The sequence below is a fragment of the Streptomyces sp. NPDC024555 genome (assembly GCF_055559335.1).
Genome location: NZ_JBVHKV010000011.1, coordinates 114,752 through 169,717, shown reverse-complemented (window position 1 = coordinate 169,717; position 54,966 = coordinate 114,752). Strand labels below are relative to the sequence as shown.

Below are 54,966 nucleotides of genomic sequence, written 5' to 3'. Positions count from 1 at the left end.
CGGCTGGGCCACCGCGGTGTCGCGGATCTCCTCCGCGTCGGCCTTCGTGCCGTAGTGGGCGAGGTCGAGCCCGATGGCGTCCGACCACGCCGCGATGCGGTCGGTGGCACCGGGGAGTTCGAGCCAGGGAGTCAGGAAGCCGGGCGTCTGAGCGCCTTGGCCGGGAGCGACGAGTACGAGCACCCTCACACTCTCTCTTGTGAACGGTCCGGAAGACCCGTGGGGACAGGGACGAAGAACCGTGGGGGGAATTGTTGAAGTCCGACAAAAGTCTAGGACTGGGGATCCCTGTCGGCCAGACGCCCCAGAATCAGGGCGATCCGCAGCGTGAACGCCGAGCGGACGTCGGAAGGCGACCAGCCGGTGACGTCTGTCACACGTCGGAGCCGGTAGCGCACGGTGTTGGGGTGGACGAACAGCATCCGGGCCGCGCCCTCCAGGCTGCTCGCCTGTTCCAGATACACGCTCAGCGTCTCCAGGAGCGCCGAACCCGCCTCCTCGAGCGGTCTGTAGATCTCCTCCACCAACTGATCCCGGGCGGCCGGGTCGCCCGCGATCGCGCGCTCCGGCAGAAGATCATCGGCGAGTACGGGCCTCGGCGCGTCCTGCCACGCCCCGCTGGCCCGGAGCCCGGCGGCCGCCGCCTGCGCGGACCGGGTGGCCGCCAGCAGGTCCGGCACCACGGGACCGGCGACGACCGGTCCCGCCGCGTACGGGCCGATCAGGGCCTTGGCGACCTGGAGCGGGTTGTCGCTGCCGCCGGCGATGACGACCAGCCGGTTGCCGAGCACCCCGGTGAGCACCTGGAGCTTGGCGTGCCGGGCGGCCCGGCGGATCGCCTCCACGGTCAGCTCGCTGTCCCCGTCCGGGGCGGTGCCCAGCAGGACGCAGACGTGCTCGGGCGAGTTCCAGCCGAGCGCGGCGGCCCGGGACACGGCGCCCTCGTCGGCCTCCCCGGACAGCACCGCGTTGACCACCAGCGATTCCAGCCGGGCGTCCCACGCCCCGCGCGCCTCGGCGGCCTGCGCGTACACCTGCGCGGTGGCGAACGCGATCTCCCGCGCGTAGACGAGCAGCGCCTCGCGCAGCACCGACTCGTCGCCGGGCGCGGCGACCTCGTCGATCGCCGCCTCCATGACCTCGATCGTGGTGCGCACCATCTCGACGGTCTGCCGCAGCGTGATCGCCCGGGTCAGCTCGCGCGGAGCGGTGCCGAACACATCGGTCGAGATCGCCTGCGGGGTCTCCGGATGCCGGAACCACTCGGTGAACGCGGCGATACCGGCCTGGGCCACCAGGCCGATCCAGGACCGGTTCTCCGGCGGCATCGCCCGGTACCAGGGCAGCGACTCGTCCATGCGGGCGATCGCGTTCGCGGCCAGCCGGCCGGAGGACTGCTCCAGCCGCTTCAGGGTCGCGGCATGGAGATGGGCGTCGTTCGCAGCGGGCTGCTCAGGATCGGGTCGGGGCACGGGGACAAGACTGCCCTATCCGGACGGGTGCCCGAAGGGGCGGGGCCGCCGGGGAGGCGGTGGCGGGTCGTACCGTCCGGTGACACGGGCACCTCGCCGACCCCGGCCCGCTTCGGTGCGGGCCCCTTTCCCGCCCCGGCGGGCTACCGTGGACGGGTGATATCCGTACACCGCGCGGGCGACCGGTTCCGGGGCGGGGACGGTGCGGCCGGCATCGAGTCCCGGCACTCCTTCTCCTTCGGCTCCTTCTACGACCCCGACAACCTCCGCTTCGGCCCGATCCTGGCCTGCAACGAGGAGCGGCTGGCCCCCGGCGCCGGTTTCGAGGAGCACCCGCACAGCCACACCGAGATCGTGACCTGGGTGGTGGAGGGCGAGCTGACCCACCGCGACTCGGCCGGTCACGCCACCGTCGTACGCCCCGGCGACGTCCAGCACCTCAGCGCGGCCTCCGGCGTCCGCCACGTCGAACGCAACGACGGCGACACCCCGTTGACGTTCCTTCAGATGTGGCTGGCCCCCCTCGAACCGGGCGGCGACCCGTCGTACACGACGGTCCCCGGCATCGCGGACTCCACTCCGTACGCCCTGCCGGAAGCGGGCGCGATGCTCCAGGTGCGCCGACTGGCCGAGGGCGAGCGCACGGCGGTGCCGGACGCGCCGAAGGTGTACGTCCACCTGGTGCGCGGCACCGTCGCCCTCGACGGCGAGCGGCTGACACCCGGCGACGCGGCGCGGATCAGCGGCGGGAGCGGGCTGGAACTGGTCGCGGGGGAGGCGGCGGAGGTGCTGATGTGGGAGCTGCCGGACTGAACGGGGCGTCACGGCGGGCGCCTGCCGGACGGGGCGGGGTGTCGCGGCAGGCACCGCTCAGGAGGCGCCGTCCCGCCGCCACATCGACCACATCGGCGGCCCCGAGCGGAAGGCCATCTCCTCCTGGAGCGTGAACCCGTGCCGCTCGTAGAAGGTCAGGTTGCGGCGGTTGCTCGACTCCAGGAACACCGGCCGTCCGTCCGCGTCCGCCCGTTCCAGCAGCGCGCCCAGGACCCGCGACCCGCGCCCGGTGCCGCGCGCGTCGGCGTGGGTGCCGATGTACTCGACGTACCAGTGCTCGGGACCGGCCGGATGCCGGTGCTCCATGGCGAACAACCGCATCCCCGTACGCGGCAGTTGCGCCCGCCCCGCCCGTAGCAGCGTCCCCGCGTTCCGCAGCAGATGGCTCACCGGCAGCTTCCACCGCCCCGGCTCCGCCCAGATCGCGGCCACGGACCGCTCCGGATCGGTCCACACCCGGCCGGCCGGGACCTGCTGGGCGAGATGCGCGGTGAAGAGCAGCCGCAGCCTGCGGTCCCGGTCGTGCGGCATGAGCCAGGACCAGACGGGGTCCTCGGCGTAGGCGCTGGCCAGCACACCGGCGAGTACGGGGACGTCGGAGGCGGTGGCGCGGACGATGTCGGTCATGGGCGGGGAGAGTAGCGGCCACCGGGGACCGCGCACCAGCGTCGTGGCAAGACCGGCCCCCCGGCCACCGGGGCGCGAGTTTCGGCTAACACCGTGCGGCGGCTCGACCTCGGGGCGGGCGCGTGGAAATCTTCCGGTGCCTCAGGAATACGCGCACGGTTCGCCTCCCGTTCGTGACGGCGCCCTAGTTTGCGCAGGCACGCCCAGACGTTCCTTCCCTGATCGCTCTCCCCCCCAGAGGTGCCCCGATGACTCTTCAGATCACCGAACAGCCGTGCTCCACGCCGGAGACCGACGCGCCCGCCGGCGCTCCCGCCGACGCGTCGGCCGGCGGACGGCCCGAGACCGTCACCGACGAGTTCCGGATCAGCCGGCGCCGGATGCTCCAGACGGCCGCCGTCTCCCTCGGGGCGATCGCTGCGGGACCGGTGGCCGACGCGGTCGGCGGGGCGCGGGCCGGGGCGGCCGAGTACCGCCTGCCCAAGGGCTACAAGGGTGACATCTCGGATCTGAAGCACGTGGTGATCCTCATGCAGGAGAACCGGTCCTTCGACCACTACCTGGGCCAGTTGAAGGGGGTGCGCGGCCACGACGACAAGCAGGTCCTGACCTTCCAGGACGGGACGAACGTCTTCCAGCAGCGCGACGCGGACGGCACGATCGTGACGCCCGCCGTCTCGACGGCGACCTGGAGCGACAAGCACAACTTCTACGGGGCGAACGAGGGGCGGTGGGACACCTGGGTGAAGGACAAGGGCGACCACTGCATGTGGTACTACACGCCCGACTACATGCCGTGGATGTACTCGCTGGCCTCCCAGTACACCGTCTGCGACATGAACTTCTGCTCGCTGCACGGACCCACCATCCCCAACCGCTACTACCTGATGAGCGGTGCGGCGGGCGGCGAGACGACCAACGCGGGCCAGAACAACTACACCCGCCGCTGGACCACGGTCCCCGAGCAGCTCCAGCAGGCCGGCATCAACTGGCGGGTCTACTCCGACAACAGCGGCAACGGCGTCGGCAAGAGCCTCCAGAGCGGTTACGTCGGCGAGTACGGCTGCAACGTCACCAACAGCTTCGCCGCCTTCGACCCGCGCACCGCGAACGAGGCCGACCTCGCGCCGGGCACCGGCAAGATCTGGAAGGCCAACTCCTTCGTCTACGCGGGCGCCACGACGCCCAACGACGACTCCGAGGCCAACCTCGACGCCGTCCTGCGCGACCTCGTCGCCGCCTGCGAACCGGGCGCCGAGCACCCGCTGCCCGAGGTCTCCTGGGTGGTCATGCCGGCCGCGTGGAGCGAGCACCCGGGCTTCGACACGGTGCACGGCGAGCGGTACATGAACAAGGTCCTCAAGACCCTCCAGAGCAACGAGGACATCTGGAACCACACCCTGGTGATCATCACCTATGACGAGAACGACGGGAAGTTCGACCACGTCCTGCCGCCGCGCCCGGAGTCCGGCACCCCCGGCGAGTACTCCGGCACCACCCCGTACGGCTTCGGCCCCCGGGTGCCGATGCTGCTCGTCTCGCCGTGGACCCGGGGCGGATACGTCGCCTCGGAGGTCTTCGACCACACCTCGACCGTGAAGTTCCTGGAGACCTGGGCCGCCCACCTCGGCAAGCCGTTCACCTGCCCGAACATCACCCCGTGGCGCCGTTCCATCGCCGGTGACCTCACCAGCGCCATCGACTTCGCCCACCCGCGCCCCGGCCCGGTCGTCATCGCCGACCCGGTCACCGGCACCCCGCCGAAGCCGCCGCGCGACCGCATGGAGCCCCGCGCCCTCTCCTTCCACCCCCACGCCACCCTCACCGAGGACCGCGCCACCGGCACCGTCACCGCCGCCATGACCCTCACCGGCGGCCCCGAGGGCAAGGCCGTCAGCCTCCAGGTCTTCCCCGACCGCCACCTCCCCTTCACCAACACCCCGCACACGGTCGGCGCCGATTCCCCCGGCACGTACACCTGGGACACCACCCGGACCGACGGCGCCTACGCCTTCTCCGTCTACGGCCCCGACGGCTTCCTCCGCACCTTCGCCGGCCGCGTCCTCCCCGAACACGCCGACACCCGCCACCTCGCCGTCCCCCGCGTCGAGGCCCGCCTCGTCCGGGGCCGGCGCCCCGTCGTCCGCCTCCACCTCCACAACGACGGCCGCCACCCCGTCCGCTACACCCTCAAGGCCCACGACTACACCGGCGGCACCCGCAAACTCACCGTCCCCGGCCGCTCCTCCGCCGTCGTCGACTGGCCCACCGAACACGGCTACTACGACGTCGTCCTCACCACGGACACCGGCACGGACTGGACCCAGCGCTACGCGGGCCGCATCGCGACGGCCTGACGACGACCCCGGGGCGCCCGTGCCCCGCAGCGCGACGGACACCGGCCGGAGGACCCGGCCGGTGTCCGTCGCGCACGGTCTCAGTACTCGACGACCGAATCGATGAAGACCTTCGGATCGTCCGGCGACGCACCGTCGTAGGAGTCGTCCGCGACGGTCGTGGTGACATTCCCGGTCCGGCCGGCCGCCACCTTCGGAAGGTCGCACTCGGTGGTCCGCACCCAGTCCTTGCCGTCGCCCACGCTGACCGTGACGGTGAAACTGAGGGTCCGGTCCCAGGTGTTGGTCACATTGCAGGCGAGACCGAAACCGAGCGAACCGTGAGTGACCCGCACTTCGGTGTTCCCCAGCGTGACGATCTTCGTCCTGCCCTCGCGGCTGATGACCGCCGAGGGCTCCGGACTCGCCTCGCCGTCCTCCGACTCCCCGACGGCGTCACTCGGCGCCTCGGAAGCGGACGCCGAAGGGGGAGCGGTCAGGGAGGGGGACGGGGCGGCGGATGGGTGCGAACTCGAACACCCGGTGGCCAGCGCGAGGGTGAGCAGGGCCGCACCCCAGTGCGCGGGGCGCGGGGCGTGGTGGTGGCGTCGTATCGGTGTCATGGAGTGGGCGATCCCGGTGTCGTGGAATGGGGCTGAATCCGGAACCTGCGGGAGCGCCGATTCTGCGGTAGGGCCTCAGGGTACCGGTGGGTCGGTGGCACTGACGGGGGAAACCCTCAGTGGCACACTGGACGTCGTGTCCAATTCCTACGCGCAGCCAATCTTGAGAACGGCGGACCTCTCGGAGGGATTGCACATCGTTCAGAGTCTTTTGGAGATCGCCGACCTGACAGACCTCGAAGTCGATTTCGATGCACGGATCTCCTCACCGCTCGCCCTGCCCGGGATGCTGGCCCTCCTGCCGGACGCCGATTGGTGGGCGGATGGGACGAGTGACGGCGCCTCGGGAACAGGGGATGGTCCGATGGACTCCCTGCCCATCTGGCTACGCCGCTGGGGTGGGGGACGGGAAACCGTGGAGCCGTTCCTCAAGGCGGTGGGCGACAGCCCGGCTACGGTGCGGTGGGACTTCAGTGCCTGGCCCGAAGCCCCGGAGGTGGGTCTGGGGGTGGGAGGCACGCGCGGCGCGTTCGTCACCCTGTGCGCGCATGCCCGCGACCTCGACCTCAGGGAGCCTGCGGCCGACTACACGGTGTTCGTCCACGTGAAGCAAGTTGAGGCCGAGCGCGCACCGTGGCTTGCGTCCCAAGTCGGTCTGCGAGTGATCGACGGCTTGGTGATGGCACCGTTCTGAGCATCTGCGATCCGCACCCGGGTATCACCGTGATCGCCTTCCACTGGAGGGCGAACCGATTCCACTTGATCCCACCTGACACGCGCGTCTGTCCCTGGTAGAGGCATCGCTGGGCAGGATTTCCAGGAAGGACGGAAGAGGGCTGATTCCGGTCAGGCTCGGGTGGAGTGCTGTCCTCCGGTCCGGGCGGCACCTACCTTTGTCCCCCAGCGCGCGGGCGGGGGAGGCTGAGGCGATGTCGGGTCCGTGGCCCTACCCGGGGATGGGGCCGCCCTTTCGTCCGCCCCCGCGACCGCTCCCGCCTCCGTTCCCGAGCCCGGGGACGGTCTTCGGCGATGCGCTCCGGGTGCTGTTCCGGTCCTTGTGGCAGCTTCTGGTGGCGCTGTTCCTTGCGGAGCTGGCGATTTCCGTGCTGAGTGTCGCCACCCTCGTCGGTATGTACGTGCTTAGGGGAGAGCCCGACGCGACCGGCATGGAACCGGACTTCTTCCTGGATATGGTTCTGATCATCCTCCTGCCGTTCGTCATGGCCTTCTACGGGACGCAGGGGACCGTGGCGGCCCTGGCTGCCGCCCTGGCGCAGTTGAACGGGACCGGGGCGCGGGTCACGGTGCGCGGGCTCGTGGGTGCGAGCGTGCGCCGGATCCCCGGCGCGACCGGTGCCTACATGCTGTCCTTCTTCCTGCTGCCCATCATGCTGACCCCCCTCGCGCCGGTGGTGGTCTGGTTCTGGGTGCTGTACGCGCTCGCTCCGTCGGTCATGGGCCATGAGGGGGTGGGCATGTTCCGGGCCCTGGGCCGGGCGCAGCAGTTGACCAGGGGAGCGTGGTGGCGGACGTTCTGGCCCCTGGCACTCGCCGCACTGCTGGTGTTCGGCATGGACATGGTGGCGGGCTTCCTTCCTTTCGAGTCGCTGCTGGACTTCGGAGACGGGGGAGAGTCCGGGGAGGGGGATCTCGCTGGTCTGCTGGGGTCCCTCGGCCTCATCGGCGGCCTCATCGCGGTGCTCGTCGGTGTGCTGATGATCCAGGTCGCCTTCATCCATCTCGTCGGCGACCGGCTCTGCCAGGCGCTGAGGGAGCGCCAGGCTGCCCTGGCGCGGCCGTACGTGTACACCCCACCGCCACCACCGCCCTGGTGACCGAACCGGCCCCGGTTCCGATGCCGGTGGCGTCCGCCCACGGCGGAACCGGGCACGGAACGGCGCGGCGCTCCCTGGTGTCGCTGGCGTGATCTTGGCCGATCGTTCAGACTGCATCCGGCCGGAAACTGACCCTTTCGGCAACGACCGGCCGTGATGGGGGAGTTGTGACGGTGTGGCAGACGATGACGGCTGCGGAGGCGGCGCCGGGGAACCGGTTCGAGTGGTTCGAGCAGGTGGTGTCCGACGTTCTGCTGCCGACGGCGTTCCGGACGGGAGATCCGGGCGGGTTCGACGCGCGGGGCGGGATGCTCGACCTGGGAGGGGCGCGACTGGCGCGGTTCAGCTACGGGCCGCTGCGCTCGCGGAGGACTCCGGCGCTGATACGTAAGGGGGACCCGGAGCAGTATCAGCTGGCGCTGGTGGCCGGAGGGGCGGCCTGGTTCGGGCAGGAGGGGAGCAGGGCCGAACTCGGGGCCGGCGGAATGACGTTGTGGGACACCTCGCGCCCGTACGAGTCCGGCTCGGGGACGGACGGCCGGGACGTCGACGTGCTCGTCCTCCAGATCCCGAAGGCGCGGCTGCCGCTCCCGTCGCAGCGGGTCGAACGGCTCCTGGCCCGTCCCGTCCGCAGCGGTTCGGGCCTCGCCGCCATCCTGGCCGGGTTCCTGACGGACCTGGCCGGCAGCGCACCGGACTGCACCCCCGACCAGTTGAACGGGCTCGGCGAGATGGCCGTGGACCTCGCCGCCGCCACGCTGGCCGGACAGCTCGGCTCCCCGGTGGAGCCGACCGCCGAACTGCGGGCGCATGCCCTGCTCCGGCAGATCAGGACGTTCATCGACCACCAGCTCGCCGATCCCGACCTGACCCCCCGGACCGTGGCGGCCCGTCACCACCTGTCGCTCCGGTCCCTGCACGCGCTCTTCCACGACGAGCCGGAGGGCGTCGCGGCGACCATCCGCCGCCGCCGGCTGGAAGGCTGCCGCGCCGATCTCGCCCGCCCCGAACTCCGCCGGCAGCCCATCCAGGCCATCGCCGCCCGCTGGGGCTTCACCAGCGCGACCGCCTTCAGCCGGACGTTCCGCCACGCGTACGGGACCACGCCCCGCGACTACCGCCTCGCGGCCCTGCGCGGTGCCGTGGCGTGACGGCGGCCGACGGGGATCCGGGGCGGCGGTGATCCCGCACCCGAGGGGCGGGGCGTGCGAGCGGGCGCACGCCCCCGAACCCTCCGGTCAGCCGGCGTCCTCGTGCTTCCAGCCCGAGCACCCGTTCATGTCGTACTCCTGGGTGGCGTACTCACCGAGACAGACCCGGTACTCGATCCAGCCGCCCTTCTCCGGCAGGTTCATGTTGATGTCGAGCCGGGAGCCCTTCCCGTACTGGTTCCAGTCGTAGAGCTTGGTGCCGCTGTTGTCGGAGCGGTAGTACATGACCATCACCGAGTGGCCGTCGGCGTTGTTGTCCCAGACCAGCAGGTGGTCGCCGTCGTGGACGAACGACGCGGAGCCGTCGCAGTAGTTGGGCTCGTCCGTGCACAGATCGCCGGTGTGGGTGCCGGGGTAGGTCACGGTGTACGTCGAGGCGGAGGCGGGGCTGGACACCGCGAGTACGGCCAGCAGGCCTGCGGCAGCGGCGCCTATGAACTTGGTGTGCTTCTTCATCCTGGCTGATCCTCCGTTTGAGGGCGTCACATCCGAGGCCGTCGCATGCGCGTGGGCATGCGACGGCCGCAGGTGGATCGAGAGCGAACGGATGCTAGCGAACAAGCCGATCTTGAACCAGAGTCAGAAACCGCTTTCGGCGGGAAGACCGTGTGGTTCGTGTGTCTGACCGCCACCGGACCGGCCGGAACGGTTACGAGGACGCCAGCTCCCCCAGCACCGCGTCCGTGAACGGCGTCCAGACCTCCGCCGCCCACGGACCGAAGGCGCGGTCCGTGAGGGCGACGCAGGCCGCGTCGGCGGTGGGGTCGATCCAGAGGAAGGTGCCGGACTGGCCGAAGTGGCCGAAGGTGGCGGGGGAGGAGCGGGTGCCGGTCCAGTGGGGGGACTTGTGGGCGCGGATCTCGAAGCCGAGGCCCCAGTCGTTGGGGTTCTGGTGGCCGTAGCCGGGGAGGACGCCCTTGAGGCCGGGGTGGACGACGGTCTGGGCCTCCAGGACGGTGCGCGGGTCGAGGAGCCTCGGGGCCTGGATCTCCGCGGCGAAGCGGACCAGGTCGTCGACGGTGGAGACGCCGTCGCGGGCGGGGGAGCCGTCCAGGGTCGTGGCGGTCATGCCGAGGGGTTCGAGGACGGCCTGGCGCAGGTACTCGGCGAAGGGGATGTCCGTCGCCTTCGCGATGTGGTCGCCCAGGACCTCGAAGCCGGCGTTCGAGTACAGCCGGCGGGTGCCGGGCGGGGCCGTCACCCGGTGCTCGTCGAAGGCGAGGCCGCTGGTGTGGGCGAGGAGGTGGCGGACCGTGGAGCCCTCGGGGCCCGCCGGTTCGTCCAGCTCGACCGCGCCCTCCTCGTACGCGACCAGCGCGGCGTACGCGGCCAGCGGCTTGGTCACGGAGGCCAGCGGGAAACGGTGCGCGGTCGGGCCGTGCGTACCGACGACCGTCCCGTCCGCTCGGACGACGGCCGCCGCCGCGGTGGGGACGGGCCAGTTCTCGATCAGTGCCAGACTCTGCATGCCTACGAGGGTAGGGCCTGTTTCGGGTTCCCCGCCGATGGCCGAAAGCCGCCTCCGAATCCGCTTGCTTCGAGTGCACTCGAAGGATTTAGCGTGGTGGTCATGACGGTGATGGAGACGGAGACGGAGACGAGGGCCGGGACGGCTTCGACGCGGACGGACCTGTGCGCGGCGCCGCCCAAGGCGCACCCGCGTCCCGAGGGCCAGGACCGCTACACCATCAGTGAGGTGGCCGCCTTCACCGGGCTGACCGCCCACACCCTGCGCTGGTACGAGCGGATCGGGCTGATGTCCACCGTCGACCGCTCGCACACCGGGCAGCGCCGCTTCACCAACCGCGATCTGGACTGGCTGGCCTTCGTCGGCAAGCTGCGGCTGACCGGGATGCCGGTCGCCGACATGGTCCGGTACGCGGAGCTGATCCGCGAGGGCGAGCACACCTTCGAGGAGCGGCAGGAGCTGCTGGAGGCGACCCGCCGCGACGTCCGCACACGGATCGCGGAGCTCCAGGACACCCTCGCCGTCCTCGACCACAAGATCGAGTTCTACGCAGGCGCCCGGCGGGCGCCGGAAAGGCCTCGTGCCTGATGACCGACCAGAAGATCGCGACCACGCAGCTCGGCGACGACGGCCCGCAGGTGGGCGTCCAGGGGCTCGGCTGCATGGGGATGAGCGAGTTCTACGGGGACACCGACGAGGCGGCCGCCCGCGAGACGCTGGAGACGGCACTCGCCGCGGGCGTCACGCTCTTCGACACCGCCGACATCTACGGCAGCGGCGCCAACGAGACCTTCCTCGCGCCCTTCGTCGGCGCGCACCGCGACGAGATCGTCCTCGCCACCAAGTTCGCCATCGAGCGCCGCGACGACGACCCGGCGTACCGGGGTGTGCGCAACGACCGCGCGTACCTCCGCCGGGCCGTCGAGAACAGCCTCCGCCGGCTGAACACCGACGTCATCGACCTCTACTACATGCACCGCCGCGATCCGGCCGTCCCCTTCGCCGAGTCCGTCGGGGCCATGGCCGAGCTGGTCCGCGAGGGCAAGGTCAGGCAGCTCGGGCTCAGCGAGGTCACCGGCGCCGAACTGCGCGAGGCCCACGCCGTCCACCCCATCGCCGCCCTCCAGTCCGAGTGGTCGCTCTTCAGCCGGGACGCCGAACGCAGCGCCGTGCCCGCCGCCGTCGAGCTGGGCGTCACCGTCGTGCCGTACTCGCCCCTCGGGCGCGGCTTCCTCACCGGCTCCTTCACCGACGCCGGCAAGGAGCTGGCCGACGGCGACTTCCGGCGCTCCCAGCCGCGCTTCAACGGCGACAACGCGCGCGCCAACGCCGCGCTCCTGGAGCCCGTCCGCACCATCGCCGCCGCCCACGGGGCGAGCCCCGCACAGGTCGCCCTCGCCTGGGTGCAGCAGCGGGCGCAGGTCCACGGACTGTCCGTCGTCCCGATCCCCGGCACCCGCAAGAGCTCCCGGCTTCTGGAGAACACCGCCGCGACGAGGCTGACGCTCACCGACGCGGAACTGGCCCAGCTGGAACCCCTCGCGGACAAGGTGGCCGGCGACCGCTACCCGGACATGAGCAACACGTCCACCGCGCGCGAGTAGGGCGGGGTCCGCGCGCGGGGGCTCGGCCCGAGCCCTCCGCGCGAGCCCCTTCCCGCCCGTACGCGCCTGGCCCCCACGCCCTACCCGTACGTCCCCTCCGCGATCTCCGCGAAGGCCGTCAGCGACTCGGTCCCGGGCGCGAAGTACCCGGTGTGGCCGCGGGCGTCCCCGGCCGGCACCCGGCGGGCGCCGAACCCGTCGGACGTCGGGTCCGGGCCGTGGCCGAGACCGGCGAACTCGATGTTCGGCACGTGGTCGATCCAGTCGGTGGGGTCCTTCGCCGCCCACACCCGCGCCCCCGTGTGCAGCGCGGCGACGTTCTTCGCGCGTATCCCGGGCGAGCCGAGGACCACCAGGTCCGTGGCGTGCAGCCGGGAGGCGGCCAGACCGCAGACGACCGAGCCGTAGCTGTGGCAGAACACCACCGGCTCGGGCAGCCCGGCGGCCGTCAGTCCGTCCGTGAAGCGGGTCAGCCGGTCCGCCCCCGCCTCGGCCAGCGAACCGGTCGCCGCGTCCAGCCCCAGGCCCACCGGTGTGGTGTAGCCGGCCCAGGCGATCACCGCACTGCCCGGACCGGTCCGGGCGTACAGCGACCGGGCCATCCCGGCCGGGGTCCCGTACACATCGTCCGTACGGTCGAAGGTCCCCGCGTCGATGTCCGAACCGGGCACCACGACCGACACCCGGTCCGCCGTCTCCAGGTCGCCGAAGACCTCGGCGACCTGGCCGCGCCCCCTCGGGTCGAACGCCAGGATCTGCCGCCCGGGGCCGGCGGCCAGTCCGGCGTACCGGGGATCGCCGCTCTCCCGCAGGGCCCGCGCGTTGGCCCGGTAGCGCAGGGCGACCGGGGCGCCGTCGAGATTGCCGACGACGAGCGGATGCCGCTCGACCAGGCTCTGCCGCTCCTCCTCGCTCAACCCCGCGAAGAACCGGGCCACTTGGGCGGGCGTGTCCCGCTCCGGGTCGGGCAGCCGGTGCCCCAGCACCCGATCGGTCCGCCAGGAGGCGGTGCCCGGCGGGGGGCCGGTCAGCGGGCTCTGACTGTTCCCCGACGCCCATCCGGCGGTTCCGGTGACGACCGTCGTCGCCAGGGCGACCGCGACCAGGGTCCTCGCGTAGCGGCGCATCCGCCATCCCTCCGTCCCCGGCCCGGCCGGCTCCCGCACGCCGTCCGGCGTGACGGGAAGGAAGGTAGGAAGAGGACGGGTGCGAGGGCGTCACACCGGGGCGCCAACCGGGACGTGATACCTGGGTAGGGGGTGTACGGGGGGAAATCCCCCGGGCGCGGGAAGGGGCCTCCGCCACGCGGGCGCGCGCACCGCAGAGCCCGGTCCACGGGGACGCGGGCCCCGGGCGTGCTCGCGGAAGCCCCTCCGGCCGGCTTCCCCCGGACCGCTCACGCCTCGCCCGGCACCACGAGCCCCGCCTCGTACGCGAAGATCACCGCCTGCGCCCGGTCGCGCAGGTCCAGCTTGGCCAGCACCCGGCCGATATGGGTCTTCACGGTCTGCTCGGCCAGCACCAGCCGGCCCGCGATCTCCTGGTTCGACAGTCCGCGCGCGATCAGTTCGAGGACCTCCGTCTCGCGCGGGGTCAGCCCGTTCAGCCGCAGCGCGGCGCCGCCGCCGGTCGCCCCGGACGGGCGCTGTTTCGCGAAGTCCGCGATCAGCCGGCGGGTCACCGACGGGGCCAGGAGCGCATCGCCGGAGGCCACCACGCGGACCGCCGAGATCAGGTCGGCCGGGGGCGCGTCCTTCAGGAGGAAGCCGGACGCGCCGGCGCGCAGCGCCTCGTACACGTAGTCGTCCACGTCGAAGGTGGTCAGCATCAGCACCCTCGGCGTGTGCTCCACGCCCACCGGCGGGTTCAGCAACTCGCGCGCCGCCGCCAGGCCGTCCATCTCCGGCATCCGCACGTCCATCAGGACCACGTCGGGGTGGGTGCGGCGGCTGACCTCGACGCCCTGCCGCCCGTCCGGGGCCTCGCCGACCACGTCGATGTCCGCCTGCGCCGCCAGCAGCGCCGCGAACCCCGCGCGGACCATGGCCTGGTCGTCGACGATGATCACGCGGATGGTCACGGGGGGTCCTCCGGAGGGGCGGGCGGTGCGGCGGGTGGGACGGGCGGTGCAGGCGCGGGTGCGGTCGCCGGGGGCAGCGGCAGCCGGGCGGCCACCCGGAAGCCGCCGTCCGGCAGCGGGCCGGTGTCCAGCGTGCCGCCGGTCAACCGTACGCGTTCGCGCATGCCGACCAGCCCGTGCCCGGTGCCGCTCGTCTCCACCGGGGCGCGCGTCGAACCGGTGCGCTCCGGCGGCTCGTTGACCACCAGCACCGTCAGATGCGCCCCGTCCGAACTCACCGCGACCCGGGTCCGGGCGCCCGGCGCGTGCCGCACCACGTTCGCCAGCCCCTCCTGCACGATGCGGTACGCGGACAGGTCCACGGTCTGCGGGACGTTCCCGAGCCCGGCGGGCAGCGACAGCTCCACCGGAAGTCCGGACCGCACCGTCGCCTCCACCAGCTGCTGCAGGCGGTCCAGCCCCGGCTGCGGCGCCCGCTCGCCCTCCGTACCGTCACTGCGCAGCACCACCAGCAGCCGCCGCATCTCCGCGAGGGACTCCCGCGCGCTCGCGGCGATCGACGCGAACTCCTCCCGGACCTCGTCCCCGACCCCGCTCAGCCGGTACGGCGCCGAGTCGGCCTGCACCGTGATCACGGACATGTGGTGGGCGACGACGTCGTGCAGTTCCCGAGCGATCCTCGTCCGCTCCTCCAGCAGCGTGCGCCGGGCGCGCTCGCCCTCGCTGATCGTCTCCTGCTCGGCCAGCAGCCGCTGCGCGTCCCCGCGTTCACGGATCGCCGCGCCTATCACCAGCACGATGGCGCTCAGCACGAGGACCAGGATCGAGTTGTCGCTGCCGTGGGTGGGGGCGGTCGTGTAGAGGCCGAACCCCGCCGCCGCGGTCGCCAGCCACACCGCGATCAGCGCCCGCCGCTGCTCGCGCAGGCCCAGCGCCAGCAGCACGAAGAGGTACGCGATGACGCCCGGCGGCGTCCACGGCCAGGCCGCGCCCTGCCCCTCCTCCCGGCCGAGCACCAGCAGCGCGCCCACGACCTGCGCCGGGAGGACGATCCACCAGGCCTGGAGCGGCCGGTGCGCCAGCATCAGCAGCGGCCCGGTCTGCGCCACGAGGAGCAGGGCCAGGACGCCCCCGTTCAGGCCGTACTCGTTCGCGAGGACGACGCCGGTGACCGGGATGAACACCGCCCCGAGCACCACCACGACCACGTACGGAACGGCCCGCTTCCACTTCTGCCGGGCACCGGCCAGCGGGGGCGTCGGCGGATGGGAGGGACGGGCCAGCGCCCTGCCGAGCGCGGTCAGATTGCGGCGCGCGGCGCTGAACAGGCCGTCGGCGGGCGGGTGCGGAGGCGGCGGGGGCGCGGAGGGAGTCGGCATGGCCCGCCCAGGGTAGGCAGCGCGGCCGTACCCCGGCGTCATACCGGGGTAGCGGGTTCCGCCCCGTACCGGGGTCTCACAACTCCGCGAGCAGCTGTGCCTTCTTCGCGCTGAACTCGTCGTCCGTCACCAGCCCCGCCTCGTGCAGCTCCCCGAGGTGGCGGATGCGTTCCGCGATGTCCGCGGGGTCGCGGCGGCCCGCGGCGGACAGCGCGGCCGGGGACGCCACCGGCGCGGGCTGCCTGCGGCGGACGGACTCCAGCACGGCCGCGGCGAACGGCAGCGACTCGTGCACCGGCCCGTAGCCGAGGCCGAAGATCACCGCCGCCGGGTCCTGGTCGGCACGGGCGGCGTGCGCCGCTCCGGGCAGCGCGCGGGGCGGGGATCCGGGGGCCGTCTCCGCCCCCGGGACGGGCTCCGCGGAACGCGGCAGCAGCCGCAGATAGCCCTCGAAGGCCTCGGGCGAACGCCATTCGACGCCGCTCAGCTCGGCGACCGGAAACGTCTGGTCGCCGGCCTTCCACTTCTCCGAGGACGCCCCCGTCCAGAACCAGCGGAACGAGATCCGGTCCCCGTCGAAACTGGCCCGTCCGTCGTACGCCTTGAACTGCATCGGGGCCGGGGGCGCGGCCACCAGGAAGCGGTCCGCCGGTTCGTCCGCCTCGGCGCAGAGCCGGGACCGCAGCTCGTCCGCGTAGTACTCGGCGAGGGTCTCGCGCTCGGCGGGGAGCACCAGGCGGTAGGGGTCGCAGCCGTCCTTCAGCTGGCCGGCCGCGGCCTCCAGCAGCGGGTCGGCGCCGGGTCTCGGGACGGCGCGCAGCACCACCGTGCCCCGCTTGCCCGGGGTCAGCGTCACCGACGACAGCGCCGTGTGCGGGACACGGCGCTCCCGGAGGCTCTGGAAGAGCCTCGGCGTACGGATTCCCCGTTCGAAGCGGATGAGCACGGAGTCGGCGTCGAACTCCCAGGTGGCATGAATTCCGGCCAGCACATCACCCATGCGCCTCATCGTATGCGGCACGTGCCCGTCCCGTCCCCCCTCGGAGTGCACCGTCCTGGGTGCGCGTGTGCGGACGTTCGCGCGTCAGACCGGTGCGGCGCCGGAAATCTGTTCGTGGCAGGGGCCGTCGGCCGCCGCGCAGGTCACGGACGCGTAGGCGCCCGCGCCGATCGCGGCGAAGTTGCCGAGGCTCTCCGTGCCCGGTTCGAAGTAGCCGCTGTGGCCGACCGCGCCGCCCGCCGACGCCACCCGGGCGCCGAAGTCCGGGTCCACCGGATCCGCGCCATGTCCGAGACCGCCGAACTCCAGGTTCGGCACGTCCTCGATCCAGTCGCCCCGGTCCCGCATCGCCCACACGTTGGCGCGGGTGTGCAGCTCCCCGGCGTTGTCGACGCGCATGCCGGGGCTGCCGGCGACCGCGATGTCCGTCACCCGGCCCGGCAGTTCGTCGGCGGCGACCCCGCAGAGCACGGAGCCGTAGCTGTGGCAGAACAGCGAGACGGGGCCCGCCCCGGGCAGGGCGTCCACGAGCGCTTCCAGCCGGACCGCGCCGCGTTCGGCGAGATTGCCCAGGGCCGCGTCCACGCCGATTCCGGCCGGGGTCGTGTAGTCGGCCCAGGCGATCACCGCGGTGCGCACCCCGGGGTGGCCGGAACGCTCCGCCGCGTACAGCGACCGTGCCATGCCGACGGGGGCCGCGTTGGTCTTGGCGCCGGTGCGTTCCAGGGTCAGCAGGTTGGTGTCGACGCCGGGGACGATCACCGAGACCCGGTCGGCCCGTTCGAGATCGCCGAGCACCTCGGCGGCGTGGCCGCGGCCCGAGGGGTCGAAGGCCAGGAAGTGCCGGCCCGTGCCGAGCATGGAGCGGAAGCGGTCCGCGCGGCGCGAGGCGTCGGCGCGGCCGTCGGGCGAGAGCCGCGGATCGTGCACGCGCTTGCGCTCGACGGTGCGGGCCTGGGCGATCGCCAGCCGGTTCGCCCGGTAACGCAAGGTCACCGGGGCGCCGTTCAGATTCCCCACCACCAGGGGATAGGCGCGGGCCAGATCGGTGCGCTGGGCCTCGGTGAGCGTGGCGAAGAAATGCGCCAGCTTGTACGCGGGCGCGTCCGGCGAGGGCAGCGGGCGCCCCGCTATCGACCCCTTGGCCCAGGAAGCGAGTGCGGCGGCGCGTGGCTCGGACGTGGGGTGGTGGCGTACGGCGGTCCAGCCGGTCGTCGCCAGCATCACGAACACGACCGCGACGGCGAGCAGGGCGCGCCAGGCGGTGAGCGTGGGGGAGGAGTCGAAGGAAGTCACTCAGGCCCACATTAGGAGACGCGCGCACGGGCCCGGGGGCGGGGGTGACGCACATCACCCGACTGTGGTGAGCGGCACTCCGTTTCCCTCACGCTGTGTGCGGGGCGGCCGCACACTCCGCCGTATACGGGTCAGTTGGGGTGTGCGGCGCCGGCCGTGCGGACGGCGTCGGAGGGGTGGGCCCGCCAGTCGCCGGCGAGGGCCGGGCCCAGCTGGTCCAGATAGCGCTCGGTCAGATCGCGCAGTGAATCCATCGTGCCGTCGCACCCGTGCCCCCAGAGCTGGCCGGTGACCCGCATCACCCCGCAGAAGGCGGCGACGGCGACCCGGGGGCGCGGATCGCGGCCGACGTCCAGCCCCTCGCGCTCGGCGACCAGGTGCGCGATCTGCTCCTCCAGGGCCACGCCGCGGCGCATGTGGGCGGCCAGCAGCGCGGGCGTGGATTCGATCATGTGGTAGGTCCGCATGTGGAGTTCGACCGGGACGATGGCCTCGATCGCCTCTCCGATACTGTTCCAGGAGCACACCACGGCGCGGCGCATGGCTTCGAAGGGGGCCTCGGGGGCGGGGCGTTGACGCAGTTCCAGGAGGAAGCGCGACTCGATCATCTCCTGGACGGCGAAGGCGGCCGACTCCTTGCCCGCGAAGTAGCGGAAGAAGGTGCGCTGGGAGACCTCGACGGCGTCCGCGATCTCGTCGACGGTCGTCTCCTCGTACCCCTGGGTGGTGAAGAGATCGAGGGCGGCACGGAGCAGCGCGTCCCTGGTGCGTTGCTTCTTGCGTTCGCGCAACCCGGCCGGACGGCCGGTGGCTCGCTGCCCGTCGCTCACTGAACTGGTCCTCTTTTCCCTGCTTTGTCCAGCTCAGCCTACCTGTGAGCTACGTGACAGTTACCGACTTGTGAATTGGTTTGTCAACTGTCAGTGACTGACACTAATCTCCCGCGTATGACTAGTCAGACCACCGTCGAAAAGGCGTCGCGGGACCCCCAGGACCCCGTCGGCCCCGCACCTGCCAAGGGGCTGCGCGGCCACCCCTGGCTGACGCTCTTCTCCGTGGCCATCGGCGTGATGATGGTCGCGCTCGACGGCACGATCGTCGCGATCGCCAACCCCGCCATCCAGCAGGACCTCGGCGCCTCGCTCGCCGACGTCCAGTGGATCACCAACGGCTACATGCTCGCCCTCGCGGTCTCCCTGATCACCGCGGGCAAGCTCGGTGACCGGTTCGGCCACCGCCAGACCTTCCTCATAGGCGTCGTCGGCTTCGCCGCCGCGTCGGGTGCCATCGGCTTCTCCAGCAGCGTCGTCCTGGTGATCACGTTCCGCGTGCTCCAGGGTCTGTTCGGCGCCCTGCTGATGCCGGCCGCGCTCGGCCTGCTGCGCGCCACCTTCCCGGCCGAGAAGCTGAACATGGCGATCGGCATCTGGGGCATGGTCATCGGCGCCTCCACCGCCGGCGGCCCGATCCTCGGCGGTGTGCTCGTCGAGCACGTCAACTGGCAGTCGGTCTTCTTCATCAACGTGCCGGTCGGGGTCATCGCCCTCGTCCTCGGCGTGCTGATCCTCAAGGACCACCGCGCCGAGAACGCGCCGCGCTCCTTCGACATCGCCGGCATCGTGCTGCTGTCCGGCGCGATGTTCTGCCTGATCTGGGCGCTGATCAAGGGCGCCGAGTGGGGCTGGGGCGACACCAAGACGGTCGGCTTCCTGGTCGGCGCGGCCGTGCTCTTCGCGGCCTTCGCCCTGGTCCAGCAGCGCGTCCGCGAACCCCTGATCCCGCTCGCCATGTTCCGCTCCGTGCCGCTCTCCGCGGGCACGGTCCTGATGGTGCTGATGGCCTTCGCCTTCATGGGCGGGCTCTTCTTCGTCACCTTCTACCTGCAGAACGTGCACGGTCTGAGCCCGGTCGACAGCGGTCTGCACCTGCTGCCGCTGACCGGGATGATGATCGTGGCCTCGCCGCTGGCCGGCGCCATGATCACCAAGTTCGGCCCCCGGGTCCCGCTCGTCGGCGGCATGGTGTGCACCGCGGTCGCCATGTTCGGCATGTCCCAGCTGTCCGTCGGCACGGGCACGCTGACCATGTCCATCTGGTTCGGTCTGCTCGGCCTCGGCCTCGCCCCCGTCATGGTCGGCGCCACCGAGGTCATCGTCGGCAACGCCCCGATGGAGCTCTCCGGCGTCGCCGGCGGTCTCCAGCAGGCCGCCATGCAGGTCGGCGGCAGCCTCGGCACGGCCGTGCTCGGCGCGGTCATGGCCGCCCGGGTCGACTCCGAGCTGGCCGGGAACTGGAAGGAGGCCCAGCTTCCGCCGCTGCCCCCGGCCCAGCTGGACCAGGCCGCCTCCGCGATCAAGGTCGGCATGCCGCCGGTCGCCGAGGACACCCCGCCGGAGGTCGCCGGCAAGATCGTCGGCGTCGCCCACGACACCTTCGTCTCCGGCATGAGCACCGCGTTCATGGTCGCCGGCATCGTCGCCGTCGTCGCCGCCCTGGTCGCCACCCTGACCAAGCGCGGGGAGAACGCCGAGGCCGGAGCCGGCGCCGGACACATCTGACCCGTCCCGCCCGACGTCCCACGGCGTCAACACAGCGCGTCCCACAGCCCCGCCGGAACGTTCCGGCGGGGCTGTCGCCTATCAGGGTGGTCCGGCCCCGAACCCCCTTCCCGTACGGCATCCGCCCCGCTCAGGGTGGGCGTGGAAGATCCACATCAGTCACGGGGGTTTCTTGATGCGTACGACCGTCCTCGCGGCCGCCCTGGCCGCCACCGCCCTGATCCCGACCGCGCCCGCACCAGCGGGCGCCGCACCCGGAAAGCTCGGCGACTGCGCGAGCGGGCAGCTCTGCCTCTGGGCGAAACCCGACTTCACCGGAGCCCGGCAGGTCCATGAACTGTCCGGCACCGACATCGAGAGCTGCGTCCCGCTGAAGCCGGGCACCACCGTCCAGTCGCTCGCCAACCGCACCGGCCGGCCCGTCACCACCTACCAGTCCGCCGAATGCGCCGAGACCGGCGAGTTCGAGACCTACCCCGGCGGCGGCACCTGGCTGCCCCGCTCCCCGTACCAGGTACGGGCCTTCAAGGTCTGGGAGAACTGACCGCCCTCCCGGAACGCCGCGGGGCGGCGGGACCGTCCGGTCCCGCCGCCCCGCGTCCGTCGTCCGCCTGGGGCTACGCGTCGCCGCCCGCCGCTCCCGGGTGGGCCGCCGCCACGTCCAGCAGGTCGTAGCGGTCCAGCGCCTGCTTCAGCGCCGAACGGTCGATCTTCCCGTCCCGCGCCAGCTCCGTGAGCACCGCGAGCACGATCGACTGCGCGTCGATGTGGAAGAACCGCCGGGCCGCCCCGCGGGTGTCCGCGAAACCGAAACCGTCCGCACCCAGCGACTGGTACGTCCCCGGCACCCAGCGCGCGATCTGGTCCGGCACCGACCGCATCCAGTCCGACACCGCCACGAACGGACCCTGCGCCCCCGACAGCTTGCGCGTCACGTACGGGACGCGCTGCTCCTCGTCCGGGTGCAGCAGGTTGTACCGCTCCACGTCCACGGCCTCGCGCCGCAGCTCGTTCCAGGAGGTCGCCGACCAGACGTCCGCCTTCACGTTCCACTCGTCGGCGAGGATCCGCTGCGCCTCGACGGCCCAGGGGACCGCCACACCGGACGCCATGATCTGGGCCGGGATCTCGCCCCGCTCGCCCGCGCGGTAGCGGTGGACGCCCTTCAGGATGCCCTCGACGTCCACGTCCTCCGGCTCGGCCGGGTGCTGGATCGGCTCGTTGTAGACGGTGAGGTAGTAGAAGACGTCCTCGCTGTCCTCCCCGTACATCCGGCGCAGACCGTCCTTCACGATGTGCGCGATCTCGTAGCCGAACGCCGGGTCGTAGGCGACGCACGCCGGGTTCGTCGAGGCCAGCAGCTGCGAGTGGCCGTCGGCGTGCTGGAGCCCCTCACCGGTCAGCGTCGTACGGCCGGCGGTCGCGCCCAGCACGAAACCGCGCGCGAGCTGGTCGGCCATCTGCCAGAACTGGTCACCGGTCCGCTGGAACCCGAACATCGAGTAGAAGACGTACACCGGGATCAGCGGCTCGCCGTGCGTGGCGTACGCCGAACCGGCCGCGATCAGCGAGGCCGTGCACCCCGCCTCCGAGATGCCGTCGTGCAGCATCTGCCCGGTCGGCGACTCCTTGTACGCGAGCAGCAGATCGCGGTCCACCGACTCGTACTGCTGACCCAGCGGGTTGTAGATCTTCGCGCTCGGGAAGAACGCGTCCATGCCGAAGGTGCGGTACTCGTCGGGCGCGATCAGCACGAAACGCTTGCCGATCTCCTTGTCCCGCATGAGGTCCTTCAGGATGCGGACGAACGCCATGGTCGTGGCGATCGACTGCTGACCCGAGCCCTTCTTCGCGGTCGCGTAGGTCTTGTCCTCCGGCAGCGCCAGCGGCTTCGCCCGCACGATCCGGGTCGGGACGTACCCGCCCAGACTCTTGCGGCGGTCGTGCATGTACTGGATCTCCTCCGAGTCGCGGCCCGGGTGGTAGTACGGCGGATTGCCGTCCTCCAGCTCCTTGTCCGCGATCGGGATGTGCAGCCGGTCCCGGAAGCGCTTCAGGTCCTCGGCGGTGAGCTTCTTCATCTGGTGGGTCGCGTTGCGGCCCTCGAAGTTCGGCCCGAGCGTCCAGCCCTTGACCGTCTGCGCCAGGATCACCGTCGGCTGGCCCTTGTGCTCCTTGGCCGCCGCGTACGCCGCGTACACCTTGCGGTGGTCGTGACCGCCGCGCCCCAGATGCAGGATCTGCTGGTCGGACATGTCCTTGACCATCTCGCGCAGCCGCGGGTCGTCCCCGAAGAAGTGCTCGCGGATGTACGCGCCCGTCTCGGTCGCGTAGGTCTGGAACTGGCCGTCCGGCGTCGTGTTCAGCTTGTTGACGAGGATGCCCGTGCGGTCCTGCGCCAGCAGCGGGTCCCAGGAGCGGTCCCAGACCAGCTTGATCACGTTCCACCCGGCACCGCGGAACTGCGACTCCAGCTCCTGGATGACCTTGCCGTTGCCGCGCACCGGGCCGTCGAGCCGCTGGAGGTTGCAGTTGACGACGAAGGTCAGGTTGTCCAGGCCCTCGCGGGCGGCGATGGAGAGCTGGCCCAGCGACTCCGGCTCGTCCATCTCGCCGTCGCCGAGATAGGCCCAGACGTGCGAATTCGACGTGTCGGCCAGACCGCGCGCGTGCATGTAGCGGTTCATCCGCGCCTGGTAGATCGCGCCGAGCGGGCCCAGGCCCATCGACACCGTCGGGAACTCCCAGAAGTCCGGCATCAGCCGCGGGTGCGGATAGCTGGACAGCCCGTTCGGCGCCTTCGACTTCTCCTGGCGGAAGGCGTCCAGCTGCGCCTCGCTCAGCCGGTCCAGCAGGAAGGCGCGGGCGTAGATCCCGGGCGAGGCATGGCCCTGGAAGAAGATCTGGTCACCGCCCAGACCGTCGTCCTTGCCCCGGAAGAAGTGGTTGAAGCCCACGTCGTACAGCGAGGCCGACGAGGCGAAGGTGGCGATGTGGCCGCCCACCCCGATCCCCGGGCGCTGCGCGCGCGACACCATCACGGCGGCGTTCCAGCGGGTCGCGTTGAGGACCTTGCGCTCGATCTCCTCGTCGCCGGGGAAGAACGGCTCGTCCTTCGTGGCGATCGTGTTCACGTAGTCCGTGCTGCGCATCTCCGGCACGGCGACACGCTTCTCGCGCGCGCGTTCGATGAGCCGGAGCATGAGGTAGCGGGCCCGCTCACGGCCGCGCTCGTCGACGGCGGCGTCGAGGGAGTCGAGCCATTCCTGGGTCTCCTCGGGATCGAAATCCGGGACCTGGCTCGGAAGGCCGCCAATGATGATCGGGTTGCGATCGGATCCGGAAGCCACGCTGTTCCTTCGCTGTTCGGTGCTGCACCTACGGGGCCTGGGCCCGGGAGTCGCCCCCCGGTGTGTCTGCGTACGCCATCCCATCGTGTACCGCGGACACGCAAACGTCATCTCTACCGTGAGGTAACCGCCGGCGATCCCGCCACGGGCTCCCGGACGGCGCCCGAGCCGCGCCGGAGCGGCTGCCGGGCCGGACGCCGCGCGTCCGGCAGGATGGCCGGGGAGGGACGAGTGGGGCCGAACCGCAACCATACGCCCAAGGGGTCCATACGTTCCCAAAGGCCGTTCGACTCCGTTTGCCGGGCCGAAACCGCATAAGCTGTTCAAGGACGTAACGTCACCGTTTAGGCGGTCTCGTACGCGGGGTACTTGCGCGATCCGCCGCTCCCGTGTGGACTACGGCCAGCGCCACGCGCACGCGCGGGGCGGAAGCATTTTCCGAAACATGATCAGGAGGCAACCCGTGAGCGCGACCGCGGACCACGCGGAGGAGCGGACCAACCCGGCAGTACGCCTGGGGTTCGAGCCCGGACAGGTGGTCCAGGAGATCGGCTACGACGACGACGTCGAGCTGGAGCTCCGTGAGGGCATTGAGGACATCATCGGCCAAGACATCGTGGACGAGGAGTACGACGACGTCGCCGACGTCGTGCTGCTCTGGTTCCGTGATGAGGACGGCGACCTTACGGACGCGCTGGTGGATGCCATTGGTCTGCTTGAGGAGGGCGGCTCGGTCTGGCTGATGACGCCGAAGACGGGCCGCGACGGCTATGTCGAGCCGAGCGACATCAACGAGGCCGCCCAGACGGCCGGTCTGACCCAGACCAAGAGCATCAGCGCGGGCAAGGACTGGACGGGCAGCCGTCTCGCCACCCCGAAGGCGGCCAAGGCCAAGCGCTGAACCGCATTCCCCCGAAGGCCCCCGCCGGCACCGCGCCGGCCGGGGCCTTCCTGCGTTCCTCCGCGTTCCGGCCCCGTTCACCGGTCCGTCCGCGCGAACCTTCCCCGGGTGCCGCGCGGCGCCCCCGCGCCTCTGCGTAGGGTGGGTGTCACCCGGACAGCCCAGCCCGGTGACGTAGCGAAGGGACGCGTTTTCATGGCGATCGAGGTCGGCACCCAGGCCCCGGATTTCGAGCTGAAGGACAACCACGGCCGGACCGTGAAGCTCAGCGACTTCCGCGGCGAGAAGAACGTGGTGCTGCTGTTCTACCCGTTCGCCTTCACCGGCGTCTGCACGGGTGAGCTCTGCGCGCTCCGCGACGAACTGCCCACGTTCGAGAACGACGACACCCAGCTGATCGCCGTCTCCAACGACTCCATCCACACCCTGCGCGTCTTCGCCGAGCAGGAGGGCCTGGAGTACCCGCTGGTGTCGGACTTCTGGCCGCACGGCGCGACCTCGCGCGCGTACGGCGTCTTCGACGAGGAGAAGGGCTGCGCGGTGCGCGGCACCTTCATCATCGACAAGGAGGGCGTGGTGCGCTGGACGGTCGTCAACGGCCTGCCCGACGCGCGCGACCTCAACGAGTACATCAAGGCGCTCGGCGCCCTCTGATCACGGATCGGGTGGATCCGGACGCCGGTCCGCGTCAAAAGCCTGAGGGGGCGGGAACCGGTCACTAGGATCCACTCGTTGATCCGATGCCAACAGACGTGGAGGCGCCGGCCCCGGCCGGCCCCCAAGCAAACCAATGGGAGGACTCGTGGGAGTCAGCCTCAGCAAGGGCGGCAACGTCTCGCTGACCAAGGCCGCGCCCAACCTGACCGCGGTCATCGTCGGTCTGGGCTGGGACGCCCGCACCACCACCGGTGGTGACTTCGACCTGGACGCCAGCGCGCTGCTGACCAACGCCTCCGGCAAGGTCGCCAGCGACGGCAACTTCGTCTTCTTCAACAACCTCAAGAGCCCCGACGGCTCCGTCGAGCACACCGGTGACAACCTCACCGGTGAGGGCGAGGGCGACGACGAGGTCATCAACGTCAACCTGGCCACCGTCCCGGCCGACGTCGACAAGATCGTCTTCCCGGTCTCGATCTACGAGGCCGAGTCCCGCCAGCAGAGCTTCGGCCAGGTCCGCAACGCGTACATCCGCGTGGTCAACCAGGCCGACAACAGCGAGCTGGCGCGCTACGACCTCAGCGAGGACGCCTCGACGGAGACCGCCATGGTCTTCGGCGAGCTGTACCGCAACGGTGCCGAGTGGAAGTTCCGGGCCATCGGCCAGGGCTACGCCTCGGGTCTGCGGGGCATCGCCCAGGACTTCGGCGTCAACGTCTAGGAGACGGTCCGGGGGCGCGTCCGCGAGGCCGCGCCCCCGGACCGCAGCAGTTCGTCCGTCCGGCGCCGCACCTCGTGCGGCGCCGGACGCGCTCGGCGGGCGGTGCGTTCCCACCGGTCCCGTCCGGGGTTTTCGGCGCACGGAACAACAGACGGTTCATCGACTCGGGGAGGACACACACCATGGGCGTCACGCTCGCCAAGGGAGGCAATGTCTCCCTCTCCAAGGCCGCACCCAATCTCACCCAGGTGCTGGTCGGGCTCGGCTGGGACGCACGATCCACGACGGGGGCGGACTTCGACCTCGACGCCAGCGCACTGCTGTGCCAGTCGGGCCGGGTGCTCGGCGACGAGTGGTTCGTGTTCTACAACAACCTCACGAGCCCCGACGGCTCCGTGGAGCACACCGGTGACAACCTCACCGGTGAGGGCGAGGGCGACGACGAGTCGATCATCGTGAATCTCGCCCAGGTCCCGGCCCACTGCGACAAGATCGTCTTTCCGGTCTCCATTCACGAGGCCGATAATCGCGGGCAGACGTTCGGCCAGGTCAGCAATGCGTTCATTCGCGTGGTCAATCAGAACGACGGTCAGGAACTGGCCCGTTACGACCTCAGTGAGGACGCGTCGACGGAGACCGCGATGATCTTCGGCGAGCTCTACCGGTACAACGGCGAGTGGAAGTTCCGTGCAGTGGGACAGGGGTACGCGTCGGGGCTGCGGGGCATCGCTCTAGACTTCGGGGTCAACGTTTCGTAAAGCCGCGCTCGGCGCGGGGGAGCCCCGGTCTTTTCGGGGGAGACCCGGTACTTACACGATGGGGTAGCCAGTGCTTCTGAAAACCTTCGGCTGGTCGTTCGCGATCACCGTGCTCGGCCTGATCGCGGCGTGGTTCTACGGGGGGTGGGAAGCCTTCGGTGTGGTGGCGATCCTGTCCGTTCTGGAGATCTCGCTGTCGTTCGACAACGCGGTGGTCAACGCCGGAATCCTGAAGAAGATGAGTGCCTTCTGGCAGAAGATCTTCCTCACGATCGGTGTGCTCATCGCCGTCTTCGGTATGCGACTGGTCTTCCCCGTCGTGATCGTGGCCATCAGCGCCAAGCTGGGACCGATCGAGGCCATCGATCTCTCCTTCAACGACCCGGACCGCTACAAGGAACTGGTCACCGACGCCCACCCGGCGATCGCCGCCTTCGGTGGCATGTTCCTGCTGATGATCTTCCTCGACTTCATCTTCGAGGACCGTGACATCCAGTGGCTGCGCTGGATCGAGCGCCCGCTCGCCAAGCTCGGCAAGGTCGACATGCTGTCGGTCTGCATCGCGCTCATCGTCCTGCTGATCTCGGCCCTCACGTTCGCCGGCAACGCGCACCAGCACGGCGGCGGACACGCCGACAAGGCCGAGACGGTCCTGCTCGCGGGTGTCGCGGGTCTGATCACGTACCTCATCGTCGGCGGGCTCTCCGGCTACTTCGAGGACAAGCTCGAAGAGGAGGAGGAACGCGAGCACGAGGAGGAGGAAGAGGCCAAGCGCAGCGGCAAGAAGATCTCCGCGATCGCCCTCTCCGGCAAGGCCGCGTTCTTCATGTTCCTCTACCTCGAAGTCCTCGACGCCTCCTTCTCGTTCGACGGGGTCATCGGCGCCTTCGCCATCACCAACGAGATCGTGCTGATGGCCCTCGGCCTCGGCATCGGCGCCATGTACGTCCGTTCGCTCACGGTCTACCTGGTCCGCCAGGGCACCCTGGACGACTACGTCTACCTGGAGCACGGCGCGCACTACGCGATCGGCGCGCTGGCCGTCCTGCTGCTGATCACGATCCAGTACCAGATCAACGAGCTGATCACCGGTCTGGTGGGCGTCGTCCTGATCGCCTGGTCCTTCTGGTCCTCGGTCCGCCGCAACAAGGCGGAGGCCGAGGCCGGCGGTGACGGCGGGGACGCGCCGGAAGTCGCCGCCGGGGTGTGACCCGGCGGTAATTGAGGAACGCTCTCTGCGGGGCGGCTCGTACGGCGACGGATCCGGGAACACCCGGACCGCGGGCCCGGAGCCGCCCCGCAGCGGCGTGTGCGTCGCATGTGCCGCGTGCGACGGGTGCGGGGCCGACATGTGTGGGGGTTGGGGATGGGGTTCTGGAACGATCTGTGGCCGCTGGGCCGGGAATCGCAGTTCGAGTCGGGCAACTCGGCGACCGGCTCCATCGTGCTCTCCCGGCGCCACTCGACCGTCTCCCTGACCAAGCAGGGCGCCCTCAGCGGCAATCTGCGGGTCAATCTCTCCTGGCGGATGCGCACCTCGGACATCGAGGGCCGCTCCCGCCAGAGCGGCCGGCTGCTGCGCCCGCTGAAGCTCTTCCAGCCGGACCCGGTCCAGGCGCACACCCAGGGCGTCGTCAACGTCGACCTGGACCTGGGGTGCATGTACGAACTGACCGACGGCACCAAGGGCGTGGTGCAGCCGCTGGGCAATCTGCTCGGTGATCTGAACGCGCCGCCGTACATCAGGCTCAGCGGCGACGACCGCTTCGGCGCCCCGTCCGGCGAGACGGTCTACGTCAACCTCGACCAGCGCGAGCAGTTCAAGCGGCTGCTGTTCTTCGTCTACATCTACGACCAGACCCCGGCCTTCGACCGTACGCACGCCAAGGTGACGCTGTACCCGGGCAACGGTCCGCGCATCGAGATCGAGCTGGACGAACGGGCCCCGCAGGCCCGCTCCTGCGCGGTGTTCACCGTGGAGAACGTCAAGGGCGAGATGCTCGTGCGGCGCGAGGTGAAGTTCGTGTACGGCTTCCAGTCGGAGCTGGACCGGATGTACGGCTACGGCATGCAGTGGGGACGCGGCTACAAATCCCGTGCCTGAGCGGCGGCCCCGGGGGTCAGGGGCGTATGAACTGGGGGCCCTGCGGCGGCAGGACGAAGTTCGGGTCGGGCGCGTGGGCGGCGGCCGCCGCGGGCTGCGGATAGCCGTAGGCGGGCTGTGCGGAGGCCGGCTGGGGGTAGCCGTAGGCGGGCTGCGGCGCGGGGGCCGCGGCGGGCTGCGGATAGCCGTAGGCGGGCTGCTGGTGCTGAACGGTCGCCTGGGCGTCCGGGGCGGGCGACGGCGGGAAGGCGGGCGGGGGCGGTGCGACGGGTGTGACGGGCGCCGGTGCGGGCTCGGGTTCGGCGGCGGCCTCCGCCTCGTCCACCGAGATGCCGAAGGCGGTGGCGAGACCGACGAGCCCGGTCGGATAGCCCTGGCCCACGGCCCGGAACTTCCAGCCGTCGCCGCGCCGGTAGAGCTCGCCGCAGATGATGGCGGTCTCCTCGCCCGTCTCGGGGCGCACGTCGAAGACGGCCAGCGGTTCGGCGCCGGACGCCGCGGCGTCGTAGATCAGGATCCGCAGATCGTGCACGTGCTCGAAGGCGGCGCCGTCGGAGGAGGCGGCGATCACCACCTGCTCGACCGAGGGGTCGAGAGCGTTGAGATCGGCCTCGACGGTGTCGGTCAGCCCCTCGGGCAGGCTCCGCTTCGGCAGCCGCCGCACCAGGCCGGAGGGGTGGCGGGGCTGGTTGTAGAAGACGAAGTCCTCGTCCGAGCGCACGCGGCCGCCGGAACCGAGCAGCAGGGCCGAGGCGTCCACGTCGGGAACCCCGGAGCCCGGGGTCCAGCGCAGCACGGCCCGTACGGCCATGGCGTCGAGAGGGACGTTCGAGCCTTTCACCATCGCGTGCGTCATGCCCGTCATCCTGCCTGCTGGCTGCCCGTCCGGACAACGCGGGGGGCGTGGAAGCGTGTCTCGCGCAGCCGGGGGAAGGAGCGCCTGAGGGGTCTGCCGAACCATTGCGAAATGGACGAGTTACCCGGAATTCATGCAGTCGGGGAACCGTCGCCATCCGTCCGTACGTACTATTACCGGCCATGTGTTGTCCGGTCGATCAGGGAGTTACGGGGGAATCGAGTGCGTCATTTCGGGCATATTGCCGCAGCTGCGCGGGGTGAGCTGTTCTATCGGGAGCCCGTCGAGTTCGACGCCGGCTCGCCGGCCCCCGTCCTCGCCGCCGCCCTCGGCGCCACGCTCTACAGCCCCGCGACCCGGCCCAGACTCGCCGACGACGTCCTCAAGCAGGCCGCCCGCGGAGTCGTCTCCATGGTCCTGTGCCTGGAGGATTCCATCGACGACGCCGAGGTGCCGGCCGCCGAGGAGAACCTGGTGCGGCAGTTCGCCGACCTCGACGGCCGCGGTGTCGAACCGCCCCTGCTGTTCATCCGGGTCCGCGAACCCGGCCAGATCACGGACCTGGTGCGGCGCCTCGGTCCCTCCGTCCGGCTGTTGTCCGGTTTTGTGCTTCCCAAATTCACGCGGGAGCGTGGCGTCCCCTTCATGGAAGCGCTCACCAAGGCGGAATCCCTGGCCGGCCGGCGGCTCTTCGCCATGCCCGTCCTGGAGTCCCCCGAGCTGCTGCACCTGGAGACCCGCCAGGACGCCCTCCTCGGAGTCGCCCGGACCGTCGAAACCTACCGTGACCGGGTGCTCGCGCTGCGTCTCGGCGTCACCGACTTCTGCTCGGCCTACGGACTGCGCCGCGCCCCCGACATGACGGCGTACGACGTCCACATCGTCGCCGACATCATCGCCGCCGTGGTCAACGTACTGGGCCGCGCCGACGGCACGGGCTTCGTCGTCACCGGACCCGTCTGGGAGTACTTCCGGCGCCAGGAGCGCATCTTCAAGCCACAGCTGCGCCGCAGCCCCTTCCTGGAGGGACGGGTGGACAAGCTGCGCACCGCGCTGATCGAGCACGACCTCGACGGACTGCTCCGCGAGATCGAGCTCGACCGGGCCAACGGCCTCCTCGGCAAGACCTGCATCCACCCCTCGCACGTGCCCCCCGTGCACGCGCTGTCGGTGGTCAGCCACGAGGAGTACAGCGACGCCCAGGACATCCTGCGGCCCGAACGCGGCGGCGGCGGGGTGCTGCGCTCCTCGTACACGAACAAGATGAACGAGGTGAAGCCGCACCGCGCCTGGGCCGAACGCACGCTGCGGCGGGCCGAGGTGTTCGGCGTGGCGAACGAGGACATCGGCTTCGTCGACCTGCTGGCGGCGAGCGTCGCGGAATGAGCGGCGGTGCGGCACGGGTTCCCCCTGTGGGGCCCTGGCGCGGCACCGGAACGAGCGGTCCGCGCGGGCGGACACGTGCACGGCAGGCCAACAGAAGGAGAGACGGCGAACGTGGTGTGGTCGGGTAGCTGGGTCGCGGAGCGGCTGGGCGTCGAGCTGACGGGCGACGGGGAGCTCCACGAGCTCCTGGGCCTCGCCCTGCGGCGCAACCCCAAGCGGGCGCATCTGCTCGTGTCCAACGTGCTCGGCAAGCATGTGCCGCAGCGCCCCTCCGTGGTCTACGGGGCCGGGTACGCGCTCGGCCGCCGGGTGCACGACCTGCTCGGCGAGGCCGGGGCGCGCCGCGCCGTCGTCCTCGGCTACGCGGAGACCGCCACCGGCCTCGGCCACGCGGTCGCCGACGGCCTGGGCACGGCGCCCTACCTCCACTCGACCCGCCGCCCCGTCGAGGGCGTCGCCGCGGCCGGCGGCTTCGAGGAGTCCCACTCCCACGCCACCTCGCACCTGCTGCTCCCCGAGGACCCGGAGCTGCTGGCGAGCGCGGACGACCCGGAGGCCGCGCTCGTCCTCGTGGACGACGAGTTCTCCACCGGCAACACCGTGCTCAACACCATCCGCGACCTGCACGCACGCCATCCGCGCACGCGGTACGTGATCGTGGCCCTGGTCGACATGCGCGCCCCGGCCGACCGGGAGCGGTTCACCGCCTTCGCCCGGGAGATCGGCGCCCGGATCGACCTGGTCGCCCGCGTCACGGGCACGGTGGCCCTCCCGGACGGCGTCCTGGAGAAGGGCCGGGCCCTGGTGGCGGAGCGGGAGGCGGCGGCCCCGGACCCCTCGGCGGCCCCCGACCCCGTGGCGGCCCCCGACCCCCTGGCGGCCACCGGCCCCCTGGCGGCCACCGACCTCCTGGCGGCCACCGACCTCCTGGCGGCCACCGGCCCCGCCGCCGCCCCGGCCCCCGCGACGGAGGCGCACCACCCCGCCGCACCGCCCGCCGCCACCCGCGTCGACCTCCGCTGGCCCGCCGGCGTCCCGGACGGCGGCCGGCACGGCTTCACCCCGGCCCACCGCGCCCTGCTGGAGCCCGCGCTCCCCGCCATGGCCGACCGCCTCGCACGCGCGCTCGGCGAGGGACCGCGCCGGGGCGGCCGGGTTCTGGTCCTCGGCTTCGAGGAGCTGATGTACGCGCCGCTGCGCCTGGGCACCGCCCTGGAGGAGCGCGTCACCGCCGAGGTCCGCTACTCGACCACGACCCGCTCCCCGGTCCTCGCCGTGGACGACCCCGGCTACGCGATACGCACCCGCCTGGTCTTCCCGGCCCACGACGACCCGGCGGACGGGCCCGGCGACCGGTACGCGTACAACGTCGCGGGCGCCGGCTTCGACGCCGTGGTCCTCGTCGTCGACTCCACCGCCGACACCCCGGCCCTGCACGCCCCCGGCGGCCTGCTGCACCAGCTCGCCGCGCACACCCCGCACGTCCTGCTGGCGGTCGTCCCGTCCTACACGCCGTCCGCCGCCCCGACCACGCCCCCCGCCCCCGAGGAGCCCTCCACGATGCTGCCCGAGCCCCTGCGCGGCCCCGCCTTCTCCTCCTACGCGCCGGACGAGGTCGGCTGGCTGCTCCAGGACCTCTCGGACACCGAGCTGGAGGCGCCCACCGAGGAGCGCGAGGAGGCGATACAGAGCGGTGGCGCGCACTACGCCGAATCCCTGCCCGTGGAGTACCAGCCCTCCGCGCGGTACCAGGAACTGTTCGCCTCGGCCCTCGACCTCTCGGCGGCCCGTGTCGCCCGCGCCGTCGGCACCGTCACCGAGACCGTCCTCGCCGAACGCGGCCGCCGCCCCGTCCTCGTCTCGCTGGCGCGGGCCGGGACGCCCGTCGGCGTCCTGATGCGCCGCTGGGCCCTGCACCGGCACTCCCTCGACCTGCCGCACTACGCCGTGTCGATCGTGCGCGGCCGGGGCATCGACGCCAACGCCCTGCGCTGGCTGGCCGCCCACCACAACCCGGCCGACGTCGTCTTCGTCGACGGCTGGACCGGCAAGGGCGCCATCACCCGCGAACTGGCCGCCGCGATCGCGGAGTTCGAGGAGGCCGACGGCACCGAGGGCTTCGACCCGGAGATCGCGGTGCTCGCCGACCCGGGCGGCTGCGTGCGCACCTACGGCACCCGCGAGGACTTCCTGATCCCCTCCGCCTGCCTCAACTCCACGGTCTCCGGGCTCATTTCCCGTACGGTCCTGCGCGCCGACCTGGTGGGCCCGGACGACTTCCACGGCGCGAAGTTCTACCGCGAACTGGCCGGGTCCGACGTCTCCGGCCACTTCCTCGACACCGTCGCCGCCCGCTTCGACGAGGTCGCCCCCACCGTGGACGCGGACGTCAAGGAACTGCTGACCGCCGACCGGGCGCCCACCTGGGAGGGCTGGGCGGCGGTGGAACGCATCAGCGAGGAGTACGGCATCCACGATGTGAACCTGGTCAAGCCCGGCGTCGGCGAGACCACCCGCGTCCTGCTGCGCCGCGTCCCGTGGAAGATCCTCGCCAAGCGCGGCGCCGGGGCCGACCTGGAGCACATCCGGCTGCTGGCCGAACAGCGCGGCGTCCCGGTCGAGGAGGTCGACGCGCTGCCGTACACCTGCGTGGGGCTGATCCACCCCCGGTACACCCGGGGCGCGACCGGCGCCGACGGCAAGGCGGTGGAGTCCCGGTGACGACCGCCGCACCCGCGCCCACCCTGGTCGCCAGCGACCTCGACCGCACCCTGATCTACTCCGCCGCCGCCCTCCGGCTCCCGATGCCGGACGCCGACGCCCCGCGCCTGCTGTGCGTCGAGGTGTACGGCGGCACACCGCTGTCGTACGTCACCGAGACGGCCGCCGGGCTGCTCACCGAGCTGTCCTCGGACCCCGCCACCGTCTTCGTACCGACCACCACGCGCACCCGCGAGCAGTACGGACGCATCCACCTCCCCGGCCCGCCCGCCCGGTACGCGATCTGCGCGAACGGCGGCCATCTCCTGGTGGACGGCGTACCGGACCGGGACTGGCAGCGGCGGGTCACCGCCCGGCTGGCCGAGGACTGCGCCCCGCTCGCCGAGATCCGCGCCCGTCTGCTCGCCACCGCCGATCCGGCCTGGCTGCTCAAGGAACGGGTCGCCGAGGACCTGTTCGCCTACCTCGTCGTCGAACGGGACCGGCTGCCCGCCGACTGGACGAAGGAACTCGCCGACTGGGCCGGGCCGCGCGGCTGGACCGTGTCCCTCCAGGGCCGCAAGATCTACGTCGTCCCGCGCCCGCTCACCAAGAGCGCCGCCGTGCGCGAGGTCGCCCGCCGCACCGGGGCCGCGCTCACCCTGGCCGCCGGTGACTCCCTCCTCGACGCCGACCTGCTGCTCGCCGCCGACCGCGGCTGGCGCCCCGGCCACGGCGAACTGGCCGACGCGGGCTGGAACGCCCCCCATGTGGAGGCCACCGCCGAGCGCGGAGTGGCGGCGGGCGAGGAGATCCTGCGACGCTTTCTCGGGGCGTCGGGCGCGCACGGACCGGCGGCCGCGCAGCCGACCGACGAGAGAATGGCGCCATGACCAAGGGCAACGAAACGAAGATCACGGACGAGCTGTACGCGTACATGCTGGCCCACAACCCGCCGCTGGACGCCGTCCAGCGCGAGCTGGTGGAGACCACGTACGCCGAACTGCCCGGCCACGCGGGCATGCAGTCCGCCGAGGAGCAGGCCCCGCTGCTCGCCTTCCTCGTCCGGCTGACCGGGGCCCGGCACATCGTGGAGGTCGGCACGTTCACCGGCTTCTCGGCGCTCGCCATGGCCCAGGCGCTCCCCGCCGACGGACGGCTGATCGCCTGCGACATCTCGGAGGAGTGGACGGCGTACGGCCGCGCGGCCTGGGAGAAGGCCGGCGTGGCGGACCGCATCGAACTGCGGATCGCCCCCGCCCTCGACACCCTCCGGGCGATGCCCGGGGACCCGCACATCGACCTCGCCTACCTGGACGCGGACAAGGGCAACTACATCGCGTACTGGGAGGAGTTGGTGCCCCGGATGCGGCCGGGCGGTCTGATCACCACGGACAACGTGCTCTTCCACGGCGGCGTGACGAACCCCGACGCGACCGGTGCGGCCGCGGCCATCAGGGAGTTCAACGACCATGTGGCCGCCGACCCCCGGATGGACAGCGTGCTGCTCACGGTCGCGGACGGGCTGACGCTGTCACGCAAGCGCTAGGACCTGCCGACCCCCGGCGGCCGCGGCCGCCGGGAGTCGGCGCGGTTCAGCCGCAGCAGCCCCCGCCGCAGCAGCCGCCTCCGCCTCCGCCGCCGGCCGAGGGGGCGGGTGCGGAGCCGGTGGACGATCCGCCCACGGAGACCGTGGACAGCAGTTTCACGGTGTCCTCGTGCCCGGCGGGGCAGGAGGCGGGGTCCGAGGACTCGGCCATGGGCCGGCTCAGTTCGAAGGTGTCTCCGCAGGAGCGGCAGCGGTACTCGTAACGAGGCATGGCCCCAGGCTAAGGGCTGTTCCGTGATCCCCGGTGGGTCGGTGCGGTGCGTGGTGGGTCAGCGCGGTTCGTGGTGCGCGAGGACCCGGCCGAGAAGCTCGGTCAAGGTGCGGCGGTCCTCCGGGGAGAGCGGCGCGAGCAGATCGTCCTGCACCCGGTCGAGCAGCCCGTCCATGCGCTGGAGCTGGCGCAGTCCGCTCTCGGTGAGCGTCACCCGGTTGCGCCGCCCGTGGTCGGGGTCCGGGACCCGGTCGACGTAACCCTGTTCGGCGAGCTGCTTGACGGCCGTGACCATGTCCTTGCGGTCGATCCGCCCGCGGCGCCCCAGGTCCGCCTGGCTGGCGGGCCCGAACTCCCGCAGTGTGGACAGGATCCGGTAGTGGTAGCCGCGCGCACCGGCGGCGGCGAAACCCTCGGACGCCAACCGGCGGGCGTGCACGGCCAGTTGTGTGATCAGCCAGCTGGGCTTCGTGGTCAGCCGCTCGGGGATGTCGTCCATGGCCGCATCCTATCGACAGAAGTGTTGGCGACACCCACACTCATCCCCTAGTGTGGGTGCCACCAACGTTGGGGACACCCACATAAAGGTGAAGGGGACCGGGATGACGGACCTGAGCGAAACGGCACAGCGCGCGATCGTGGACCGGATGGAGGTGGCCGACCTGTTCGCCCGGCTGGGCGGCCTGCTGGACGAACGCCGGATCGAGGACGCCGGCACGGTCTACCACGAGTCCGTCGTCGTGCGTTCCCCCAAGGGGGAGCTGCACGGCCTCGACGAGGTGACCGCGCTCCTGAAGCGGAGCACCTCCGGCGACGAACGCTCGCAGCACACCTACACGAGCGTCCTCGTGCAGCTCGACGGCGACCGCGCGCGGACCACCGCGAACGGCGTGACGTACTTCTACCGCGAGGGCGAGGCCCCGCACCGCACGAGCGGGCTCCGCATGACCTGCGAGGCCGTGCGCACCCCGGCGGGCTGGCGCTTCGCCGACGCCCGCATCGCCCTGGCCTGGCTGCGGGAGGAGTGAGGGGGCACGTCCCGGTGGCGGCGGCGTTGCGCGGACCCGTTCCGGCGACGTTACGCGGACCCGCCGCTCCGGCCGCCGGACGCACCGGGCGACGACCGCCGGACGACCGGCATCTCCTCGACCGTCCGCCGCCGCGCCCGCCGCTGCTCGTGCGCGGCCTCCTCGGGGTGGCGGGCGCGCCAGTACGGGTTGTCGTGGGGGAGCCCGCCGCTGACCCGCCCGTACATCCCGAACATCATCAGCAGCAGACCGACGACAAAGCTGAACAGCACGTTCTGCATCTCGAAGGCGAGGAAATTGAGCCCCGTGTCGAGCAGGGCGAGATTCACGAACCCGCTGAGGACGAAGGCGACGCCGAGCACCATGTTGAGCGTCGAGGCGACATTGCCGCCGATCACCATCCCGAGGAACAGCAGCAGCCCCACCGCGATCGACAGCACGCTCAGCGCGCCGTTGGTGTTCAGCCCGGCCACGGTGTCACCGCCGGTGTCGAAGAAGCCGACCCGGTCGAAGAGCCCCAGGATCCCGAAGGCGAGCAGCACCAGACCCATCAGCCCCGCGCCGACGCGGTAGACCCGGCTGAGCCGGTGGTCGACGGGCAACTGCTCGTCCAGCCGCGCGGTACGGCGACGGCCGGAGGGCCTTCGGGCTCCTGGTACGGGATGCAGCACATGGCCGGACATGGCGGGGGCCTCCTTCACGTACCTCCAGGATCACGCGGGGAGGCGGGGCGCGCATGCCGGCGAGACCCGGCCCCGTGCCGCGGGTCAGCCGGCCCCCGCGCCGCGCTCCTCGCGGATCTCGGAGACGACGTGGGCGGCGGTCTGCCGGATGCCCTCGGTGACGGTCAGGAAGTGCCAGTAGTCGGGGTGGCGGTCCTCGAGGGCGGTGACGGCCTGGTCGAGGCGGGCGACGGCGTCGTCGAGCGGCCGGGCGTGGCGCGGCTCGGGGGTGTGGCGGCCGGCCATGGCGAGGCGCTGGGCGTCACGGAGGGCGAAGCGGGTCCGCTGGATCTCCTGCTGCGGGTCCTTGGCGACGGCGTCCAGCCGCTGGAGCCGGTCACCGGCGGCGGAGACCGCCTCGTCGGTGGCGTTGAGCAGGGCGCGGACGGTGCTGAGCCGGGAGGTGGCGTCGGCCCAGCGCTGCTCGTCGCGGGCCTTCGCGGCCTCCTTCAGCTTCTCCTCGGCCTGGCGCACGCTGACGGCGGCCTGCTCGGGCACCGGCTGGAGGTCCTGCCAGCAGGCCGCGGAGAACCGGCGGCGCAGCTCGCTGAGGACCGGCTCGACGGAGGCCGCGCGGGTGGTGAGCGCCTGGGCGCGGGTCCGCAGGGTGACCAGCCGCTTGTCGATCTCGGCGGCGCGCTCGGGCAGCTTCGCCGCCTCGGCCCGTACGGACTCCGCGTCGCGCACGACCCGGTCGGCGCGCTGGAGCGTCTCGGGGACGCCGTGCTTGCCGGCGCCCTGGTTGAGCTTGGTCAGCTCGGGGGCGAGGGCGGCGAGCCGCGCGGCGAGATCGTCCGCGCGCAGCCCGGAGGCCCGCACCGCGTCGAGCGCGTTGCTCGCGGCGAGGAGCGCCTGACGCGCCCGCTCCACGGCGGGGGCGAGCCGGGCGAGCTGGGTCTCCGCCGTACCGAGCAGGGGCGCGAGCCCGGTGGCGAAACGGTCGAGCTCGCCCTTGACCCGTACCAGCTCGTCCTTGGCGGCGGACAGCTCGCTCCTGGCCCGGGAGGCGGCGGACGGCTCCAGATCGTCCCGGTCGAGGTCGTGCGCGTCGACGGCGGTGATGTAGGAGTGGCTGACCTCGTCGATGCGCCGGCCGAGGGCCGCGAAGTCGTCGACGGCTTTGCGCGCGGCCGGAGAGCTGTCCACGGCGGTGATGGTCTCGATGGAGATCTCAAGATCGCGCTGGGCGGTGTCCAGCTGGTAGAAGGCCTCCGCGGCGGCGTCCCGCGCGGCCTGCGCCTCGGCCCGCTGGCTCTCCCCGCGCCCGCCGAACCAGCGGCGCGTCCCCCCGCCGGCGAAGGCGGCGGGCAGCGCCGCGGCGATCAGCGGCACGGGCAGCAGCAGGAGCACGATCGCGTCACGCACCCCACGGGCCCGCGATCCGGCCGGGACATCACTGACGGCGGAACTCGCACCCGCTCCGGCCTGCGGCTTCGCGTGTGTCGCCGTCACATCCCTCTCCCGTGCCGTTCCGCCCTGCCCGGTACATTCTCCCACCAGGTAAAGACGAACACACGGGCCGGTTAGTTCGCGGTTCGCACCGTGACTTGCCCGTTGTCGCTGTGCACCTTCACCGCGTGACGGCTGTCGTCACTGCGCGGAACCTTCACGGAGACGTGCCCGTTGTCGGCCGTGGCGGACACGGCGTACCGCTCCGGGCCCGACGGCAGATCGATGGTGATGCTCCCGTTGTCGCTCACGCCGTCCACCAGATCCGGCACCCGGCTGAAGCCGAGCCGCACACCCCCGTTGTCCGACCGCACCACGACGGAGCCCGCCGAGACCCGCTCGCCCCGCACCGACCCGTTGTCGCTCTTCAGCTCCAGCGGCCCGCTCACGTCCCGCACCACCACCCCGCCGTTGTCCGAGGACAGCTTCAGCGGCGTACGGAAGCCCGACGCGGTCACCTTCCCGTTCGCCGCGTCCACGGTCAGCGCGATCCCCCGGGGCACCTTCACCGTGTGCCGCGCCCCGCAGTCACTGATCAGCGCGTCGCACTTCACCCGCAGCGTCAGCCTGTCCCCCTCCAGCTTCCACACCGGATCCGGCCCGCTCCCGAACATGACCCATCCGTCCACCTTCCGGGTCACCTCGATCCCGTCCACATCCGCGGGCACCAGCTCCACCGTCGAGTTCCGCGCGTCGATCGTCAGCGCCTTCCCGCTGTACGCGAACGACCGGTGCTCCGCCTTCGCCCCGTCCACATCCGTACTCCCGCACCCGCTCAACCCCCACACCAGCACCCCCACCCCACCGGCGGCCACCGCCCCCCGCACCAGCCTCCGCCGCCCCGCGGCGCGGCTGACCCTGCTGACGTTCCCGAGGCTGCGGCCAGAGCTGCGCATGCGATCAAGTCCCCCTGTTTCGTACGACCGGCTGTAGACCCCCAAGCTATGCGCCCCCCACCCCCCACACGATCCGGCCCGCTCCCGTCTCCGGGGTGGGGATATCCCCCCTCCCCGCCCCGCCGTTCCCCCCACCGAACCGATTGTCGACAGGCGCCGCCCGCCATGTAACCTGTTCCTTCATCCACGGGTGCGTAGCTCAGGGGTAGAGCGCTGCTCTTACAAAGCAGATGTCGGCGGTTCGAAACCGTCCGCGCCCACCGGTACGAAGGCCCCCAACCGATCATGGTTGGGGGCCTTCGGCATCTGCTTCCGACATCGGCGGAAGCGGTCGCGCACGGTGCGGGGCGCCGGGGTTCCGGCACGCGGGCCGGCGGCTCAGAACTGGCCGTCGACCGGGATCCAGCCGGACCAGGATTCCGGTTGGTAGAACTTACCGGTGTCGCCGTCGTAGCGGAGGATGCGGAGCCGGACGTTGCCGCCCTCGCGGTAGTCCTTCTTGCAGGTGGCCCAGGTGTGGGCGCCCCGGTTGTTGATGCAGACGAAGGAGGGGCGTCCGTAGTCGGTGTAGACGCCGACGGCGGCGGACATGCCGTCGGCGACGGTGTCGGCGACCCAGGTGGTGTCGCCGTTGTGCTGGAAGCAGCCCTGGGCGCCGTAGGCGGCGGTGTCGCCGAGGCAGGTGGCGGTGGTGGCGGAGGCGGCCTGGGCGAGGGTGGTGGGGAAAGGTTCCTTCGGGGTGACGGTGGGGACGTTCTCGACGGTGTCCGCGGTGATCAGATCGGTGGCGGAGACGGGGAAGAGGACTTCGCTGAGGGCGTCGAGGGGTTCTTCGGCCCGTGCCGGTGCGGAGGTCAGCAGGGAGGTCGTGAGTGCGGTCACCCCGCCGAGAACGGCCCATCTCCCGCTCATGCGTGCGCGCATACTTCACTGCTCCCGTACCTGGCCGTCAACTGCGGTCAGATTACTCGTCCGTGTGAACAAGGTGTGATGGTAATGGACCTTACGCGCATGGATCGCGGGATGGCGACGGGGGAGTGGCGCCAATCTGCCGCGAGTTGTCGGTGATAGAGGGCAATTCCGCTGGTCAGGCGGCGAGTTCGGGTGTCAACACGTGTTCTCCGGCTGCTTTCCGGTGGGTGTCGTCCGGGTGCGTCACCCGTTGGGTGCGTTTCATCGGCGGGAGCCCGTCGGTGCTTTATGTCCCCGATAGCGTGGAGACGCCATCGTTCGGGCTGTCCAGGGGGTCTCATGCCCCTGTGCGGGAGTTCGTAGGGGAATGCCGATGGCCCAATTCGGAAGGACGGCCCACGGGTTGTCCTTTATGTGAAAGGGAATGCGTGATCTCGAAAAGCAAGCGGATCGCTCGCGCCTTGACCGTGTCGCTCGCGGCCGCCACCGCCTTCACGTTCGGTATGAGCGGCAACGCCTCCGCGATCGACCACGTCGAATGCCGCGGCGGTGCGGACTTCCTGAAGATCTGGTCCCACAACGGGGGCACCCAGAGCGTCGACTGCTACGCCAACGCCGGACGGACCGGCTTCGGGAACTGGTGGGTCGACAGGATCTCCACGGGGAACAACGACCTCATCTACTACGACGCCAACGGCGACTCCGTACGGATCGACCGGTGGCACGACATCACCTTCCCCAACAACCCGCCGAAGGTGAAGGACATCGAGATCCTGTGACGGGCTGACCCTCCGTCCCGGGACGCGGTGACCGGTCACGTCGCTTCGGGGCGTGGCCGGGACCTCGCAGGGGCGCGGGACGTCCGCCGAGCGACTGTGCCGGTGATTTGTATATGTCGGTCACCGACCTATAGTGGTCCACGCGATCCCCGCCCCGGGGCCGGTCCACGCTGCGGCCGTGCCCCGCCCACGCCGTGCAGCGGAGACGGAACGGAGCAGACATGGCGTCCAAGAAGAACCTCGTCGCCAACCGGGAGACCCTCGCCCACAAGGTGCGGTACGCGGCGAGCCGGCCGGACCGGATAGCCCCGTACCTCAAGCGGGCCGCGCGGGACCGCTGGCTGGCCTTCAAGCACCCGGACCACGTGAACTACTACCGGGCCGTCATGGCCTCCGACACCCGGCGCAACCCCGAGGCGGCCGTGGGCAGCCAGACGCACGAGCGGTGGCTGGCGCTCGGGAAGATGCAGTTCGACTACCTGCTGGCGCACGGACTCGCCCCCGGGTCCCGCATGCTCGACATCGGCTGCGGCAACCTGCGGGCCGGGTGGCACTTCATCGACCACCTCGAAGCCGGGAACTACTACGGCATCGACATCTCGCCCGACATCCTCATCGCCGCCAAGCGGACACTGACCGCCCAGGGCCTCCAGGACAAGGTCCCGCACCTGACCCTCACCAAGGACCTGACGCTGGACTTCCTCCCCGACGCCTACTTCGACGTCGTCCACGCGCACAGCGTCTTCTCGCACTCGCCGATCGAGATCATCGACGAGTGCCTCGCCCACGTGGGGCGGGTGCTCGCGCCGGGCGGACACTTCGACTTCACCTTCGACCGCACCACCGGCACCGAGCACCAGGTCCTGCGCGAGGACTTCTACTACCGGACCGAGACCCTCGTGGACCTCGCCGCCGGGCACGGCCTGACCGCCCGCTTCATGGACGACTGGGAGAAGCTCGGGCACGGACAGTCGAAGATCCGCGTCACCGCCGGCTGAGCCGGATCAGCGCGGGCGGGCGGGGTCCGAGCGCCTGCCGTACACCCGCCGCAGCCGCAGCGCCGCCGCCGTGCCCGCCAGGACGGCCACGGACGGGAGCAGCGTGTCCTCGTCGACCACGCCCGCGCAGAACCCGATCGCGAGGAACGGGGCCGCCGCCAGGGCGAACCGGCCGGCGGTACGGATACGGGCCAGCGGCCGGCGGCCCGCCAGGAGCAGGGCGGCGGCCACCGGGACGCCCAGGCGCCAGTGCACCACGGATCCGATGCCCCGGGCGTCCCACAGCGCCACGGCGACCACGCCCACCAGGGCCCAGACCGTCAGCGCCACCCGCCCCGCCCCGCTCCGGACCCGGCCCGGCGGGCGCAGGTCCGGCGGGCAGGCCAGGGGGAGCGCGGCCACCAGCGACGGGGCCGCGAGGAACAGCGCCGCCTGCCACGGCATCCACGCGTGGGCGGGCAGCGTCGTCGCGTACAGGACCGCCGCGTACGTCACCGTGCCGGCGCACGCCCACCGCGCGCCCGCGGCGAACCGTCCACCCAGCGCGAGGACGGCACCGGTCAGCGTGACGAGGGCGCAGCCGCCCATCACATAGCTCAGCGGGATCAGGAAGTCCGGGTTCCGGCTGATGTACCGGTCCCCGACGAGCGACACCAGCGTGAACGCCGCGTAGGCGGCCGTGGCGGCGAGGGCGAACGGCGCGGCGGCGGCGAACAGCGGGCCGCCGCGCTGGGAGGAACCGAGCCCCAGCCGCAGCCGCAGCGCGTGCGCCACGATGTCGCCGGCCTCCCGGACGCGGGCCCACCGGCCCGCCCCCTCGACCGCCTCGTGGTACGACGCGGCGATCTCGTCCCCGAAGTCCCGGCGGAAGCCGGCCGGGTACAGGCGCAGCAGCGGTGTGCTCACGCCGTGGCCGGCTTCCCCGCGACCCCCAGGCGCCGGGTCGCCTCGCGCGCGGTGGCGGCGATCCGCCGCGCCTCGGCGGCCAGGCTGTCGCGGCCCGCGGCCGTGAGCGTGTACGTACGGCGCAGCCGGCTGTCCACGACCTCCTCCGCGTACACCTCGATCAGGCCCTCGTTCAGCAGCCGCTCCAGTCCGCCGTACAGCGTGCCCGTACGCATCCTGACCCGGCCGTCCGAGATCTTCTCGACCTCGCGGGCGATCGCGTAGCCGTGACGGGGCTCGTCCGCGAGGGCGGTGAGCAGCAGCAGCGTCGGTTCCTGCATCGCGCGATCACTCATGCCCGCATGATAAGTCACCCATCGGCATATGTCGGTCCGGGAGGCGCGAGGCCGGGGCCGGGGCTCGGGGGGCCGGGAGCCCGTGCCGGGGGACGGGGCGCGGGAGGGTCCGGCGCCCCGTCGCCGTCACCCGGACGGACGCGTCCAAGTGGTCGCCCCGCGAGGTGCCGCGCAGGGTCGGTCAGACATACGGACCCACCGGCCCAGGAGGTTGGAGTTCTCATGGCACAGTCCGCGCCCACGCCCGGCGGCCCGTCACCCGCCGGCCCCACCGCGCCGTCCTCCTCGCCCGCCGGACCCAATCCCTGGGCGGCCGGAGGGGTCATGTTCGCCGGTGTGCTGCTGATGGTCGACGGGGTGCTCGGAGCGATCAAGGGCATCGCCGGCATCGCGTCGAACGACGTCTACGCACGGATCAACGACTACGTCTTCAAGTTCAACACGACCACCTGGGGATGGATCCACCTCGTCCTCGGGGTGATCATCGCCGTCGTCGGCTGGGGCATCCTCAGGGGCTCGGGCTGGGCGCGCGGCATCGGTGTGGGGCTGGCGGCGCTCAATATGATCGCCAACTTCATGTGGCTGCCCTACCAGCCCATCTGGGCGGTCGTCTCCCTGGCGATCGACACCTTCGTGATCTGGGCCCTGTGCACGGACCGCTCCGAGCCGGTCCTCTGATGCACGCCCTGAGGGCGGGTCCGGCGGTGACGGGCGTGCGGACGCCCGCCGTCGGGCCCGCCCGCCGGTCCCGGGCGGCCGGCCATGGGTGATGCCGTCGGGCAGATGCTGGCGTCCGCCGTCGGTATCGCGATCAGCCCGCTGCCGCTGATCGCCGTGATCCTCATGCTCGCCACCCCGCGCGGCCGGTCCAACGGCATCGCCTTCACCGTCGGGTGGACGGTCTCGCTGGCCGTCCTGGTCACGGTCGTCGTCCTCGCGGGGTCGGGGGCCGACGCCGCCGGGGACGACGGGCCCGCCACCTGGACCCTGTGGCTGAAGCTGGGGCTGGGGGTGCTGTTCGTGCTGATGGCGGTCCGGCAGTGGCGGGGGCGCCCGAAGGAGGGGGAGGAGGCCGGGCAGCCCGGATGGATGCGGGCGATCGACGGCTTCACGCCGGTGAAGTCGGCCGGGCTGGCCGCCGCGCTGGCCGTGGCCAATCCGAAGAACCTCGTGCTGGCCGTCGGCGGGGCGGTCTCGATCGCCTCCAGTACCGCGGACGCCGGGGGCAAGGCCGTCGCGGGCGTCCTGATGGTCGTCGTCGCCTCGCTCTGCACCACGCTGCCCCTGGCCGTGTACCTCTTCGGCGGTGCGCGGTCCGCCCGGGTGCTCGGTGGGTGGAAGGAGTGGATGGGGCGGCACAACGCGGCGATCATGACGACCGTGCTGGTCGTCCTCGGTGCCAAGTACATCGGCGACTCCCTCAGCGGACTGGCCTGAGAGAGGGCCGTCCGGCAGCGGGCGCGCGGGCGGGAGGCACGGGCCGCGCGCGGTCCCGGCCCGCCCCGGCCCGCGTCCCGGCGCGTTGTCAGTGGTGCGGGTCACACTGGAGTCATGTGCCGCAGTATCAAGACTCTCCGCCCGCCCGCCCTCCCCGAGGAAGCCACCGAGGAGGACATCCGCGCCGCCGCCCTGCAGTTCGTCCGCAAGGTGTCCGGCTTCCGCGCCCCGGCCGCGCACAACAGGGAAGTGTTCGACCGCGCGGTCGACGAGATCGCCGAGGCGACCGCCCGGCTGCTGGACGGACTGGAAGTGCGGGGTGGTGTCAGGACGCCGTAGGGACCGATGCGGCCGCCGCGGCAGCGGCGGGGCGCTTCATCAGGAACGCGGCGAACGCCCCGGCGACGAACAGCGCCAGGACCGAGACGGCCGTGCCGAGCCAGCTCGCGCCCAGCCACTGCGCGCCGACGTAACCGAGGCCCACGCTGTACCCCGCCCAGGCCACACCGGCCACGGCGGACCACGGCAGGAACTCCTTGACGTCGCGGTGCGACGCCCCGGCGCCCAGCGAGACGACCGACCGGCCGGCCGGGGCGAAGCGCGCGATGACGACGAGGACGCCGCCGCCGCGGCTCAGGGCGGCGCCGAGCCGTTCCTGCGCGGAGGTGAGGCGGCGGGAGCGCGCGATGGCGCGGTCCAGCCGTTCGCCGCCGCGCCGGGCGAGCTTGTACGCGACGAGGTCGCCGAGCACCGAGGCGGTGGCGGCGCACAGGACCAGGGCCAGCAGCGAGGGCACCTCGGCCACGTGCCGGGCCGCGCCCGCGGCGTCGGCGGCGACGGTCGTGGTGCCCGCGGCGGCGGCCGTGGCGGCGGTGATCACGAGGACCCCGCTCGGCAGGACGGGGAGGAAGACGTCGAGCAGCACGGAGAGGGCGACCACGGCATAGATCCATGGACTGCCGATCAGCGCACCCACGCTCTCGAACACCTACGACTCCCCGATTCGTAACAACGCCGCGACGTCGCAGGGGAGCGGCAGGAGCGGCAGGGCCAGCTGTACAGCGTACGCCTGCCGTTCACCCGGTGATCCATATATATGAGCGATGTTGGGCATCTCACGTGGCCCCCGCAGCCCCTCACGCACCCGCCTCCCCGCCCGTGCGGATGCCTTGCGGCCTTTGCGGGCATCTGCGTCGTTCGGTGCGGGGTGCGGGGTGCGGGGTGCGGGGTGCGGGGTGCGGGGTGCGGCGGGGTTGGGGTGTGCGGGGGTAGGGGTCGGGCGGACCCGGTCGGCGCGGGTCCGTGGACCGCTGACGGGGGGAGACGTCAGGCGGCGACCGGGGACTTCGCCTCGGAGGCGCGGTCGGCGGTGTCCTGCGCTTCGGCGCGGGCGGTGAACAGTCGGTCCAGGGCGAACGCGCCGGGGCCGGTGAAGACGAGGAGCAGGAAGACCCAGCAGTACACGGCGGAAGGTTCACCACCGTTCTGGAGCGGGAAGAGTGCTTCGGGCTGGTGAACCTTGAAGTACGCGTACGCCATCGAGCCGGACGAGACGAGAGCGGCGATACGGGTGCCGAGGCCCAGGACCACGAGGCTGCCGCCGACGAGCTGGATGACGGCCGCGTACCAGCCGGGCCAGGTGCCGGCGGGTATGGTCCCGCCGCCCATGGCGCCGCCGAGCACACCGAAGAGCGATGCAGCGCCGTGGCAGGCGAACAGCAGGCCGACGACGATGCGGAAGAGCGCGAGGGCGTAGGGCTGGGCCTGATTGAGGCGTGTGTACATGGGGGGAGCTCCTTCGGTCTGGTGGGGACGTGAACCGACTGAGCGCCACAGATTAGGTAGGCCTGACCAATGCTTGCAAGTTCAACATTTTGTCGACTGGCTGAAAATCAATGGACCGTCACCGGTCAACGCATGGGCGGATACCCTCTCCAACAGGGGACCTGCGGCTCATGACTTGGCCTGAACCAATGTCAGCGCAGTTTTCCGGCCACTCGCGCCATGTGTCTTTGGTTGGATGCCGAACCGGAGACCGTTCGAGGTGGGTCACCGCGCCGGGTGACCGGCTCGCTCGGACGTGCCTCGTTGGAGGCAGTGGCGGGCCCCGGGTCCGGTGCCCGGCGCCGGTGCGGAGGCGAGGCGTGCCGCTCGTGCGGCGGCGGCTGTGCGGAGTGGCGTACGGGGCCGCGCGGAGCGTGCCGTCGTCCCGGGCCCTTCCTCGTACTCGGCCGAAAATGCGTCGGTGTCAGGAGCGCGCGGGCACGGCGAAGCCGCCGCGCCGGACCCGGGTGGGCCGGCGCGGCGGCTTCCTCTCGCGACGCCCGGTCAGCAGCCGTTCAGCACGGACTGCAGGGCGCTCTTCTCGGCGGAGTCGACGCTCAGGTCGTAGTAGTGCTTCACGTGCACCCAGGCGCGTGCGTAGGTGCAGCGGTAGGCGGTGCGGGGCGGGAGCCAGTCGGCCGGGTCCTTGTCGCCCTTGGACTGGTTGACGTTGTCGGTGACGGCGATGAGCTGGGGGCGGGTCAGATCGTTGGCGTACGCCTGGCGCTGGGCCGTCGTCCAGCCGGAGGCGCCGGAGCGCCAGGCCTCGGCGAGCGGGACCATGTGGTCGATGTCGAGGTCGGACGCCGCGGTCCAGGTCGCGCCGTCGTACTGCGAGTACCAACTCCCGCTGACCGCGGCGCAGCTGGAGTCCTGCGTGACGTTGGTGCCGTCGCGCTCCAGGACGACCTCGCGGGTGTTGCAGGCGCCGGACTGGGTGATCCAGTGCGGGAACTTGTCGCGGCTGTAGCCCGTGGACGAGCCCTCCGCCTTCACGGTGAGCTGGCTCAGATAGGTGCGGGCGGTGGACGCCGAGACCGGAGTGGGCATCGCCGCCTGGGCCTGGGGGGCGGTGAGCAGCCCGGTGGTGGCGGCGAGCGCGGCGGATGCGGCGAGGACGGCTATGCGACGCGCGTAGACACCTGACATGCGAACTCCCTTGACGTGGGGGGGAAGAAGACCCGGTCGCCGAAACGGCCCGGTCATCGTGGCGGCGCCGGGTTTCCGTGGGGTGGGCGCCAGGTAACAGGGTGGCGACATGGGCACGTCACATCAAGGGATCTGACAGAGGGCGTCGTGGTGCGGGGGGCGTGCGGGGCCGTGCGCGCGGGCGCGGAACACCGGATACGGGGACGAGTCCGCCCTTATGGCCCACGTGGGAGTGCATGCGTACGGCCCCCGCCCGGTGGGGGCGAGGGCCGTACGAAGGTTCGTGGTGCTGGTGTGTGACGGGGTGTGGGCCACCCCGGCGCGCGGGTCAGCGCACGTCGATGTGGAGCGTGATCGTGCCGTCCGCCGCCGGCTCCACGCGGAGCCGGGTCAGATCGTCCACGTGCGCGTCGGGGGAGAGGGCCGCCGCGCGGGGGCCCACGCCCACCACGCGCATGCCCGCCGCCCGGCCGGCCGCGATGCCCGCCTCGGAGTCCTCGAAGACCACGCAGTCCGCCGGGGCGAAGCCGAGGCCCGCCGCGCCCTTCAGGAAGCCCTCGGGGTCCGGCTTGCTGGCGCCGACGCTCTCGGCGGTGACCTTGAAGTCGGGCATCCGCAGCCCGGCCGCACCCATCCGGGCGCGGGCCAGTGCCAGATCCGCCGAGGTGACCAGGGCGTGCGGCAGGGCCGCGATCGCGTCCATGAAGGCGGCGGCGCCGCCGACCGGGACGACGCCGTCGGTGTCGGCGGTCTCCTCGGCGAGCATCACCCGGTTGTCCGCGTAGTTCTGTTCCATCGGGCGGTCCGGGAGGAGCGTCGCCATGGTCGCGTACCCCTGGCGGCCGTGCACCACCTTGAGCGTCTCCTCCGGGTCCAGGCCCATCCGCAGCGCCCAGCGCCGCCAGCACCGCTCCACGACCGCGTCCGAGTTCACCAGGGTGCCGTCCATGTCGAGGAGGAGGGCGTGGGCGGTGAGGGCGGTGGCCGGCATGGGCGGGCTCCAAGGGGGAACGAGCGCCGCCGTGGGGTGTGCGGCGCGGGGGAGAACAAGCGGCCCCCGCTCGCCGGTCAGGGTGTGCGCGCGGAGGCCACTTTGTTCCTCCACGATACAAAAACGGGAGCGGGAAAGCGAATCCCCCTGCCCGGAGGCGGGGGCACCGGTCAGTCGCGGCCCCGGCCGGTGGTGGCGCCCTCCAGTCGCCGACGGGTCTCCGGGCCGTAGACGCCCTCGGGGTCGCCCTGGACGCCCCACCAGATCTGGAAGTCGCGGACGGCCTTCTCGACCCGTTTGGTGTAGTCGTCGCCGACCTCGCCGCCTCCCAGGACCCAGACCTCCTGGAGCCGGAGCTGCAGCTCGGTCACCTCGGGCCCCCGGTCCCCGAGGCGGAGCGTGGGGCCGCCGCCCTGCGAGGCGCCCGGCGGGACCAGGGCCGGGCCGCCGGCGGACGCCGTGGCCGAGGGGGACGAGGAGGGCGCCGACGGGGTGGGGGAGGCCGGTGCGGACCGGGTCGCCGAGGCGGAGGGGCGGGTGGACGCGGACGCCGACGCCGACGCCGACGCGGACGGGGAGGCCGGGGCCGGGCGCGTCGCGGAGGGGGTGGGGGAGGCGGAGGCCGGGGCCGTCGGCTCGGCGTCCTCCTCGGGGAGCGTCGCCACGGTGGAGGGCATCGCCTGGTCCAGGTCCGCCTCCTTGTCGGCGCTGCCGTCGAACAGCCCGCCGATGAACGCGGCCGTACCGACCACCGTCACCACGGCCGCCCCCGCCATGAGGGCGGCGAACGGCTTGCGGCGGCGCGGCTGCACCGGGTCGGGGCCCGCCGTCACGAGCGGGGTGCCGGGCGCCACCGCGTCCGGCGGCGGGCCCGGGTGCGGGCCGGGCCCGGAGGAGTCCAGGAACAGCGGCATGGTCGTCGCGGCGTCCCCGGACCGGCCGTCGTGGGCCGCTGCCGGTGCCCCGTCCGCCGCCGGGGCGGTGTCCGCGCCGCCCAGCGTCACGTACGGCCGGATGCGCAGCGGGTCGAAGTCCTCCGCCGCCGCGGCCTCCGCCGTGCGCTCGGCGTGCTGCGCGGCGATGCGCCGCTGCTCGGCGGCGCGGTCCACCTCGCCGGTGCCGTACGCAACCGGGCCGCCGGTGCCGTACGCGCCGGGGCCGCCGTGGGCCGCCCGCGCCGCGCAGGCGCAGCGCGGAGCGCCGTCGGGTCTGCTGTCCGTACCGCACTCCGGGCAGATATGTCCGGCCATGGTGGGTCCCCTCCCCTTGAACTGCCTGCGATTATGCAGCCCGCCGCCGGGAAGCCCAATCACCCGGTCCCTCGGCAGGCCATAACAGGACGGAACGGACAGGATGGGGGTGTAGCGGATCCGAGGAGATGTTTCATGGCCCAGCAGCTGAGCCCCGCCCCGGCCCCCGGAGCCGAGCGCTCCACCCGCTCCGTCCTGGTGGCGATCGGGGCACTGCTCCTCGGCATGCTGCTGGCGGCGCTCGACCAGACCATCGTCTCCACGGCGCTGCCGACGATCGTCAGCGACCTCGGCGGTCTGGAACACCTGTCGTGGGTGGTCACCGCGTATCTGCTGGCCTCGACCGCGGCGACGCCGCTCTGGGGCAAGCTCGGCGACCAGTACGGCCGCAAACGGCTCTTCCAGATCGCGATCGTCATCTTCCTGATCGGCTCGGCGCTCTGCGGCGTCGCCCAGAACATGCCGCAGCTGATCGGCTTCCGGGCCCTCCAGGGGCTCGGCGGCGGCGGGCTGATGGTGCTGTCGATGGCGATCGTCGGGGACATCGTCGCCCCGCGCGAACGCGGCAAGTACCAGGGGCTGTTCGGTGCGGTGTTCGGCGCGACCAGCGTCCTCGGACCGCTGCTCGGCGGCTTCTTCACCGAGCACCTCAGCTGGCGCTGGGTCTTCTACATCAATCTGCCCATCGGTGTGGTCGCCCTCGTCGTCATCGCCGCCGTGCTCCACATCCCCGTCCGCCGCACCCCGCACACCATCGACTACCTCGGCACCTTCCTCATCGCCTCGGTCGCCACCTGTCTGGTCCTCGTCGCCTCGCTCGGCGGGACGACCTGGGCCTGGGGCTCGGTGCAGATCATCGCGCTGGCCGCGCTCAGCGTGGTGCTGCTGATCGCCTTCGTGTACGCGGAGCGGCGCGCCGCGGAGCCCGTCCTGCCGCTGAAGCTGTTCCGGATCAGGACCTTCAGCCTCGTCGCGGTGATCAGCTTCGTCGTCGGCTTCGCGATGTTCGGCGCCATGACCTATCTGCCGACGTTCCTCCAGGTGGTGCACGGCATCACGCCGACCATGTCCGGTGTGCACATGCTCCCGATGGTGTTCGGGCTGCTCATCACCTCCACCGCCTCCGGTCAGGTCGTCAGCCGCACCGGCCGCTGGAAGGTCTTCCCCGTCGTCGGCACCGGCCTCACCGCGGTCGGCCTGCTCCTGCTGCACCGGCTCACGGAGACGAGCCCCACGTGGGAGATGAGCATCTACTTCTTCGTCTTCGGCGCGGGCCTCGGCCTGGTCATGCAGGTCCTCGTCCTCGTGGTGCAGAACGCCGTGTCGTACCAGGACCTCGGCGTCGCCACCTCCGGGGCGACCTTCTTCCGGTCCATCGGCGCCTCGTTCGGCGTCGCCGTCTTCGGCACCATCTTCACCAACCGGCTCACCGACAAACTCGGCACCGCGCTCGCCGGCCGCACCCTCCCGCCCGGCGTCAGCGCGGACAGCCTCGCCGCCGACCCCCGGGCCATCTCCCAGCTCCCGCCGTCCCTCCGGCAGCCGGTCCTGCACGCGTACTCCACCTCGATCACCGATGTGTTCCTGTACGCCGCCCCCGTCGTCCTGGTCGCCTTCCTCTTCGCCTGGCTGCTCAAGGAGGACAAGCTGCGCGGTTCGGTGACCGCCCCGGACCCCAGCGAGACCCTGGCCTCCAACCCGGTCGAGCGCTCCTCGTACGACGAATGCGTCCGCGCCCTCTCCGTCCTGGCCACCCGGGAGGGGCGCCGCGAGATCTATGTGAAGATCACCGAACGGGCCGGGTACGACCTCCTGCCCGCCGCCGGGTGGATGCTGCTGCGCATCAAACGCCACGGCACCGTGGAGCCCTCCCGGCTCGCCGACATCGCCCCCGTGCCGCTCCGGGTGATCAGCGACGCGGCCCGGCAGCTGGAGGAGCGCGGGCTGGCCCGCCGGATCGGGGTGCAGCTGGTCCTCACCGAACCGGGCGCCGAGGCCGTGGTGAAGCTCGCCCGCGCCCGTGAGGAGTCGCTGGCCGAGCTGCTGGGCGACTGGTGGGGGCCGGACCGGCCGACGGACCTGGTGGCCCTGGTGGCGGAGCTGACCGAGGAGACCAACGGGTCGAGCAAGGAGCGCCCGCACAGCCCCGAGCCCCGGCGGGACCACGCGGCCGGCCACCGCCACGAGCCGCCGCCCGTCTGAGCCTCCGGATCCCCTACAGCTCCTTGGCGAACCAGTGCTCGGCGTACTGCCGGTGGTGGAAGGCCGGGACCTCCCGGTAGCCGTGCTTGGCGTACAGCCCGCGGGCCTCGACGAGATCGGACCGGGTGTCCAGGCGCAGCAGGCGGACGCCCGCGGTCCGGGCCAGCTCCTCGACCGCCGCGAGCAGCAGCCCGCCGCCGCCCGTGCCACGGGCCCCGGGGCGCACGAAGACCCGGGTCAGCTCCGCCGTCCCCGCGTCCCCCAGGACCAGGCCGGCGCACGCCTCCGCCCGGCCGTCGAGGCGGCCGACGGCGAAGGCGCCGGTGGGCGGCGCGAGCAGCTCCGCCCCGTCGTCGGTCAGCCCCTCGTCGATCTCGCGCGCGGTCGCGGGGCGCCCCCAGTAGCGGCTCGCCACCTCGTCGTAGTAGTCCCGGCGCAGCAGCGCGGCATCGGGCGAATCGAAGCGTTCGGGGGTCACGGTCCATGTCACCGGGTCATTCTGTCCTCGCGTACACCTGTGCGGAAAACGGATTGATGACTGGGCGACAGGGGGCCGGACGTGCCGGAGGCGGAACGGATGACCAGAGGCGAGGCCGTGCGCGGTCTCGCCGAGCGGTGGATCGGGGTGCTGGCCGTGCGGCCGGAGGCGAGCTTCGTCTGCTCGCCCGCCGGACTGTGGCTGGCCCTGTCCGCCGTCGCCGCCGGGGCGCGCGGCACCACGGCCGACGAACTGCGTGCCGTGCTCGGGGCCGCGGGGGAGGAGGCCGCCGAGGCGGTGACGGCCGCCTCCCGTGAGCTGACCGCGACCGACGCGCTGAGGGTGGCGACCCGGGTCTGGAGCCGGGTGCCGGTGCGTCCGGAGTACGAGGCGGCCCTGGCGGACGTCCGCTTCGGGCCCATGGACCCCTCGGGGGCCGACGCGTGGGTGCGGGAGGCGACCGAGGGGCTGATCGGCCGGCTGCCCCTGCGGATCGACGCCTCCGTGCTGCTCGTCCTCGTCAACGTGCTCGCGCTCAAGGCCCGCTGGGAGGTGCCGTTCGAGCGGGACGAGACCGAGGACCTGCCGTTCACCGCCGCCGACGGGACGAGCCGCCCGGTGCCGACGATGTACGGCGAACCCGAACCGTGGGAGACGTGGACCGTCGGGTCCGTGCGGGTCGTCGAGCTGCAGTGCCGGGCCGGTGAGGGCGGCGGGGCGCCGGTCAGGGTCCGGCTGGTGCTGGGCGAACCGGGCGCCGGAGCCGCCGACGTACTGCCCGCGGCCTGGGCCCCGGCGGACCGGCGCACCGCCGCCGAGGCGGATCACGTGAGTATGACCGTCCCGCGGTTCACCCTGCGTACGCATATCCGGGTCACCGACCAGCTGCCGGCCCTCGGCATCCGGGAGGCGGTGTCCGGGTCCGCCGACTTCTCCGGCATCTCCCAGGAGCCGCTGATGTTGTCCCAGGTGGCCCAGGAAGCGGTGGTGAAGGTGGCCGAGGAGGGAGTGGAGGCGACGGCCGTCACCATGGTCGCGATGGCCGGAGCCGCGCCGGCCGAACCGCTGAGCCACCTCCACATCGCCTTCGACCGGCCCTTCGGCGTCGTCGTCCTGGACAACGGGGGCGAGGTCCCGCTGTTCACCGGCTGGCAGGCGGGCATCCCGGAAGAGGAGTGACCCCCGGATCCTCCGCCCCGGCCCGCCTCCGCTCAGCGCAGCGGCGGCGGGACCGTCACCGGCGGCGGGGGCACCACCGGGCGCCGCCGCCGGGCCCGCAGCGCCCACACCAGCGCGCCGGCCGCCACGGCCGCCCCGCCGAACACGGTCAGCGCCCAGACCGGGACGCCGCCCGCCGTCAGCAGCATGTCCCGGTAGGTCACCCGCTGGTACGGGGTGTCCGCGTCGGAGGCCCGCAGGACGTGGTCCCCGTCGATCAGCTCAGGACGCGGGAAGGACTGCTCGATCGCCGTGACGAAGACCGGTTTCCGGCCCGCCAGCACGCTCATCGCCGGGTAGCGGTCGTGCTCGGCGACGGTGTCCACCCGCCCCGCGTACGTCACCTCGGGCCGCTGCCCGCCGATCGTGCCGCTGGGCTCCATCCGGTGCGCGGCCAGCACGTAGAGCCCCAGCGACTGCGGGGTCGCGGCCAGTTCGGACAGGCGCATCGGATAGACGAGGCGGTCGCTGGCGAAGCGCAGCCGCAGCGGGTCCAGCGTGCCGCTCAGCGGCACCCCGCTCCGGCTGGGGGCCAGCCGCACCGCCACGTACTCCCACTTCTGCTCGACGTACGGGCGCAGGGCGCTCGCCAGCCGGTCCGGGAGTTCGAAGCCGTTCAGCTTCAGCCAGGACTCCAGCGCCCGCGGGTCCGTCGCCGCCAGCCGGGCCACGTCGAAGGGGCCGAGCCGCTCCCGGCCGACGACCTCGACCGGGCGGGCCGCGCCGGGGGCGGGGGCGGCGTCCCCGACGCCGTGCCCGGAACCGCCGAACGGCCAGTCGTCCGAGCGCGGCCAGAAGTAGTGGCGCTCGCGGCGC

56 protein-coding genes and 1 tRNA gene (2 of these 57 only partly in view) are annotated in these 54,966 nt (G+C 72.0%); 28 read left to right on the top strand and 29 right to left on the bottom strand.

What is annotated here, in order from left to right; genetic code table 11:
- On the bottom strand, positions 1-183 hold the start of the coding sequence (locus ACZ4FH_RS20615; RefSeq protein WP_383632901.1) for an ACP S-malonyltransferase. 732 nt of this gene lie to the left of the window's left edge; only the first 183 of its 915 coding nucleotides appear in the window; the start codon lies at positions 181-183; the stop codon falls past the left edge of the window.
- Between the two features lie 89 nt (positions 184-272).
- Positions 273-1,472, bottom strand: a complete 1,200-nt coding sequence (locus ACZ4FH_RS20610) for a PucR family transcriptional regulator (protein WP_383632898.1) — start codon at positions 1,470-1,472, stop codon at positions 273-275.
- Between the two features lie 156 nt (positions 1,473-1,628).
- Here ACZ4FH_RS20610 and ACZ4FH_RS20605 point away from each other — a divergent pair, with 156 nt between their 5' ends.
- Positions 1,629-2,285: a pirin family protein gene (locus tag ACZ4FH_RS20605; RefSeq protein WP_467306397.1), complete on the top strand. Its 657-nt coding sequence runs from the start codon at positions 1,629-1,631 to the stop codon at positions 2,283-2,285.
- 57 nt (positions 2,286-2,342) lie between these two features.
- On the opposite strand, the gene ACZ4FH_RS20600 is transcribed toward ACZ4FH_RS20605, so the two are convergent.
- Positions 2,343-2,933, bottom strand: a complete 591-nt coding sequence (locus tag ACZ4FH_RS20600) for a GNAT family N-acetyltransferase (RefSeq protein WP_467306396.1) — start codon at positions 2,931-2,933, stop codon at positions 2,343-2,345.
- A gap of 248 nt (positions 2,934-3,181) precedes the next feature.
- On the opposite strand from ACZ4FH_RS20600, the gene ACZ4FH_RS20595 reads away from it, so the two are divergent.
- Complete coding sequence (locus ACZ4FH_RS20595) at positions 3,182-5,290, top strand: alkaline phosphatase family protein (RefSeq protein ID WP_467306394.1); 2,109 nt, start codon at positions 3,182-3,184, stop codon at positions 5,288-5,290.
- 80 nt (positions 5,291-5,370) lie between these two features.
- Here the strand turns inward: ACZ4FH_RS20595 and ACZ4FH_RS20590 are convergent, their stop codons facing one another.
- Positions 5,371-5,892, bottom strand: coding sequence for a hypothetical protein (locus ACZ4FH_RS20590; protein ID WP_467306393.1), 522 nt, complete (start codon positions 5,890-5,892; stop codon positions 5,371-5,373).
- A gap of 136 nt (positions 5,893-6,028) precedes the next feature.
- On the opposite strand from ACZ4FH_RS20590, the gene ACZ4FH_RS20585 reads away from it, so the two are divergent.
- The 3 genes from ACZ4FH_RS20585 to ACZ4FH_RS20575 all read left to right on the top strand — a co-directional run bounded on the left by ACZ4FH_RS20585 (position 6,029) and on the right by ACZ4FH_RS20575 (position 8,878).
- A complete protein-coding gene (locus ACZ4FH_RS20585; RefSeq protein ID WP_467306391.1) occupies positions 6,029-6,586 on the top strand; it encodes a hypothetical protein in 558 nt (185 codons plus the stop codon).
- 376 nt (positions 6,587-6,962) lie between these two features.
- Entirely contained in the window at positions 6,963-7,727 is a 765-nt protein-coding gene (locus ACZ4FH_RS20580) for a hypothetical protein (RefSeq protein WP_467306390.1), read from the top strand.
- Between the two features lie 185 nt (positions 7,728-7,912).
- Positions 7,913-8,878, top strand: a complete 966-nt coding sequence (locus tag ACZ4FH_RS20575) for an AraC-like ligand-binding domain-containing protein (protein ID WP_467306389.1) — start codon at positions 7,913-7,915, stop codon at positions 8,876-8,878.
- Between the two features lie 87 nt (positions 8,879-8,965).
- On the opposite strand, the gene ACZ4FH_RS20570 is transcribed toward ACZ4FH_RS20575, so the two are convergent.
- Together ACZ4FH_RS20570 and ACZ4FH_RS20565 are read right to left on the bottom strand one after the other, a co-directional pair.
- A complete protein-coding gene (locus ACZ4FH_RS20570; RefSeq protein WP_467306388.1) occupies positions 8,966-9,394 on the bottom strand; it encodes a hypothetical protein in 429 nt (142 codons plus the stop codon).
- A gap of 193 nt (positions 9,395-9,587) precedes the next feature.
- Complete coding sequence (locus ACZ4FH_RS20565) at positions 9,588-10,406, bottom strand: serine hydrolase domain-containing protein (protein WP_467306386.1); 819 nt, start codon at positions 10,404-10,406, stop codon at positions 9,588-9,590.
- Positions 10,407-10,508: 102 nt separating this feature from the next.
- Here ACZ4FH_RS20565 and ACZ4FH_RS20560 point away from each other — a divergent pair, with 102 nt between their 5' ends.
- Positions 10,509-10,994, top strand: coding sequence for a MerR family transcriptional regulator (locus tag ACZ4FH_RS20560; protein ID WP_467306562.1), 486 nt, complete (start codon positions 10,509-10,511; stop codon positions 10,992-10,994).
- Entirely contained in the window at positions 10,994-12,010 is a 1,017-nt protein-coding gene (locus tag ACZ4FH_RS20555) for an aldo/keto reductase (RefSeq protein ID WP_467306384.1), read from the top strand. Before ACZ4FH_RS20560 ends, ACZ4FH_RS20555 begins: the two co-directional genes overlap by 1 nt.
- An 80-nt stretch (positions 12,011-12,090) precedes the next feature.
- Here ACZ4FH_RS20555 and ACZ4FH_RS20550 read toward each other — a convergent pair whose 3' ends face one another.
- From ACZ4FH_RS20550 to ACZ4FH_RS20525, 6 genes are all read right to left on the bottom strand, one after another.
- A complete protein-coding gene (locus tag ACZ4FH_RS20550) occupies positions 12,091-13,137 on the bottom strand; it encodes an alpha/beta hydrolase (protein ID WP_467306382.1) in 1,047 nt (348 codons plus the stop codon).
- A 269-nt stretch (positions 13,138-13,406) separates the two neighbouring features.
- Positions 13,407-14,090 (bottom strand): response regulator, encoded by a 684-nt coding sequence (locus ACZ4FH_RS20545; RefSeq protein WP_383632850.1) that lies wholly within the window; start codon positions 14,088-14,090, stop codon positions 13,407-13,409.
- Positions 14,087-15,469 (bottom strand): sensor histidine kinase, encoded by a 1,383-nt coding sequence (locus ACZ4FH_RS20540; protein ID WP_467306381.1) that lies wholly within the window; start codon positions 15,467-15,469, stop codon positions 14,087-14,089. The genes ACZ4FH_RS20545 and ACZ4FH_RS20540 overlap by 4 nt, the downstream gene beginning before the upstream one ends.
- A 76-nt stretch (positions 15,470-15,545) precedes the next feature.
- Positions 15,546-16,469 (bottom strand): DUF4429 domain-containing protein, encoded by a 924-nt coding sequence (locus ACZ4FH_RS20535; RefSeq protein ID WP_467306379.1) that lies wholly within the window; start codon positions 16,467-16,469, stop codon positions 15,546-15,548.
- A gap of 84 nt (positions 16,470-16,553) precedes the next feature.
- On the bottom strand, positions 16,554-17,765 hold the full coding sequence (locus ACZ4FH_RS20530; RefSeq protein WP_467306377.1) for an alpha/beta hydrolase: 1,212 nt from the start codon (positions 17,763-17,765) through the stop codon (positions 16,554-16,556).
- 131 nt (positions 17,766-17,896) lie between these two features.
- A complete protein-coding gene (locus ACZ4FH_RS20525) occupies positions 17,897-18,595 on the bottom strand; it encodes a TetR family transcriptional regulator (protein ID WP_467306375.1) in 699 nt (232 codons plus the stop codon).
- A 117-nt stretch (positions 18,596-18,712) separates the two neighbouring features.
- Between ACZ4FH_RS20525 and ACZ4FH_RS20520 the strand changes: the two genes are divergently transcribed.
- Positions 18,713-20,323 (top strand): MFS transporter, encoded by a 1,611-nt coding sequence (locus tag ACZ4FH_RS20520; protein WP_467306374.1) that lies wholly within the window; start codon positions 18,713-18,715, stop codon positions 20,321-20,323.
- 175 nt (positions 20,324-20,498) lie between these two features.
- Positions 20,499-20,867, top strand: coding sequence for a peptidase inhibitor family I36 protein (locus ACZ4FH_RS20515; protein WP_467306373.1), 369 nt, complete (start codon positions 20,499-20,501; stop codon positions 20,865-20,867).
- A 73-nt stretch (positions 20,868-20,940) separates the two neighbouring features.
- On the opposite strand, the gene aceE is transcribed toward ACZ4FH_RS20515, so the two are convergent.
- Entirely contained in the window at positions 20,941-23,673 is a 2,733-nt protein-coding gene (gene aceE, locus ACZ4FH_RS20510) for a pyruvate dehydrogenase (acetyl-transferring), homodimeric type (RefSeq protein WP_385105123.1), read from the bottom strand.
- Between the two features lie 463 nt (positions 23,674-24,136).
- Between aceE and ACZ4FH_RS20505 the strand changes: the two genes are divergently transcribed.
- The 6 genes from ACZ4FH_RS20505 to ACZ4FH_RS20480 all read left to right on the top strand — a co-directional run bounded on the left by ACZ4FH_RS20505 (position 24,137) and on the right by ACZ4FH_RS20480 (position 28,814).
- Positions 24,137-24,574 carry a DUF3052 domain-containing protein gene (locus ACZ4FH_RS20505; RefSeq protein ID WP_383632827.1) on the top strand — a complete coding sequence of 146 codons (438 nt, stop codon included), beginning with the start codon at positions 24,137-24,139 and terminating at the stop codon, positions 24,572-24,574.
- Positions 24,575-24,769: 195 nt separating this feature from the next.
- The gene (locus ACZ4FH_RS20500; RefSeq protein ID WP_467306372.1) at positions 24,770-25,228 is read left to right on the top strand and encodes a peroxiredoxin; all 459 of its coding nucleotides are present in this window, start codon (positions 24,770-24,772) and stop codon (positions 25,226-25,228) included.
- Positions 25,229-25,376: 148 nt separating this feature from the next.
- Entirely contained in the window at positions 25,377-25,952 is a 576-nt protein-coding gene (locus ACZ4FH_RS20495) for a TerD family protein (RefSeq protein ID WP_383632821.1), read from the top strand.
- A gap of 182 nt (positions 25,953-26,134) precedes the next feature.
- Positions 26,135-26,710, top strand: coding sequence for a TerD family protein (locus tag ACZ4FH_RS20490; RefSeq protein WP_383632818.1), 576 nt, complete (start codon positions 26,135-26,137; stop codon positions 26,708-26,710).
- A gap of 70 nt (positions 26,711-26,780) precedes the next feature.
- Complete coding sequence (locus tag ACZ4FH_RS20485; protein ID WP_467306371.1) at positions 26,781-27,920, top strand: DUF475 domain-containing protein; 1,140 nt, start codon at positions 26,781-26,783, stop codon at positions 27,918-27,920.
- A gap of 156 nt (positions 27,921-28,076) precedes the next feature.
- Entirely contained in the window at positions 28,077-28,814 is a 738-nt protein-coding gene (locus ACZ4FH_RS20480) for a TerD family protein (protein WP_467306370.1), read from the top strand.
- Between the two features lie 16 nt (positions 28,815-28,830).
- On the opposite strand, the gene ACZ4FH_RS20475 is transcribed toward ACZ4FH_RS20480, so the two are convergent.
- Positions 28,831-29,670, bottom strand: a complete 840-nt coding sequence (locus ACZ4FH_RS20475) for a TerD family protein (RefSeq protein WP_467306369.1) — start codon at positions 29,668-29,670, stop codon at positions 28,831-28,833.
- Positions 29,671-29,892: 222 nt separating this feature from the next.
- Here ACZ4FH_RS20475 and ACZ4FH_RS20470 point away from each other — a divergent pair, with 222 nt between their 5' ends.
- The 4 genes from ACZ4FH_RS20470 to ACZ4FH_RS20455 all read left to right on the top strand — a co-directional run bounded on the left by ACZ4FH_RS20470 (position 29,893) and on the right by ACZ4FH_RS20455 (position 35,305).
- On the top strand, positions 29,893-31,056 hold the full coding sequence (locus ACZ4FH_RS20470; protein ID WP_467306368.1) for an HpcH/HpaI aldolase/citrate lyase family protein: 1,164 nt from the start codon (positions 29,893-29,895) through the stop codon (positions 31,054-31,056).
- Between the two features lie 111 nt (positions 31,057-31,167).
- Positions 31,168-33,777 (top strand): phosphoribosyltransferase, encoded by a 2,610-nt coding sequence (locus ACZ4FH_RS20465; protein WP_467306367.1) that lies wholly within the window; start codon positions 31,168-31,170, stop codon positions 33,775-33,777.
- Positions 33,774-34,649: an HAD family hydrolase gene (locus tag ACZ4FH_RS20460; protein WP_467306366.1), complete on the top strand. Its 876-nt coding sequence runs from the start codon at positions 33,774-33,776 to the stop codon at positions 34,647-34,649. The genes ACZ4FH_RS20465 and ACZ4FH_RS20460 overlap by 4 nt, the downstream gene beginning before the upstream one ends.
- Positions 34,646-35,305: an O-methyltransferase gene (locus tag ACZ4FH_RS20455; protein ID WP_467306365.1), complete on the top strand. Its 660-nt coding sequence runs from the start codon at positions 34,646-34,648 to the stop codon at positions 35,303-35,305. Before ACZ4FH_RS20460 ends, ACZ4FH_RS20455 begins: the two co-directional genes overlap by 4 nt.
- A 46-nt stretch (positions 35,306-35,351) precedes the next feature.
- On the opposite strand, the gene ACZ4FH_RS20450 is transcribed toward ACZ4FH_RS20455, so the two are convergent.
- Positions 35,352-35,576 (bottom strand): FmdB family zinc ribbon protein, encoded by a 225-nt coding sequence (locus ACZ4FH_RS20450; protein ID WP_383632795.1) that lies wholly within the window; start codon positions 35,574-35,576, stop codon positions 35,352-35,354.
- A 58-nt stretch (positions 35,577-35,634) separates the two neighbouring features.
- Positions 35,635-36,075: a MarR family winged helix-turn-helix transcriptional regulator gene (locus tag ACZ4FH_RS20445; RefSeq protein ID WP_383632792.1), complete on the bottom strand. Its 441-nt coding sequence runs from the start codon at positions 36,073-36,075 to the stop codon at positions 35,635-35,637.
- Between the two features lie 103 nt (positions 36,076-36,178).
- On the opposite strand from ACZ4FH_RS20445, the gene ACZ4FH_RS20440 reads away from it, so the two are divergent.
- Entirely contained in the window at positions 36,179-36,604 is a 426-nt protein-coding gene (locus ACZ4FH_RS20440; protein ID WP_467306363.1) for a nuclear transport factor 2 family protein, read from the top strand.
- A 50-nt stretch (positions 36,605-36,654) separates the two neighbouring features.
- On the opposite strand, the gene ACZ4FH_RS20435 is transcribed toward ACZ4FH_RS20440, so the two are convergent.
- From ACZ4FH_RS20435 to ACZ4FH_RS20425, 3 genes are all read right to left on the bottom strand, one after another.
- Positions 36,655-37,287 carry a DUF4383 domain-containing protein gene (locus ACZ4FH_RS20435; protein WP_467306361.1) on the bottom strand — a complete coding sequence of 211 codons (633 nt, stop codon included), beginning with the start codon at positions 37,285-37,287 and terminating at the stop codon, positions 36,655-36,657.
- Positions 37,288-37,371: 84 nt separating this feature from the next.
- Entirely contained in the window at positions 37,372-38,778 is a 1,407-nt protein-coding gene (locus ACZ4FH_RS20430; RefSeq protein WP_467306360.1) for a hypothetical protein, read from the bottom strand.
- Positions 38,779-38,849: 71 nt separating this feature from the next.
- Positions 38,850-39,671: a DUF4097 family beta strand repeat-containing protein gene (locus ACZ4FH_RS20425; protein ID WP_467306359.1), complete on the bottom strand. Its 822-nt coding sequence runs from the start codon at positions 39,669-39,671 to the stop codon at positions 38,850-38,852.
- 188 nt (positions 39,672-39,859) lie between these two features.
- On the opposite strand from ACZ4FH_RS20425, the gene ACZ4FH_RS20420 reads away from it, so the two are divergent.
- Positions 39,860-39,931: transfer RNA gene (locus tag ACZ4FH_RS20420), tRNA-Val, on the top strand.
- 118 nt (positions 39,932-40,049) lie between these two features.
- On the opposite strand, the gene ACZ4FH_RS20415 is transcribed toward ACZ4FH_RS20420, so the two are convergent.
- On the bottom strand, positions 40,050-40,583 hold the full coding sequence (locus ACZ4FH_RS20415) for a hypothetical protein (protein WP_467306357.1): 534 nt from the start codon (positions 40,581-40,583) through the stop codon (positions 40,050-40,052).
- 428 nt (positions 40,584-41,011) lie between these two features.
- Between ACZ4FH_RS20415 and ACZ4FH_RS20410 the strand changes: the two genes are divergently transcribed.
- Both ACZ4FH_RS20410 and ACZ4FH_RS20405 read left to right on the top strand, forming a co-directional pair.
- Positions 41,012-41,362: a beta/gamma crystallin domain-containing protein gene (locus tag ACZ4FH_RS20410; protein ID WP_467306355.1), complete on the top strand. Its 351-nt coding sequence runs from the start codon at positions 41,012-41,014 to the stop codon at positions 41,360-41,362.
- Positions 41,363-41,583: 221 nt separating this feature from the next.
- Positions 41,584-42,360, top strand: a complete 777-nt coding sequence (locus tag ACZ4FH_RS20405; protein ID WP_467306354.1) for a class I SAM-dependent methyltransferase — start codon at positions 41,584-41,586, stop codon at positions 42,358-42,360.
- 6 nt (positions 42,361-42,366) lie between these two features.
- Here ACZ4FH_RS20405 and ACZ4FH_RS20400 read toward each other — a convergent pair whose 3' ends face one another.
- Together ACZ4FH_RS20400 and ACZ4FH_RS20395 are read right to left on the bottom strand one after the other, a co-directional pair.
- Positions 42,367-43,266: a hypothetical protein gene (locus tag ACZ4FH_RS20400; protein ID WP_467306353.1), complete on the bottom strand. Its 900-nt coding sequence runs from the start codon at positions 43,264-43,266 to the stop codon at positions 42,367-42,369.
- Complete coding sequence (locus ACZ4FH_RS20395) at positions 43,263-43,601, bottom strand: PadR family transcriptional regulator (RefSeq protein ID WP_467306352.1); 339 nt, start codon at positions 43,599-43,601, stop codon at positions 43,263-43,265. The genes ACZ4FH_RS20400 and ACZ4FH_RS20395 overlap by 4 nt, the downstream gene beginning before the upstream one ends.
- A 222-nt stretch (positions 43,602-43,823) precedes the next feature.
- Here ACZ4FH_RS20395 and ACZ4FH_RS20390 point away from each other — a divergent pair, with 222 nt between their 5' ends.
- From ACZ4FH_RS20390 to ACZ4FH_RS20380, 3 genes are all read left to right on the top strand, one after another.
- Positions 43,824-44,279, top strand: coding sequence for a DUF7144 family membrane protein (locus ACZ4FH_RS20390; protein WP_467306351.1), 456 nt, complete (start codon positions 43,824-43,826; stop codon positions 44,277-44,279).
- An 84-nt stretch (positions 44,280-44,363) separates the two neighbouring features.
- Entirely contained in the window at positions 44,364-45,038 is a 675-nt protein-coding gene (locus tag ACZ4FH_RS20385) for a GAP family protein (RefSeq protein WP_467306350.1), read from the top strand.
- A gap of 114 nt (positions 45,039-45,152) precedes the next feature.
- Positions 45,153-45,377: a DUF2277 domain-containing protein gene (locus tag ACZ4FH_RS20380; protein WP_326662624.1), complete on the top strand. Its 225-nt coding sequence runs from the start codon at positions 45,153-45,155 to the stop codon at positions 45,375-45,377.
- On the opposite strand, the gene ACZ4FH_RS20375 is transcribed toward ACZ4FH_RS20380, so the two are convergent.
- The 5 genes from ACZ4FH_RS20375 to ACZ4FH_RS20355 form a co-directional block, all read right to left on the bottom strand.
- Positions 45,364-46,026, bottom strand: a complete 663-nt coding sequence (locus ACZ4FH_RS20375; protein ID WP_467306348.1) for a DedA family protein — start codon at positions 46,024-46,026, stop codon at positions 45,364-45,366. The genes ACZ4FH_RS20380 and ACZ4FH_RS20375 overlap by 14 nt on opposite strands.
- A 338-nt stretch (positions 46,027-46,364) precedes the next feature.
- Positions 46,365-46,823, bottom strand: a complete 459-nt coding sequence (locus ACZ4FH_RS20370) for a DoxX family protein (protein WP_467306347.1) — start codon at positions 46,821-46,823, stop codon at positions 46,365-46,367.
- Between the two features lie 543 nt (positions 46,824-47,366).
- On the bottom strand, positions 47,367-48,011 hold the full coding sequence (locus ACZ4FH_RS20365; RefSeq protein ID WP_383632753.1) for an HNH endonuclease family protein: 645 nt from the start codon (positions 48,009-48,011) through the stop codon (positions 47,367-47,369).
- A 328-nt stretch (positions 48,012-48,339) separates the two neighbouring features.
- Entirely contained in the window at positions 48,340-49,002 is a 663-nt protein-coding gene (locus ACZ4FH_RS20360; RefSeq protein ID WP_467306345.1) for an HAD-IA family hydrolase, read from the bottom strand.
- Positions 49,003-49,172: 170 nt separating this feature from the next.
- The gene (locus ACZ4FH_RS20355; RefSeq protein WP_467306343.1) at positions 49,173-50,252 is read right to left on the bottom strand and encodes a peptidoglycan-binding domain-containing protein; all 1,080 of its coding nucleotides are present in this window, start codon (positions 50,250-50,252) and stop codon (positions 49,173-49,175) included.
- A gap of 135 nt (positions 50,253-50,387) precedes the next feature.
- Here ACZ4FH_RS20355 and ACZ4FH_RS20350 point away from each other — a divergent pair, with 135 nt between their 5' ends.
- Positions 50,388-52,454, top strand: a complete 2,067-nt coding sequence (locus tag ACZ4FH_RS20350; protein ID WP_467306342.1) for an MFS transporter — start codon at positions 50,388-50,390, stop codon at positions 52,452-52,454.
- A 13-nt stretch (positions 52,455-52,467) separates the two neighbouring features.
- Here ACZ4FH_RS20350 and ACZ4FH_RS20345 read toward each other — a convergent pair whose 3' ends face one another.
- A complete protein-coding gene (locus tag ACZ4FH_RS20345; RefSeq protein WP_467306341.1) occupies positions 52,468-52,944 on the bottom strand; it encodes a GNAT family N-acetyltransferase in 477 nt (158 codons plus the stop codon).
- Between the two features lie 87 nt (positions 52,945-53,031).
- Here ACZ4FH_RS20345 and ACZ4FH_RS20340 point away from each other — a divergent pair, with 87 nt between their 5' ends.
- Positions 53,032-54,111 carry a serpin family protein gene (locus ACZ4FH_RS20340; protein ID WP_467306340.1) on the top strand — a complete coding sequence of 360 codons (1,080 nt, stop codon included), beginning with the start codon at positions 53,032-53,034 and terminating at the stop codon, positions 54,109-54,111.
- A 32-nt stretch (positions 54,112-54,143) separates the two neighbouring features.
- Here ACZ4FH_RS20340 and ACZ4FH_RS20335 read toward each other — a convergent pair whose 3' ends face one another.
- Positions 54,144-54,966, bottom strand: partial view of a DUF2330 domain-containing protein gene (locus ACZ4FH_RS20335; RefSeq protein ID WP_467306339.1) — the 3' portion only. The gene runs 350 nt beyond the window's last position; the window shows 823 of its 1,173 coding nt (coding positions 351-1,173); its start codon lies beyond the right edge, outside the window; the stop codon is at positions 54,144-54,146.

Bases quoted from the DNA above. Each gene is read 5' to 3' on its own strand.
- ACZ4FH_RS20600 (WP_467306396.1), bottom strand. From the start codon at position 2,933: ATGACCGACATCGTCCGCGCCACCGCCTCCGACGTCCCCGTACTCGCC.
- ACZ4FH_RS20595 (WP_467306394.1), top strand. From the start codon at position 3,182: ATGACTCTTCAGATCACCGAACAGCCGTGCTCCACGCCGGAGACCGAC.
- ACZ4FH_RS20590 (WP_467306393.1), bottom strand. From the start codon at position 5,892: ATGACACCGATACGACGCCACCACCACGCCCCGCGCCCCGCGCACTGG.
- ACZ4FH_RS20575 (WP_467306389.1), top strand. From the start codon at position 7,913: ATGACGGCTGCGGAGGCGGCGCCGGGGAACCGGTTCGAGTGGTTCGAG.
- ACZ4FH_RS20570 (WP_467306388.1), bottom strand. From the start codon at position 9,394: ATGAAGAAGCACACCAAGTTCATAGGCGCCGCTGCCGCAGGCCTGCTG.
- ACZ4FH_RS20565 (WP_467306386.1), bottom strand. From the start codon at position 10,406: ATGCAGAGTCTGGCACTGATCGAGAACTGGCCCGTCCCCACCGCGGCG.
- ACZ4FH_RS20560 (WP_467306562.1), top strand. From the start codon at position 10,509: ATGACGGTGATGGAGACGGAGACGGAGACGAGGGCCGGGACGGCTTCG.
- ACZ4FH_RS20555 (WP_467306384.1), top strand. From the start codon at position 10,994: ATGACCGACCAGAAGATCGCGACCACGCAGCTCGGCGACGACGGCCCG.
- ACZ4FH_RS20550 (WP_467306382.1), bottom strand. From the start codon at position 13,137: ATGCGCCGCTACGCGAGGACCCTGGTCGCGGTCGCCCTGGCGACGACG.
- ACZ4FH_RS20540 (WP_467306381.1), bottom strand. From the start codon at position 15,469: ATGCCGACTCCCTCCGCGCCCCCGCCGCCTCCGCACCCGCCCGCCGAC.
- ACZ4FH_RS20535 (WP_467306379.1), bottom strand. From the start codon at position 16,469: ATGGGTGATGTGCTGGCCGGAATTCATGCCACCTGGGAGTTCGACGCC.
- ACZ4FH_RS20520 (WP_467306374.1), top strand. From the start codon at position 18,713: ATGACTAGTCAGACCACCGTCGAAAAGGCGTCGCGGGACCCCCAGGAC.
- ACZ4FH_RS20515 (WP_467306373.1), top strand. From the start codon at position 20,499: ATGCGTACGACCGTCCTCGCGGCCGCCCTGGCCGCCACCGCCCTGATC.
- ACZ4FH_RS20500 (WP_467306372.1), top strand. From the start codon at position 24,770: ATGGCGATCGAGGTCGGCACCCAGGCCCCGGATTTCGAGCTGAAGGAC.
- ACZ4FH_RS20490 (WP_383632818.1), top strand. From the start codon at position 26,135: ATGGGCGTCACGCTCGCCAAGGGAGGCAATGTCTCCCTCTCCAAGGCC.
- ACZ4FH_RS20480 (WP_467306370.1), top strand. From the start codon at position 28,077: ATGGGGTTCTGGAACGATCTGTGGCCGCTGGGCCGGGAATCGCAGTTC.
- ACZ4FH_RS20475 (WP_467306369.1), bottom strand. From the start codon at position 29,670: ATGACGCACGCGATGGTGAAAGGCTCGAACGTCCCTCTCGACGCCATG.
- ACZ4FH_RS20455 (WP_467306365.1), top strand. From the start codon at position 34,646: ATGACCAAGGGCAACGAAACGAAGATCACGGACGAGCTGTACGCGTAC.
- ACZ4FH_RS20450 (WP_383632795.1), bottom strand. From the start codon at position 35,576: ATGCCTCGTTACGAGTACCGCTGCCGCTCCTGCGGAGACACCTTCGAA.
- ACZ4FH_RS20445 (WP_383632792.1), bottom strand. From the start codon at position 36,075: ATGGACGACATCCCCGAGCGGCTGACCACGAAGCCCAGCTGGCTGATC.
- ACZ4FH_RS20440 (WP_467306363.1), top strand. From the start codon at position 36,179: ATGACGGACCTGAGCGAAACGGCACAGCGCGCGATCGTGGACCGGATG.
- ACZ4FH_RS20435 (WP_467306361.1), bottom strand. From the start codon at position 37,287: ATGTCCGGCCATGTGCTGCATCCCGTACCAGGAGCCCGAAGGCCCTCC.
- ACZ4FH_RS20425 (WP_467306359.1), bottom strand. From the start codon at position 39,671: ATGCGCAGCTCTGGCCGCAGCCTCGGGAACGTCAGCAGGGTCAGCCGC.
- ACZ4FH_RS20415 (WP_467306357.1), bottom strand. From the start codon at position 40,583: ATGAGCGGGAGATGGGCCGTTCTCGGCGGGGTGACCGCACTCACGACC.
- ACZ4FH_RS20405 (WP_467306354.1), top strand. From the start codon at position 41,584: ATGGCGTCCAAGAAGAACCTCGTCGCCAACCGGGAGACCCTCGCCCAC.
- ACZ4FH_RS20395 (WP_467306352.1), bottom strand. From the start codon at position 43,601: ATGAGTGATCGCGCGATGCAGGAACCGACGCTGCTGCTGCTCACCGCC.
- ACZ4FH_RS20390 (WP_467306351.1), top strand. From the start codon at position 43,824: ATGGCACAGTCCGCGCCCACGCCCGGCGGCCCGTCACCCGCCGGCCCC.
- ACZ4FH_RS20385 (WP_467306350.1), top strand. From the start codon at position 44,364: ATGGGTGATGCCGTCGGGCAGATGCTGGCGTCCGCCGTCGGTATCGCG.
- ACZ4FH_RS20380 (WP_326662624.1), top strand. From the start codon at position 45,153: ATGTGCCGCAGTATCAAGACTCTCCGCCCGCCCGCCCTCCCCGAGGAA.
- ACZ4FH_RS20370 (WP_467306347.1), bottom strand. From the start codon at position 46,823: ATGTACACACGCCTCAATCAGGCCCAGCCCTACGCCCTCGCGCTCTTC.
- ACZ4FH_RS20365 (WP_383632753.1), bottom strand. From the start codon at position 48,011: ATGTCAGGTGTCTACGCGCGTCGCATAGCCGTCCTCGCCGCATCCGCC.
- ACZ4FH_RS20360 (WP_467306345.1), bottom strand. From the start codon at position 49,002: ATGCCGGCCACCGCCCTCACCGCCCACGCCCTCCTCCTCGACATGGAC.
- ACZ4FH_RS20355 (WP_467306343.1), bottom strand. From the start codon at position 50,252: ATGGCCGGACATATCTGCCCGGAGTGCGGTACGGACAGCAGACCCGAC.
- ACZ4FH_RS20350 (WP_467306342.1), top strand. From the start codon at position 50,388: ATGGCCCAGCAGCTGAGCCCCGCCCCGGCCCCCGGAGCCGAGCGCTCC.
- ACZ4FH_RS20340 (WP_467306340.1), top strand. From the start codon at position 53,032: ATGACCAGAGGCGAGGCCGTGCGCGGTCTCGCCGAGCGGTGGATCGGG.